At 61.3% G+C, this 57,671-nt stretch carries 36 protein-coding genes (1 of these 36 running past the window's edge); 17 read left to right on the forward strand and 19 right to left on the reverse strand.

Translation table 11 applies throughout. The annotated features are described in order from the left end of the window. The 5 genes from JIN81_RS09235 to JIN81_RS09255 form a co-directional block, all read right to left on the reverse strand. On the reverse strand, window positions 1–2,174 hold a 2,174-nt coding region (locus tag JIN81_RS09235; protein WP_200278655.1), incomplete at its 3' end, for a fibronectin type III domain-containing protein. A gap of 728 nt (window positions 2,175–2,902) precedes the next feature. Next, on the reverse strand, window positions 2,903–3,418 hold the full coding sequence (locus JIN81_RS09240; RefSeq protein ID WP_200278656.1) for a hypothetical protein: 516 nt from the start codon (window positions 3,416–3,418) through the stop codon (window positions 2,903–2,905). A gap of 314 nt (window positions 3,419–3,732) precedes the next feature. Further along, entirely contained in the window at window positions 3,733–4,848 is a 1,116-nt protein-coding gene (gene alr / locus JIN81_RS09245) for an alanine racemase (protein ID WP_234044638.1), read from the reverse strand. Window positions 4,849–5,002: 154 nt separating this feature from the next. After that, window positions 5,003–5,497: an REP-associated tyrosine transposase gene (locus JIN81_RS09250; RefSeq protein ID WP_234044640.1), complete on the reverse strand. Its 495-nt coding sequence runs from the start codon at window positions 5,495–5,497 to the stop codon at window positions 5,003–5,005. 323 nt (window positions 5,498–5,820) lie between these two features. Then, a complete protein-coding gene (locus JIN81_RS09255; RefSeq protein ID WP_200278658.1) occupies window positions 5,821–8,034 on the reverse strand; it encodes an NADP-dependent isocitrate dehydrogenase in 2,214 nt (737 codons plus the stop codon). Between the two features lie 309 nt (window positions 8,035–8,343). Here JIN81_RS09255 and JIN81_RS09260 point away from each other — a divergent pair, with 309 nt between their 5' ends. Then, window positions 8,344–16,041: a cadherin domain-containing protein gene (locus JIN81_RS09260; RefSeq protein ID WP_200278659.1), complete on the forward strand. Its 7,698-nt coding sequence runs from the start codon at window positions 8,344–8,346 to the stop codon at window positions 16,039–16,041. Window positions 16,042–16,063: 22 nt separating this feature from the next. Further along, window positions 16,064–16,840 (forward strand): hypothetical protein, encoded by a 777-nt coding sequence (locus JIN81_RS09265; protein WP_200278660.1) that lies wholly within the window; start codon window positions 16,064–16,066, stop codon window positions 16,838–16,840. A gap of 40 nt (window positions 16,841–16,880) precedes the next feature. Here the strand turns inward: JIN81_RS09265 and JIN81_RS09270 are convergent, their stop codons facing one another. The 8 genes from JIN81_RS09270 to JIN81_RS09305 form a co-directional block, all read right to left on the reverse strand. Then, window positions 16,881–18,218 (reverse strand): dicarboxylate/amino acid:cation symporter, encoded by a 1,338-nt coding sequence (locus tag JIN81_RS09270; RefSeq protein WP_200278661.1) that lies wholly within the window; start codon window positions 18,216–18,218, stop codon window positions 16,881–16,883. A 99-nt stretch (window positions 18,219–18,317) separates the two neighbouring features. Then, window positions 18,318–19,796 (reverse strand): sulfatase-like hydrolase/transferase, encoded by a 1,479-nt coding sequence (locus JIN81_RS09275; RefSeq protein WP_200278662.1) that lies wholly within the window; start codon window positions 19,794–19,796, stop codon window positions 18,318–18,320. Window positions 19,797–19,933: 137 nt separating this feature from the next. Beyond that, window positions 19,934–20,263 carry an HU family DNA-binding protein gene (locus JIN81_RS09280; RefSeq protein WP_200278663.1) on the reverse strand — a complete coding sequence of 110 codons (330 nt, stop codon included), beginning with the start codon at window positions 20,261–20,263 and terminating at the stop codon, window positions 19,934–19,936. Window positions 20,264–20,373: 110 nt separating this feature from the next. Continuing rightward, the gene (gene rnhC, locus JIN81_RS09285; RefSeq protein ID WP_200278664.1) at window positions 20,374–21,288 is read right to left on the reverse strand and encodes a ribonuclease HIII; all 915 of its coding nucleotides are present in this window, start codon (window positions 21,286–21,288) and stop codon (window positions 20,374–20,376) included. A gap of 58 nt (window positions 21,289–21,346) precedes the next feature. Next, window positions 21,347–22,807 (reverse strand): choice-of-anchor D domain-containing protein, encoded by a 1,461-nt coding sequence (locus JIN81_RS09290; RefSeq protein ID WP_200278665.1) that lies wholly within the window; start codon window positions 22,805–22,807, stop codon window positions 21,347–21,349. 122 nt (window positions 22,808–22,929) lie between these two features. Then, window positions 22,930–23,643: a hypothetical protein gene (locus JIN81_RS09295; protein WP_200278666.1), complete on the reverse strand. Its 714-nt coding sequence runs from the start codon at window positions 23,641–23,643 to the stop codon at window positions 22,930–22,932. 49 nt (window positions 23,644–23,692) lie between these two features. After that, the gene (locus tag JIN81_RS09300) at window positions 23,693–26,371 is read right to left on the reverse strand and encodes a serine/threonine-protein kinase (RefSeq protein WP_200278667.1); all 2,679 of its coding nucleotides are present in this window, start codon (window positions 26,369–26,371) and stop codon (window positions 23,693–23,695) included. Window positions 26,372–26,379: 8 nt separating this feature from the next. Then, a complete protein-coding gene (locus JIN81_RS09305) occupies window positions 26,380–27,144 on the reverse strand; it encodes an RNA polymerase sigma factor (protein WP_200278668.1) in 765 nt (254 codons plus the stop codon). Window positions 27,145–27,265: 121 nt separating this feature from the next. Between JIN81_RS09305 and JIN81_RS09310 the strand changes: the two genes are divergently transcribed. From JIN81_RS09310 to JIN81_RS09365, 12 genes are all read left to right on the forward strand, one after another. Next, on the forward strand, window positions 27,266–28,288 hold the full coding sequence (locus tag JIN81_RS09310; protein WP_200278669.1) for a hypothetical protein: 1,023 nt from the start codon (window positions 27,266–27,268) through the stop codon (window positions 28,286–28,288). Further along, window positions 28,288–29,343, forward strand: coding sequence for an A/G-specific adenine glycosylase (locus JIN81_RS09315; protein ID WP_200278670.1), 1,056 nt, complete (start codon window positions 28,288–28,290; stop codon window positions 29,341–29,343). The genes JIN81_RS09310 and JIN81_RS09315 overlap by 1 nt, the downstream gene beginning before the upstream one ends. 112 nt (window positions 29,344–29,455) lie before the next feature. Then, window positions 29,456–30,151 (forward strand): S1 family peptidase, encoded by a 696-nt coding sequence (locus tag JIN81_RS09320; protein WP_200278671.1) that lies wholly within the window; start codon window positions 29,456–29,458, stop codon window positions 30,149–30,151. After that, window positions 30,148–30,570 carry a hypothetical protein gene (locus JIN81_RS09325; RefSeq protein ID WP_200278672.1) on the forward strand — a complete coding sequence of 141 codons (423 nt, stop codon included), beginning with the start codon at window positions 30,148–30,150 and terminating at the stop codon, window positions 30,568–30,570. The genes JIN81_RS09320 and JIN81_RS09325 overlap by 4 nt, the downstream gene beginning before the upstream one ends. Window positions 30,571–30,827: 257 nt before the next feature. After that, a complete protein-coding gene (locus tag JIN81_RS09330; protein ID WP_200278673.1) occupies window positions 30,828–32,873 on the forward strand; it encodes a TonB-dependent receptor in 2,046 nt (681 codons plus the stop codon). A 189-nt stretch (window positions 32,874–33,062) separates the two neighbouring features. Beyond that, window positions 33,063–33,491, forward strand: a complete 429-nt coding sequence (locus JIN81_RS09335; RefSeq protein WP_200278674.1) for an RNA recognition motif domain-containing protein — start codon at window positions 33,063–33,065, stop codon at window positions 33,489–33,491. A 241-nt stretch (window positions 33,492–33,732) separates the two neighbouring features. Next, window positions 33,733–34,299, forward strand: coding sequence for a sigma-70 family RNA polymerase sigma factor (locus JIN81_RS09340; protein ID WP_200278675.1), 567 nt, complete (start codon window positions 33,733–33,735; stop codon window positions 34,297–34,299). Beyond that, complete coding sequence (locus tag JIN81_RS09345; RefSeq protein ID WP_200278676.1) at window positions 34,296–35,810, forward strand: LamG-like jellyroll fold domain-containing protein; 1,515 nt, start codon at window positions 34,296–34,298, stop codon at window positions 35,808–35,810. Before JIN81_RS09340 ends, JIN81_RS09345 begins: the two co-directional genes overlap by 4 nt. A 26-nt stretch (window positions 35,811–35,836) precedes the next feature. Continuing rightward, window positions 35,837–36,559 (forward strand): hypothetical protein, encoded by a 723-nt coding sequence (locus JIN81_RS09350; protein WP_200278677.1) that lies wholly within the window; start codon window positions 35,837–35,839, stop codon window positions 36,557–36,559. A 66-nt stretch (window positions 36,560–36,625) separates the two neighbouring features. Continuing rightward, the gene (locus JIN81_RS09355) at window positions 36,626–40,090 is read left to right on the forward strand and encodes a sulfatase-like hydrolase/transferase (protein WP_200278678.1); all 3,465 of its coding nucleotides are present in this window, start codon (window positions 36,626–36,628) and stop codon (window positions 40,088–40,090) included. Window positions 40,091–40,114: 24 nt separating this feature from the next. Beyond that, window positions 40,115–42,352, forward strand: a complete 2,238-nt coding sequence (locus JIN81_RS09360) for a hypothetical protein (RefSeq protein ID WP_200278679.1) — start codon at window positions 40,115–40,117, stop codon at window positions 42,350–42,352. Window positions 42,353–42,476: 124 nt separating this feature from the next. Beyond that, window positions 42,477–43,931, forward strand: a complete 1,455-nt coding sequence (locus JIN81_RS09365; RefSeq protein WP_200278680.1) for a sulfatase family protein — start codon at window positions 42,477–42,479, stop codon at window positions 43,929–43,931. 39 nt (window positions 43,932–43,970) lie between these two features. Here the strand turns inward: JIN81_RS09365 and JIN81_RS09370 are convergent, their stop codons facing one another. The 6 genes from JIN81_RS09370 to JIN81_RS09395 form a co-directional block, all read right to left on the reverse strand. After that, entirely contained in the window at window positions 43,971–45,050 is a 1,080-nt protein-coding gene (locus JIN81_RS09370) for an AMP-binding protein (protein ID WP_200278681.1), read from the reverse strand. Continuing rightward, entirely contained in the window at window positions 45,032–45,991 is a 960-nt protein-coding gene (locus JIN81_RS18985; protein ID WP_200278682.1) for an enolase C-terminal domain-like protein, read from the reverse strand. The genes JIN81_RS09370 and JIN81_RS18985 overlap by 19 nt, the downstream gene beginning before the upstream one ends. Window positions 45,992–46,021: 30 nt before the next feature. Beyond that, window positions 46,022–46,900: a 1,4-dihydroxy-2-naphthoate octaprenyltransferase gene (gene menA / locus JIN81_RS09380; protein WP_200278683.1), complete on the reverse strand. Its 879-nt coding sequence runs from the start codon at window positions 46,898–46,900 to the stop codon at window positions 46,022–46,024. Between the two features lie 98 nt (window positions 46,901–46,998). Next, window positions 46,999–48,285: an autotransporter outer membrane beta-barrel domain-containing protein gene (locus tag JIN81_RS09385; protein WP_200278684.1), complete on the reverse strand. Its 1,287-nt coding sequence runs from the start codon at window positions 48,283–48,285 to the stop codon at window positions 46,999–47,001. A gap of 90 nt (window positions 48,286–48,375) precedes the next feature. Next, the gene (menB, locus tag JIN81_RS09390) at window positions 48,376–49,191 is read right to left on the reverse strand and encodes a 1,4-dihydroxy-2-naphthoyl-CoA synthase (protein WP_200278685.1); all 816 of its coding nucleotides are present in this window, start codon (window positions 49,189–49,191) and stop codon (window positions 48,376–48,378) included. Window positions 49,192–49,208: 17 nt separating this feature from the next. Next, a complete protein-coding gene (locus tag JIN81_RS09395) occupies window positions 49,209–49,955 on the reverse strand; it encodes an alpha/beta fold hydrolase (protein ID WP_200278686.1) in 747 nt (248 codons plus the stop codon). A gap of 243 nt (window positions 49,956–50,198) precedes the next feature. Here JIN81_RS09395 and JIN81_RS09400 point away from each other — a divergent pair, with 243 nt between their 5' ends. The 3 genes from JIN81_RS09400 to JIN81_RS09410 form a co-directional block, all read left to right on the forward strand. Continuing rightward, window positions 50,199–50,561, forward strand: coding sequence for a YchJ family protein (locus JIN81_RS09400; protein WP_234044641.1), 363 nt, complete (start codon window positions 50,199–50,201; stop codon window positions 50,559–50,561). Window positions 50,562–50,625: 64 nt separating this feature from the next. Continuing rightward, entirely contained in the window at window positions 50,626–52,917 is a 2,292-nt protein-coding gene (locus JIN81_RS09405) for a peroxiredoxin family protein (RefSeq protein WP_200278688.1), read from the forward strand. Window positions 52,918–53,020: 103 nt separating this feature from the next. After that, a protein-coding gene (locus JIN81_RS09410; RefSeq protein ID WP_200278689.1) for a DUF1800 family protein crosses the window boundary here: on the forward strand, window positions 53,021–57,671 show its 5' portion. 305 nt of this gene lie beyond the right edge of the window; only the first 4,651 of its 4,956 coding nucleotides appear in the window; its start codon is at window positions 53,021–53,023; its stop codon lies beyond the right edge, outside the window.

Genomic DNA, 57,671 nt, shown 5'->3' on the forward strand with positions numbered 1-57,671 from the left:
GGATCGGTCTCGGTGTGCCAGCCGGCGGCGAGCCAGTTCTGCTGGATGTCGGACTCGAAGTCCTCTTCGATCGGCAGGGTGGCCGGCGTGTCCTTTTCAGGATTCTCAGTTACTGAAAGGGCATCGATCTTCCAACCTGCTCCAAGGTTCCCGTCGCTGTTGGAGGACAACCTGAAGCGGAGTTTCACGTTGGTTGAGCCGACCCAGCGTGAGAGGTCGATGCGCTGCTGCTGCCACGCATCATGTCCTCCTTCGTAGGCGCCGTAGACGTGTACGCTTGGATAGTTGGGAGACTCGATCTCAATTCGAACCCAGTCACCCGTGCCGAGATCGAGGCGGTCCCAGAAGGTGAGGATGGGCCAGTCGGCGGCACTGAGATCCACGGAAGTTTCCATCCACGTATCCTGGCTGGCGGAGTAGGAGGAGTTGGGGGAGTCGGTGAGGCAGTGGGTGCCATCATGGGAATCCTCCGAGCTTGCTGCCCAAAGGTCGGTGCCACTACTGACGCCGGAAACCCAGTTGGCGAGTGGAGCCTCGAAGTCCTCGTTCCATGGTGCTGGATTGCTGAGAGTATGGATGGGAAGCTCGAACGCGGAGGGAGCCGAGTAGGTTTGGTAGCTGGTAACCGCGAAGATCCGGTAGAAGTAGTCGGTGTCCAGGGAGAGACCGGTGTCGACAAAGGTCATGGGTTCATCGGCAGCCACCTCTCCTGCGATGGTTGAGTGAAGACCGACCCCGGAGGTGGGGGAACGCATGACGAGGTACTTGACGACCTGAGGGTGAGGACTGGCGGTCCAGCTGACGCGCACCGAGGAGGATCCGATCTCGCTCGCGAGAGGGGGATTGATGGCATCAGGGGATTCCGCGATGGAGATCTCGTCGAGGTGCCAACCATCGGCGACACCGGTGGCGTCGGTGGTGAGCCGGAAGCGGACGAGAACCGAGGAGGCCTTGTAGGCATCGAGCGAGAGACCGACGGGTTGCCACCCGCTACCCGGGGAGTTGCCGGTGAAGCTGGCCAGCGTGTTCCATGAGACTCCGTCGTTGGTCGACACCTCGACCTGAGCGCTGTCGCCGCTGCCAAGAGCGAAACGATGGAGGAATGAGAGAGCGGGAGAATTGGTGCCGGTAAGGTCGAGGGGTGCGGACAGGGTCAGTGCCTGGCCGGCGATACCGCTGGAGTAGTCCCCACCGGGAGAGTCCGACCAGCTGTGGGTTGCGCTGGCGGCATCTTCTTCCGTCAGTGCCCATGGGGCATCCGCGATCCAGGTGGCCGGACCGCCTTCACCGGTATCGATGAACGGAAAGTCCATGCCGGGAAGGGTCAGGGCGCTGGCAAGGTTGCTGGGAGTGCGCAGACCGAGCGTGTTCTCGACAACCACGTAGTAGTGATAGTGGGTCTTCGGGCTGCAGGCGGGATCCGTCCATGCCACCTGGGCGGGATGGGTGATCCGGGTCAGCTCGGTGGCTTCCTGCCAAGGGGTACTGGCATTCAGGGCACGGATCACGATGTAGGCGGCGAAGTCGGGATCCGTGGAGGATGTCCAGTCGAGATCGACGTGATTCCGGCCGATCCCTGGGGCGGTGGGTGAGGAGAGGATGACTGGAGTGGGTGCCTCGGCGACCACCACATCGTCGATGGTCCAGCCGTCCAAGACCACGGATGCGTCGGTGAACAGTCGGAAGCGGAGGCGGACCGTGGCTTCACCGACATAGGGGGAGAGGTCGATCTGCTCCTTGTGCATGATGACCTCCGAGCCCGTGAAGCTGGTGAGCGTGGACCAGCTTGCTCCACCGTTCGTCGAAATTTCCACATAGCCGAAGTCGTAGCCCTGCTCAAGGGAGTGGGAGTGATGGAAGGTGAGGGTCGGACGGGTGGCACCGCTGAAGTCCATGTCGCCCGCCATGCTCGCCGAAGTGTCGGTACTGCTGAAGTAGTAGCTCCCGAATGAATCGGTCAGGGCATGGGCGGGTGAGGAATGGGTTCCGGTGTGGATGCCCCATGAGCCATCCATGGTCCAGGCACTGCCGCCGGATTCGAAGTCATCGGTGAATGGGTAGGGGGCGGCCTTGAGAGGTATGATGGCGACGAGGGAGGCGATGAGCAGATGCCACAGGAGGGTGGAGCGGAGGGGAGGGAGGGGGTGCTTCAGGGAATGGGAGGGAGCCTTCATGACATGGGGTGGGTTGAAGTGAGAGAGGGGCCGGACAGGTTCGGCACCGGCCCGGCAGGGGCGATGAGGAGGGAGCGGAGGATCGAGGCGTGATCCTGTTCTTCCGCTTGGGCCTTCGAGCACCTCCTGGCGTCTCGGAGGCCCTTGGCGGGGGGCGTGACGAGCCATGGAATGCGCTCGGCCACTGCTGCCCGCGAGCTGCGCGGCAGACACCTTTTCATCCTATATCTCCTTTACACCCACTTTGCCACGAGAGCTCACCCGCGCCTCCGCAGGACTCCGCATATTTTGCTATTCTGCTGCCTCACGCTTTCTCGTGGCAGCTCACGAGAGGATGGAGATCTCGGCGTTGTGACGTCCTCCTCGCCACGAAGTGTGGTGTGCGTTCCTTGCGATCCCTCTGGGCATCCACCGCCGCGACGGCGCTGGCTGGTCCATCATTTCCAGCTATGTTTCAGGGGGATGATCTCCGCCCGAGGCTCCGTGCTTCTCCAAACTCCGCCTTCATGGCCTCGTGCTCGGGCGATGACACTGGCGTGACAGGATGTCCGAAGGGTTCCCTGCCTTGGAAAAACAACGGGTCGCCATTCGCGATCCGAACGGGCCGAAAGGTACTCCGGAGGTGGCGTGACGAATTGGAACCGCTGATGCGGATCCGCATGCCGGGTGATCTTGGTGGTGACGGTTGGAACCTGCCACGTATCCGATTCGGATCTTCGCTCGTTCTCCTACAGCGAGTCCATGACGAGCGTTTCGTGAAGTGCTTCGCCGGCACCCACAAACTTGCTCTCCGGATCAGAATTGAGGTGGTGAATGTGTTCGTAGCGGATGGTGTGAACTTCGTCCTCAGACTTCCACCGGACTACGAGCAAGCGAAGTGAGTGCTTTGCGTCTGGTTCGGAGCTTCCTCTTACGTAGAGAAAACGTGCAACGCCCCACTCGACACGATCGCCGATCTGCCTCTTAACGACGAGATGATACTTGTCGTCAGCGCGTCTGAACTCAACGCGCCCGCTGTAGGCCTTGCCGGTCTTCGGATTCACGCCGTAGCACAAGAATCCATGGGTGATCAGATTGGGGAGTTCGCGGCATGCTTCCTGTTTATCCTTCGGGTACTCATCGAATTCCGGAATGTCGATGAAGAGAGGTTTCAACTCTTCGCTCTTTGGAGCCCAGGTGTCGGCCTCTTCCGTCCCACCAGCAGGACGATTCTCGGAATTGTCGGCAACTGTCAAAGAACCCATGGAGAGGATTGCGGTGGTGACCAAACCCCAGACAAAGGTACTGTGTCGGCGGTTGGAGGATGGATGCCTTGTTGATTGGGTGGATTCCATGATCCATTCCCATACGCGGTGTGGCTGTGTGGTCTTTAAGTTTTTTCGGCAGCGGCTTTCGGGCTCTGACCGGCGTTCGAAAAAGCAAGATGGATGGAACGTGCTTGGCTCGATTCAATTTCAAGCGGGCGAACTCGCAGGAACAGAACGTAGTCACAACGTAGCCAACCATCTCCGCTCTACCCGGCGTCTCACCCAACCGCTTAAAGGTGGACCGAACCTGGCTACTCAGTGTGATGGACCCGAACGACTCGTGGAGTGATTCCGGTGAGGATTTCCCAAGCGATGGTGCCGGCTTTCGCGGCGACTTCATCGACCCGAAGGTGGGGGCCGAAGACTTCGACTTCGTCGCCGACTTCGATGTCTGCATGGTCGGTGACGTCGATCATGATCTGGTCCATGGTCACACGGCCGAGGAGTGGGTGGCGGTGGCCCTTGATCCAGACCTCGGCGCCCTGGCCGGATAGGTGACGCGGGTAGCCGTCGCCGTAGCCGATGCCGATGGTGGCGACGCGGGTCGGCCGCTGGGTGATGAAGGTGCGGCCATAGGAGACTCCGTGACCTGCGGGGAGTTCGCGGATCAGGGTGACTCGTGATTTGAGGCTCATCACGTTCTTGAGCTTGTCCTGAAACTTGGGCAGGGGGGAGATGCCATAGAGCATCAAGCCGGGGCGGACGAGGTTGCAGGGGGAGCTTGGGTAGCCGAGCAGCCCGGCGCTGTTGGAAAGGTGGATCCATTTGAAGCGGTCGCGACCGCCGAGTGCCTGAGCGAGGTTGGTGAAGCGGGTGAATTGTTCACGGGTGAAGGTTTCGTCCTCATCGGCGGAGGGGAGGTGGGATCCGAGGCCTTCGATCTCGATTCCGTCGAGAGCTTCAAGCTGCGGCATCTGGTGAGGGAGGTCGTCGGCGACGAAGCCACCGCGACCCATGCCGGTATCTACGGCGAGGTGGACTTTCAGGCGTACGTTGGCGGCCTGGGCGAGCTGGTCGAAGTCGCGGGCTTCATCGAGGGAAGAAAGGCAGGGCGTCCATCCGCGTGCGACGATCTCGGCGCGTTCGTCGGCCCAGGTAGCTCCGAGCAGGTAGATGCGGGTGGTCACGCCGGCATCGGCGATGCGACGGGCTTCGCCGACATTGGCGACGCCGAAGAAGGCAACGTCGGCTTGGGCCAGGGTGCGGGCGACGGTTTCGAGTTCGTGGCCGTAGGCACCGGCCTTAACCACGGCCATGACGGCGCAGCTGGAGATTTCCCGTGCGACCTCGAGGTTATGTCGAAGGGCGGAGAGGTCGATCTCTGCCCATGCGCGGGGAGGAGATGGGGCGCCGATGGGGTGGTCCATACTGAGGTAGCGATGGTGAGGACTCGGCCCGCCTCCCGGCAATGGAAAACGCATGGAGCGCGCGAGTCCACTCGCGCATCGAGGGGCCTTGGAAGTTCGGCGCGACTGGAGTCACGCGCTCCGGCCTAGCGGCCAGTCCTTAAACTGCTCCGGCCTAGTGGCCAGTCCATGCGCTGCTCCAGCGCCAGTGTTCGGGAGCTTTGCATAGCCCGGCTTTGACGGGGTTCATGCGAATGTAGCGTGTCGCGCGGACTAGATGTTCTTCGTCACGGATCAGGCGGTCGAAGTAGTCAGGTTCCCAGAGGCGGCCTTGTTTGCCGATATGTTGGTTGATTCGTCTCGCAGTGAAGTTCTTCCTGGAACGCACGATTTGTTCCGTCGAATGGTTCTCATGGACTCGAATGAGGGCGTGAACGTGGTTAGGCATGATGCACCATTCGAGGAGCTTGTAGCGTTCTTGGTCTGAGTGTTTCAGTGCAGTTTGGACGATTTCGGCGTTGAATGAATCCCGTAACCAGCACGCGCCTTCGCCTGCATCTTCGTATTCGCTGATGCGCTTTCGTATCTGCGCATGGGCTTGCTCATCGTCGATCTTGGAGAGTTCGTCCTTCCAGCGGGCGATGACCTTTCTCGGCACTGAGTCCGCCAAGCGGAAGGTGATCCCTTGGGCTCGATTGGGGATGTCGAGGTGAGGGAGATAGCCTCGCCGATGCCAACCCTTGGATGGGGAATCTGGTTCGATCCCGTTGATCTAGCAGATCGGAGCGCGCGAGTCCACTCGCGCATCGAGGCACCTTGGAAGTTCGGCGCGACTGGAGTCGCGCGCTCCGAAGATCCTGACGGCGCTTAGTTGCTGGCTCTTCGGTCCCTGCCCCTTGGTTGGAGTGGGTTGGTGGGTTCGACGCGCGACTGGAGTCGCGCGCTCCAATAAAAAGCCCGCGTCGCAAAGACGCGGGCTTGGAAGGAAACTTCTTACCCGATGATCTCGTTCAGGGTCGCGCTCGGGCGCATGGCCTTGAAGGCGAGTTCTTCATTCGGCTGGTAGTAGCCGCCGACGTCGGCGGGCTTCCCTTGCACGGCGATGAGCTCGGCGACGATCTTCTCTTCGTTGGCGCCGAGTGCTTCGGCGATGGGGGTGAACTCGGCCTTGAGGTCGGCATCGTCGTCCTGGGCGGCGAGGGCCTGGGCCCAGTAGAGGGTCAGATAGAAGTGTGAACCGCGGTTGTCGATGCCACCCACGCGGCGGGTCGGTGACTTGTTCTCGAGGAGGAACTTGCCGGTGGCTTCGTCGAGCGTGGTGGCGAGCACCTTGGCTTTCGGTTTGTCGAGGGCCTCGGAGAGGTGTTCGAGCGAGACGGCGAGGGCGAGGAATTCGCCGAGGGAGTCCCAGCGCAGGTAGTCTTCGGCTTCGAACTGCTGGACGTGCTTGGGAGCGGATCCGCCGGCACCGGTTTCGAACAGGCCGCCGCCCTTCATGAGGGGCACGATGGAGAGCATCTTGGCGGAGGTGCCGAGCTCGAGGATGGGGAAGAGGTCGGTGAGGTAGTCGCGCAGGACGTTGCCGGTCACGGAGATGGTTTCCTTGCCATCCTTCAGGCGCTGAAGCGTGAACTTGGTGGCTTCGACGGGCGACATGATGGGAAGCTCGAGGCCCTCGGTGTCGTGGTCGGGCAGGTAGGCCTGGACTTTCTTGATGAGCTCGGCGTCGTGGGCCCGGGTCTCATCGAGCCAGAACACGGCGGGGGCACCGGTGGCGCGAGCACGGGAAACGGCGAGCTTCACCCAGTCGCGGACGGACTCGTCCTTGGTTTGGCAAGCGCGCCAGATGTCGCCTTCCTCGACGCTGTGCTCAAGCAGGGTGGTGCCGGCGGTGTCGACGACGCGGATGCTACCATCGGCAGGGGCTTCGAAGGTCTTGTCGTGGGAGCCGTATTCCTCGGCTTTCTTGGCCATGAGGCCGACGTTCGGCACGGTGCCCATGGTGGTGGGGTCGAAGGCGCCGTGTTCCTTGCAGAACTCGATGGTGGCATCGTAGACGCCGGCGTAGGAGCTGTCGGGGATGACGGCGAGGGCGTCCTGCTGTTGGCCATCGGCATTCCACATCTGGCCGGAGGTCCGGATCATGGCGGGCATGGAGGCATCGATGATGATGTCGCTCGGCACGTGGAGTCCGGTGATGCCCTTGTCGGAGTTGACCATGGCGAGGTCGGGGCCGGCTTGGTAGGCGGCCTTGATGTCGGCTTCGATCGCCGAGCGTTGGTCTTCCGGCAGGTCGGCGATCTTTGCGACGAGGTCGCCGAAGCCGTTGTTCAGGTCGATGCCGAGTGGGGCGAGGGTGTCGGCGTGCTTCTCGAGCAGGTCCTTGAAGAAGACGCGCACGCAGTGACCGAAGATGATGGGGTCGGAGACCTTCATCATGGTGGCCTTCATGTGCAGGGAGAAGAGGATGCCGTCGTTCTTGGCGGCGGCGATCTGTGCTTCGAGGAACTTGAGGAGGGCCTTCTTGCTGAGGCGTGTGGCGTCGAGCACCTCGCCGGCGAGCAGCGGGGTGGACTCCTTGAGGACGGTTACCGTTCCGTCGGTGGCGACGTGTTCGATGCGCACGGTGGTCGGCTCGCTGAGGGTCACCGACTTCTCGCTGGAGCGGAAATCATCGGCGCCCATGGTGGCGACGCGGGTCTTGGAATCCGCGGACCACGCCCCCATGGAGTGCGGGTTGGCCTTGGCGTATTCCTTCACGGCCTTGGGGGCGCGGCGATCCGAGTTGCCTTCGCGGAGGACGGGATTCACGGCACTGCCCTTGACCTTGTCGTAGCGCTCCTTGATCGCCTTGTCGGCGTCGGTCTGTGGGTCTTCCGGGTAGTTTGGAAGCGCGTAGCCCTTGGTCTGGAGTTCTTCGATGCAGGCCTTCAGCTGAGGGATGGAGGCGCTGATGTTGGGGAGTTTGATGATGTTTGCCGCCGGGTCCTGGGTGAGGTCGCCAAGGAAGGCGAGGGCATCGTCGATGCGCTGTTCTGCGGTCAGGACTTCGGGGAACGAGGAGATGATGCGTCCGGCGAGCGAGATGTCGCTGAGTTCGACCTGGATGCCGGAGGAAGCCGTGAATTTCCGGATCACGGGAAGCAGCGAGTAGGTCGCGAGGGCGGGGGCTTCGTCGGTCTTGGTGTAGTAAATGGTCGGTTCCATGGTCTTCCGGGCTGTTGCCGTGCGCGCGTGGCTTTAGGGAATGCGCTGCCGTGGGTCAAAGCAATTGCTGGGCCGGGAAGCTGGGGAATCGACGTGAAAGCGTGATGCCGAACGAAGGCTCTCTCGATGCGAGGTGATTGAGATTGTAGCGATTCGTTAGAGATGGCCTGCGGATCGGTAAAAAACGGGGCGTTTTGAAGCCGAGGCTTGCCAAATGATGGGATGATACTGCAAGGATGGTGGCTTAATAGTCACGAAAACCCATAAAACATGACAAATATGAAAACCTGTTCGTCTTTCGTCCCTATCTTGTCCGTACTGGGCGGGTTGGGAGTATTGTCGGCTGATGCGGCGGTGCCCGTTGCTCAGGCTGATCGGTTGCTCGTCGAGCAGGGTGGCAGCGTGACCACGGATTACCTCCTTGCGAACGATTCCGATGCGGATGGCGATCCGCTGTCGATCACCTCGACCAGCACACCAGCCAACGGGGTGGTGACGGCCAACGGCGGGGGATCGTTCACCTACACGCCGAATGCCGGGTTCACGGGTGATGACAGTTTCACCTACGATGTGAGCGATGGCAGCAACACGGTGACGGGAACCGTGGCGGTGTCGGTGAATGCTTCGATCAACCCGACGTCGACGCGGGATGCCCTGCTTGCCGGGGTGGCGACGATCGCGGATCCGACCCAACCGGGTCACATGACGGCTTGGGGCCCGACGGCGGTGATCGTCTCGAACTACTCCGGGAATGACGAGAGACGGCCGATGATCGTGGCGGGGACAATGGGTGCGGGACGTGTGGTGGCCATGGGCGACCACCAGTGGCTGAACATGGACAACTACGGTGCCACGGAGGACACTGGCAGCTACTACCTGAACACGATGACCTGGCTTGCCGGGACGACCGACAAGACGATCAAGGTGGTCACTTTCAATGTCAGCGCCTCCACCTTTCTCGCCAACAACGGCTTCACCAATGTGGTGGTGGCCAGTAGTGGCAATGTGGTGTCCGAACTCGCCACCGCCGATGTCTGCGTGACATGGATGGGTAACAATGCGTCGCAGGCGATTCAGGATGCAGTCGGGGATTTCACCAAGGCGGGTGGGGGATTGTTCCTGTGCGACTACGGAGTTGGATACAGCTGGTGGTGGGGTAAGCACACCCCGGACATCCCCGGCAACCGCGTGCTGCGGGATGTCGGCATCGGCTTCGTGAAGAATTGGCCGAGTGGTGGTCTCCAATCGATCAACCGTGCCACTCGTGAAATCACCGATGATGACGTGGTGGCCGTGCTGGAGAGCCCGGCGAGCTATTCCAGTGGTGACAAGGACCGGGCGGCAGGCATTTTTGACAGCCTCAATGAGGTCCTCGCCGATGACGACACGCTTCAGGCGCGGCTCGATGAAGTCTTCTGGTCGAAGATCGCGACCCTCGTTCCCACTCCCACGACGCCGGTTAGCGATTCGCTCGAGAAGGCGCTGCTGAATCGGGAAGGCCAGCTCCTTCAAAGCCAGCCTGTGGCCGACATGGTCGCCCACCGCGCGGCCCTTCCCGTGAGTCCGAGTGCTCCACGGGTCAATACCTCGGTGACGCTCGATCCCACCGAGGTCGGGCACGCCTACCGCCTGATCGACACCGGGCTCTACGCGGCGCCCGGGGAGCCGGTCGACATCACCGTGCCGGCCGCGCTCGCGGGCATCGGGATGCAGGTGCGCATCGGTCACCTGAGGACCGACACGGGGGACTCGAACTACTACACGATGCCCTACCAGCAATTGACCTTCGAGGTCGACAGCACGACGGTCGAGGTCGGGAGCCCGCATGGCGGACTGCTCATGTTCGTGGCCCCTTCGGGCGTAGAATGGGCGACCAGTCACAGTGTCCAGGTCGATGGTGCCGTGGAAGCTCCGTATTTCGTCCTCGGCGAGCACAGCAATGCCGACTGGACCAATGGCATCCGCGACCGGGGAACCCCTTTCGGGGTGCTGCGTTGTGATTCCACGGTGCTTGTCATCGAGTCGGAGCAGTATCTCCGGACTCTCGCCGATCCGGTGGAGGTGATGTCGGTTTACAATCCGCTGATCGCGACGATTGCGGACTTCTATGACTACGACACGGGCCGTGAACTGCGGATTCATCACGACTACCAACCTGCCGGCGGGGTTTCGGCCTTCCCGCTGTCCTACGGTGTGGGTAGTAATATCACGGACTCCCATCGTCTGGTGATTTCGGGCGAGCCGCTGACCATGCACGAGCACGGTCACCACGCCGACAACGGGAAGATCATCTTCTATGAATTCGGCGAGACCTCGCCGAACCTCGGCGGGAAATACGCCCAGCAGGTGCTTTCGAAGTATGCCTGGAAGCAGGAGATTGCGGTGGGCCGGATCAACAACTACCTGCGTCTGGAGACCGACAACCTGTGGCAGCATTTCAACCACTATGCAGTCGACGTGAAGGGCACGCCCTTCGACATCATCGCGGGGGAATTCGGATGGGAATCGCTGAAGAACATCGTGCATGCGATTGGCAATCTTCCCTCGGCCGATGCGGACACCGATCAGGAGAAGCTCGACCAATGGCTGATCCAGACGGGCAACGAAGTGGGCTATGACGTCAGTCCCTTCCTCGAGTTGTGGCAGCTCAGCTTCTCCGCCAGCGCCAAGGCTGCTGTGGATGCGCTACCTGAGTGGAACTACATCGAGATCGTCGGTGAGGATCTGGTGCTCGAGCAGGACAGCCCGATTACCTTTGGTGATCCGACCGGAAATGATTTCAGCTATGATGGCACGCTCACTCTGACCGGCTGGGGTTCGCCCGCCAATGGTTCCCTGGTGGACAACGGAGATGGCACCCGGACCTACACGCCGAATGTCGGGTTCACGGGCAGCGACACCATCACCTACACGGTCGCCAACGGGACCGGCAACAGTTTCACCGGAGTGATCAAGGTCACGGTCACCAGCCCGGCGAACTACCCGGATCTGGAGACGGGCAAGACATACGCGGGGACCACATCGTGGACGACGGTCACGCTCGACAGCAGCTACACGTCGATGGTCGTGGTCGCCCAACCGGTGTTGACGGCGGGTTCACCTCCGGTGGTGACCCGGATCCGCAACGCCGCTGGCAACAGCTTCGAGGTGATGCTTCAGCGGGCGGATGGCCAAAGTGGTGCCATCGAGGGCGTCCCCGTCCAGTATTTGGCGGTGGAGGAGGGAGTTTACGACGAGGCGACCCATGGCATAAAAATGGAGGCGGTGAAGGTGAATTCCACCGTCACCGACACGGCGGGCAACTTCGTCGGTCAGGCGGCCGTGCTCGGGCATGACGACGTGGACCACTACTTCATCCCGGTGATGTTCGGTCAGGTGATGACCTACAACGACAGCAACTGGTCGACCTTCTGGGCGAGCGGCGGAGCAACTGGCTATGCGGTGGGCAAGCACGTCGGAGAGGACCCGGTGACCACCCGCGCGAACGAAACCCTCGGCTATGTGATCATGGAAGCGGGGTCGATGCAGATTGGCGGCACCCGTTTCCAGGCCGGCGGTCTGGGATATGATGCCTATGCCGGGTTCAATCATGTCAGCAGTGGCGGAACCAGCCATGACTTCATCCGCATGCCGCAACTGGCAGGAGCCATCGTGCAGGCCCAGGGCACCGAGGGATCGGAAAATGGTTATTGGACCGTGCTGCAACCCACGGCGGGCGGCAACATGGTGTCGGCGCGTCTGGTCGAAGATCAGATCGGTGATGCCGAGCAGAGTCATGGCAACATGGGTGGTTCCTACCTGCTGTTCGCTGACTTCGGTGACGGCCTGACGGCGATCGATGACGCGGCGGTGGTCGTGCAGGATGCGCCGACCCTGCTGGATGTGTTGGCCAATGATTTTTCGACCTTCCCCGGGGTGCTGTCCGTGACGGGATTCACCCAGCCGGCGAATGGCACGGTGACGGCGAATGCCGATGGCACGTTGACCTACACGCCGAATGCCACATTCACCGGAAGAGACCTCTTTTTCTACGATCTGAGCGCCAACGGCGGCACGGTGACGGGTTCCGTGCAGGTCGATGTGAGGCCGTCGAAGTCGGTATCCGACGGGGTGTTGATGGAAACCTGGACGGGGATCTCCGGCGGCTCGGTCGGCAACCTCACCGGGGATGCTGATTTCCCGGACAACCCGGATGCGTCGGAAGTGCGTTCACTTTTCGAAGCTCCCACCAACCGCGCCGACAGTTTCGGCACGCGGATGACGGCGCATCTGATCGCTCCGGCGACCGGTGACTACACCTTCTGGGTGGCATCGGACGATGACAGCCAGTTGTTCCTCAGCACGGACCGCAGTGAGTCGAAAAAGAGCCAGATCGCTTCGGTCTCCGGTTGGACCGGTTCGAGGCAGTGGGACAAGTTCTCGAGCCAGCAGTCGGCGGTCATTCCGCTTGTTGCCGGTCAGGCCTATTACATCGAAGTGCTCCACAAAGAGGGCGGCGGTGGCGACAACCTTGCGGTGGGCTGGCAGGGTCCCGGCATCACCCAGGCGGTGATCGACGGCGCGTATCTGAAGACGGTCGGGCTCAATGCTCCGGTCGTGGCTTCCTCGATTCAGGATGTGGTGGTTGATGAGGGCTCTCCGGACACCGTCATCGAAGTGTCTTCCGTCTTCACCGATGCCGATCCGGCGGATCCGCTGAGTCTGGCGGTTCACGCGAATTCGAATCCGTCTCTGGTTACGACAAATCTCGTAGGAGGCCAGCTGACGATTTCTTATGCGCCCGGTGGATTTGGCTCCGCCGATATCTCGGTGCGTGCCGTTGATGGGTACGGTTCGATGGCCATTGAAACCTTCTCCGTGACGGTCAATCCCCTGAATGCCGACCCGGTGGCGGATCATGCGACCTTTGCGATCGACGAGAACAGCCCGTCATCGACTCCGGTGGGCACGGTGACGGCCTCTGATCCGGATGTGGGTGATTCCCTGACTTATGCGATCACCGGTGGAAACACGGGCGGGGCCTTCGCCATCGATTCCGCCAGTGGTGCGATCACGGTGGCCGGGTCGATCGATCATGAAACGACCACGCAGTATGTGCTGACCGTCACGGTGACGGATGACGGCACCCCGCAAGGCAGCGACACCGCGATCATCACCGTGAATGTGAATGATGTCGTGGGAGATGACTCCGACGCGGACGGCCTCGACGATGCCTGGGAGTTGGCGAACTTCGGGGGGACGTCGGGTCAGGATGGTGCGGGAGACCCAGATGCTGACGGCTTCCCCAATGGGTTGGAGCAGGCGCTTGGCAAGGATCCCGACGACGTCAACGACGCTCCTGATCCCATCTATGCGGGACTTCACTCATGGTGGCGTTTCAACGAATCCTCCGGCACGAATGCCGTGGATGATTCGGGCAACAACCATCCGGGTGTGGTCAGTGGCGCTCAGTTCGCCTCCGGAAAGGATGGCAATGCGCTTGATTTCGACGGAGTCGACGACGGCGTGCTGATGGGCAGTGCCGCGGCGCTGACCGGGACGGGCGACTTCTCACTCAGTGCCTGGGTGAAGGTGGCGCCGGGTTCGCCGGCCGGTGCGATCATCCACCAGCGTGAGCCGGGTGGATCGGGATTCCAGGGTGAGTATGTGCTCAATCTGAATGCTGACGGAACGATCAGCTTCTTCGTCTACAACAGTGGGTTCCAGTTCGACATCAAGAGCACCGCGACGGTGAACGATGGAGGCTGGCACCACGTGGTGGCGAAGCGTGTGGGAGACGACGGCACGATCTACATCGATGGTTCGTCCGATGCCACGGGGACGGGGCCGGTCAAGGCGTTGCTCTCCCGTGCGGTGTCGGTCGGGTATGACAATCGCGACAGCAACAAGTATTTCCCGGGATCCATCGATGATGTCCGGGTGTACTCGCGCGAGCTGTCGGACGCCGAGGTGCTGTCGATGAACAATGCGGCTCCCGTTGCCGATGACGGAACCTTCGCGATCGGTGAAGATGCCGTGGTGGGCGCGACCGTCGGACAGGTCAGTGCTTCTGATCCGGATGCGGGAGATTCCCTCAGCTATGCGATCACGGGTGGAAACACCGAAGGTGCCTTCTCGATCGATTCGAACGGCAATATCCTGACCGCTGCCACCCTCGACCATGAAGCGCTCGACCAGTATGTGCTCACGGTGGAGGTCAGCGATGATGGCACGCCCGTGCTCACGGATTCGGCGACCCTGACCATCGATGTATCGGATGTGAATGAGGCGCCGACCGTCTCCGACGATGTCTTTGCCATCGATGAGAATGCAAGCGGGGGAAGCTCGGTGGGTGCCGTGAGTGCCACCGATCCCGACGCGGGGGATGTGCTGGGTTATGCGATCACCGGTGGCAACAGCGGCAATGCCTTCGCCGTCGATGGAAACGGGCTGATCACGACGACGGCTTCGCTCGATCACGAAAACATCAGCCAGTATGTGCTGACCGTGACGGTGACGGACAGCGGCCTGCTCGCGGACATCGCCATGGTGTCGGTCACGGTCAACGATCTGAATGAATCGCCAACGGTGGCTGACGCGGGGTTCTCGGTCGATGAGAACAGCAATGCAGGCACCGTGGTGGGTGCGGTGAGTGCCAGTGACCCGGACGACGGGGATGCGCTATCCTATGCAATCACCGCAGGAAACACCGGAGGTGCCTTCACCATCGACGGGAGCGGCGTGCTGACGGTGGCTGGAAGCCTGGATTACGAAACCCTTGGTAGCTACTCGCTGACGGTGGAGGTGGTCGACGGCGGTCTTCTCACCGACACGGCGGCGGTGACGGTGGGAATCAACGACCTGATGGAAGTCACACCGCCTGCGGTGGCAAGTGGCGGCGCATCGAACGTCGACACCTCCAGTGTCGATCTCGCCTTCAATGTCACTGATACGGGTGGCGAGAATCCGGTGGTCACCTTGTTCCATGGGACGTCCGATGGTGGAAACTCAGCCGGTTCATGGGCATCGAGTGTTTCGCTTGGAGCCCAAGCTCAGGGTGCCGGCTCGACCTCACTGGGGAGTCTGGACGCAGGAACCCAGTATTACTTCACCTTCCGGGCGGTGAATTCCGCCGGTGAGGCGTGGACGAGCAGTGGAAGTTTCACCACCGATCCGGATGATTCACCGAAGTTGGTCCGCACGACCGTGAGTGGTGTGAGCAGCAGTGCGTGGACGACGGTGGCTCTGGGTCAGAACTACAACTCGCCGGTGATCATCGCGACGCCGATCTATCCGAATACCTCGCTGCCTCCGGTGGTGACACGGATCCGCAACATCACGGCCGGTGGGTTTGACATCAAGCTCGACCGGGCGGATGGCCAGACTGCGGCCACCAGTCTGGATGTGTCCGTGGTCGTCGTGGAGGAAGGGGTCTACACCGTGGCGGAACACGGGGTGAAGATGGAGGCCGTGACCTACAACTCGACGGTGACTGCCGAGAACAACAACTGGGCGGTCGAATCGCGGAGCTATCAGAATGCCTATACCAACCCGGTGGTGGTCGGTCAGGTCATGAGTGCCAACGATGCGGGTTGGTCGGTGTTCTGGTCACAGGGGGCGACGCGCCAGTCGCCGGCGAACAGCTCGAACCTGAATGTCGGCAAGCATGTCGGTGAGGATCCGGACGCGACCCGTGTGGCTGAAACGATCGGCTATCTCGTGATCGAATCCGGAACGGGAACGATCGATGGTGTGGCCTACGAAGCCGCCCTGGGTGCGGATACCGTCCGGGGATTCGGGAACTCATCCTCACCCTATACCTACAGCCTGAGCGGTGGACTTGGTAGTGCGAGTGCCGCGGCTCTGAGTATTTCGGGCATGGATGGAGGTAATGGTGCCTGGGCGGTCCTTTCCGGAGCCTCGCCGATCACGCCATCCACTCTCGGGCTGCATGCTCTGGAGGATCAGATGAATGACTCCGAGACAAAGCATACGACCACTCAAGTCGGTTACCTTGTCTTCGAGTGAATCATCCCGCAAGGTGGTGTCGATGAAGTCATCGACACCCATCCTTGTGGTCCTGGCCTTGTTGATCGGGGTGGGAGTCGGCCGATGGTCGGCTCCCCGGGTCGCAGTGCCTGATGAGGCGGAAACCGTTTCCGAGCCATCACGTCCACTGAGGAAGAAAGCGATGGTCATCGTGCCTCGCCGGGATGAAGCCGCAGCGGTGCCTGGTGCGGGAGATGACGGGTCGGCGGATGCACGGGTGAGCATTTCCCTGAAGGCGCTCGAGGCGCTGGCGGGGAAGGGGAGTGTGGCGGTACCAGCGGGGGATTTCTTTGCTCCGGATGACCCGGTGATCGAGGTGCTTGAGCTGAGTGATTCTGAAAAGTCGATGGTGCAACGTCAGTGGCGCGGTGCCCTTCAGAAGGTTCGAGATGCGGAGGTGGCGAGCGCCAACTTCCTCGAGATGGCGGACGGGGCGGTGTCATTCGTGCTCGACCCCTTGGTCGAAGAACGTGCGTCCGCTCGCGATGCGTTTGGCTCGGCCGTTCGGTCGGGCTTGGGGCCGGATCGTGGAGCCGCTCTGTTGGCAATGAAGGGCGGAAGCCGCTTGTTGGACGGTGGAGTGGAGCCGGTTGACTTCCGGGTGGACGTCGAGGAGGCGGGTGCCGGTCGATGGCGGTTCCGGATCGAGGAAAACCGTGGGGATCAGCGCAAGGTGTGGATGGCCGATGCGATTCCGGACGAGTTGCAGCATCTGACTGATGCCGCGGGCATCGCGCGGCGGGTCAATGATCCGACCACTGAGGGCGACAACGAGTGAGTTGGCAGGGGATGGGCGGACTCCGGGTCCACGGTTGAACTCAGGCTGGCTCCTCCGCGGGCTTTCCTGTGAAGAGTTCTTCGCCTTCGCTCTTGGCGATGACGATGGCGGCGCAGGAGTCCCCGAAGACGTTCACGGCGGTGCGGGCCATGTCGAGCAGTCGGTCGACGGCGAGCAGGGCGACCACGGCGGTCTCGGCATTGGGGACGTTGCTGTTTTTCAGGATGAGAAGGATGGCCACCAGGCTGGCGGAGGGGACTCCGGCCACGCCGATGCTGGTCAGCAGGGCTGCGGTGATGACGAAGAATTGCTCCCCGAAGCCCATCTGGATGCCCATGACCTGAGCGACGAAGATGACAGCCACGCACTCATAGAGGGCGGTGCCGTCCATGTTGACGGTGGCACCGAGGGGCAGGGTGAAGCTGGCGGTGCGCTTTGATACGCCGGCCTTGTCCTGGATGCAGCGCATGGTCACGGGCAGGGTGCCGGATGAGGAGGCGGTGGAAAAGGCGAGGAGCAGGGCGTCGCGCATCGCGCGGAAGTGATCGAGCGGATTCACCTTGGCGACGAAGTGAAGCACGAGGGGAAGGGTGATGAACAGATGGCAACCAAGGGCAAGGAGGACGGTGCCGAAGTACTTCAGCATCTCCGCGTAGACATCGGGCCCATTCTTGAAAATCACCGGGAACATGAGCGCGTAGACCCCGATGGGTGACACTGCCATGATCCAGCGTGTGACGGTGATCATGACGTCGTTACCAGCCTGGAAGAACTCGCGAAGCGTTCGCATTTCGTCGGCTGGCAGTCGGGTGATGGCGATGGCGAAGAGCAGGCTGAAGACGATCACTCCGAGCATCTGGCCGTTGTTGGTGGCCGCCTTGAAAACGTTTTCCGGAACCATCAGCTTGAAGGTATCGAGGAAATCGCCGGCTTTCCGCTGGCTGGCTTCGGCGACCTTCGCCTTGTCGGCATCGCTGGCTGCGGCGGCCTTCTCGTCGAAGGCGGCGCGGATGACTTCGTTCGGTTGGCCGTCGACCAGTCCGGGCTGGACGAGGTTGACGAGGAGCAGTCCGGTGACGACGGCGACCATCGAGCTGCATGCGTAGAAGGCGAAGGTTTTGCCGCCCAATCGGCCGAAGCCCTTGACTCCCTGCAGGCTGGCGATGCCGCTGATGACCGAGGTGACGATCAGCGGCACGATGATCATCTTCAATCCCTGCATGAAGAGATCGCCGATGAACTTCGAGAACTCAAGAGCGCGTGAGACGAAGGTTCCTTCGGGGGCGTCGGATCCAAACAGGATGCGGAAAAAGACTCCGGTGAGGGTGGCGAGGATCAGTGCCGCAAGAATCTGCCAGTGGAGCGCAACCCGTTTCATGGAGCGAAGACTGGAGCGGTGGCCGGGATCAGCCAAGTTCCAAAGGTGCTGGAAGGAGAAGCTTGGACGCTCGAGGGGGTATGCAAGATTCCCCTGAGTCTACCGGGGTCCGACTTCCTGAGCCAGGGTGTGCGATCGTTGACGGAGCGACTTCAAGAGGGGTGCGTATTCCGGATTGGTGGCAAGGTTGTCGAGTTGGTCGGGGTCGCTGCGGAGATCGAAGAGCTGTTCGAAGGGCGGTTTCGATTCAGGGTAGCGTGTGTAGGTGTGGGTCTCGGTCCGCACGCCCACGGTGCGTGGAATCGCTCCGCGGTGGGTGTAGGGGTGGTCGTAGTAGAAGTCTTCCCGCCAGGGTGCGGACGGGTTGGCGAGAAGGGGTGTCAGATCACGTCCGGTCATGTCCGGTGGGATGTCGAGACCTGCGAGGGCCAGCATGGTCACTGAGAAATCGGTGGTGATGACGAGCCGGTCGCTGCGTTTTCCTCCCTCGGCTCGCGGATCGTGGAGGAACCCGGGGACGCGAAGGGATGGCTCATACATCAGCCATTTGCCGGCCAGTCCGTGTTCGGCGAGGAAGTGTCCGTTGTCTGAGGTGAAGAGGATGACGGTGTTTTTGGAGAGGCCGCGCGTTCTCAACTCGGCCATGATCCGGCCGACGCCGAGGTCCATGCTGGAGACGAGGCGGTAGTAGTCGCGCATGTGGGCTTGGAGACGGCCGTGTTTTTTGAGCATGGCCTGGCCCGATGGCCAACCGAGCGACTGCTTGATCAAGTCGGGTTCGCGAGCGGCATTCTCGAGGGTGGCGGCCGCGGGCGCGGGAAGTCGTCGACCGGCGGTGATGGATCGGACTTCAGGGTCCCAGTCGGTGAATGGACTGTGCGGGGCCTTGAAGAAGACCATCAGGCAGAATGGTTTCTTTTCATCCCGTCCGTCGAGGAAGTGGGCGACCTTCTTCGGGGTGACCTGGGAGTCGACGTGAAGCGGATCGTTCAGGGTTTCGCTGCCGATCCGGTTCCGGTAGCCCATCTTGCCTGCCGCATCGGCGGGGCAGTCGCACAGGTCGTCGAGCGGGCGCTTGAACCCGTCGAATCCGACATAGCGGCAGTCGGGTTCGTGGAAGAAGCAGGTCTGCATCGGTTGCCCAGCCCAGTAGTCGAACACGGCGGCGCCTTCCGCGGTTTTCTGCGCGGAGTCTCCGATCCCCCATTTGCCGAAGAACGCGGTTTGGTAGCCTGCCTTCTGGAGGCGGGAAGGGACGGATTGCTCAAGCTGGCTCTTGGTGAATATCTTGTGAAAATCATCGATCCCGTGGCGTGAGGGGTACTGACCGGAGATCAGGTTGGCCCGGCTGACGGCACAGATGGAGGTGTTGACAAAGCACTGGTCGAAGATGAGGCCGGCGTGGGCGAGTTTGTCGAGGTGGGGGGTGTGGATCGCCTTGTTTCCGGCGTAGCCGACGGCGTCTGCACGTTGGTCATCGGTGAAGAGGATGACGATGTTCGGGCGGGTATCCGCATGGCCCGCGAGGGCGAGGGCCCACACGAAGGCCAGCGAAAGGAGGGAGTGGGAGCGACTCATCGCCCCCGACCATGATGGGAGAAGCCCGCACGAGGCGAGTCAAAGTCGCGCCCGCTCCAGTCAGGCGGCCTCATCGGCGGGCAAACGGCTGGGATCGGGCAAAGCCGCCGATGGAGTCTCCGAGCACCGAGCGCGGGTCAGTCCTTGGAGGATTCTTCGCGTTCGCGAATCAGAGGGAGCGTGCCGGCGACCTGCTCCTTCATTTCCTTGCCCGGCTTGAATTTCACCACGGCGCGGGCGGGGATGGGCACGTCCTGGCCGGGATTCTTCGGATTGCGGCCGATCTTGGCCTTGGTTTCCTTCACTTGGAAGGCGCCGAAGTTCCGCATGACGACGGAGTCACCGTGGGCGAGAGAGTCGGTGATGGAGTCCAGCGTGCGCTGGATCACGTCGAAAACCTGGGACTGTGTGAGACCGGTTTCGTTGCTGATCTTGATGACGAGCTCTCGCTTGGTGATGGTTGCCATGGGTGAAAGGGTGCCGGGTTTCGCTCGGCGGGAGGATTGGACACCATAGGAGGGGTCATTTGTCCCGCGAAAAGTTGCAAAAAACATGCGGATTCCGTGCCAGCCTCGCCTCAATCCTCAAGAATCCGCCCTGTCGTGCGGAAATGCTTTTTCGCAGCGCGGTCGAGCGCCGCAGGTCCATGACGCTCAACGAGCTGCTTTCCTGCCTCGATGACGGCATCGGAGGCTCCGAGGGGCAGGGTCACGCCGCAGGCGGCCGAGGTTTTGTCCATCCAGTCGACGAAGCGCTCGCGCGCGAGAATGGAGGCGGCGGCGACGGCCACGTCCGACTCGGCTTTGGTGCGTTGGTCGAGCTGGATGTCGATCTTCTGTTGCTTCAGGGCGCGTTGAAGCACGGTTGGCTGAGCGAACTGGTCGGACAGGGCGCGGGGGCAATCGGGGCGCTGTTCGTGGAGGCGTGCGATGGCCCGGGCGTGTCCCCAGGCGAGCAGGCGGTTGACGTTGCCGAATGAGGTGTGGAGTTCGTTGTAGCGCTCCGGGCCGATGGCCACCACCGATTCGATGATGCCGGGAGTCTCGCGGATTTGTTTCGCCAGGGTGCGGATCCGCTTCGCACTGGAGATTCGCTTGGAGTCCATGATGCCGGCATCCATCAGGGCGCGGGTGCTGGTGGCATCGGTGTAAACCCCGGCGATGACCAGCGGGCCGAAGTAGTCTCCCTTGCCGCTTTCATCGATCCCGAAGTGGGGCTCGAACATGTCCGGTTGGTGAACCTCTTCGTAGCCGAGGCGTGCTTCGCCGAGGACTTCGGGTTCCAGAGTGAATTTCACGAAGTCCTCCGTTTCCTTGCCCTGAACGAGCACCTTGGGGCCTTTCTCATAAACGGAGACGTTCAGCTTGCCCTTCTTCGCGGCGAAGAGGGTGTAGGGTTTCTCACTGAACTCGAAGCCGTCGCGCTCCAAGACCGCCCGGAGCACTTCTGCCTGCTGCGTCGTCAGGGCGAACGTGTAGGAGGCGGCGGGCATGCCCGATCATGGATCAGCATGCACTGAAAACCAATATTGAAGGTGGGTTTGAGTTTCCTCAGGGAATGAGCTCGAACCGCAGCCGCATGAATCGGGTCGGATGGCTGGCTTGGGATGATCCGAAGACGATGGTGCACTTCCGTGTGGCATCGGCCTGCACTTCAGTTGTGATCTGGCTGGCGCCATTTCCGACCCATGGGGTGTTCTGCTGCCTCCGTGCGATCTCGGTCCAGTCACCAGGTATCAACGTTGAGGATTCCTCGAGGATGTAGACCACGTCCTCAGGCTGGGGCTCTGGAAGGTAGCAGAGTCCGGTCCCGAAGGCTCCCTGTCCCACGAGCGTCGTGGTGCCGTTGTAGGTTAGGGTCCGGACGAGGTTGTTGTCATCGCGCGTTCCGCTTCCGTAGGCCAGACCAAGCGCGTAGCTCGTCAGGTTCGGCAGGCCATCGCCATCCGGGTCGGCTTCAGGGAGGGCGTCGGTTCCGTTGTAGCCACCGATGACGCAGACGTGGTAGGCGAAGCTGTCGGTCGAGTCGACTCCCTCTCCGTTGAAGTTGAGATCGAACTGGGCTCCTGGGTACCCGTCGAACTCAAGAAAGGCGCGGGTGGCGTAGGCGACTCCTTCCGTCGAGGGTTTGAAGCTCACGGAGAAGGTGGTCGATGTCCCTGGGTGGAGAGCGAGGGGTGGGGCGAGACCGTCGAGAGTAAAGGTGCCGGGGCTATTGCTTTGCTGATTGAAGTCCACGACGGTGAGCACTTCGTCTTCGTGGTTGGTCAGGGTGAAAGTGCGGCTTGTGGTGGTGCCATTGAGAACCTTCCCGAGATGGATCAGGGATCCCGAGGGCAGGTGGGTCGGGGTGTCATCACTGACGCTGACATCGGGTGGGGCTGGGGTTCCGGAGAGCGAGAAGAAGGGGCGGATCGGGTCATTGGTGGGGATCCCGGAGTATCCGGATGTCTGGGGAGCGGTGGTCACTGCAATGTCCAGCCGGAGGTTGCTCCCGGAGAAGGCGTAGGCAATGGCCCAGTGGTTGCCCCCACTGTAGTCGTTCGCGATGGAGATCCAGTAGGTCCCCGCTCCGAGCGTCACCGGGTTCGGCAGGGTGCCGGCGTAGTCAAATGTTGGCAGTCCGAAGACGATGGTGTCGCCTCTGTCGGTCGCTTCAGTGGTAATCTGAAGCGGCTGAGCATCGCCGATCAGAGGCCCGGGAATCGGCTTGTCCGGGTCGGAGGCGTCGGTGCTGCCGTCGTCCTCGAAGAAGGCAATGGTGAACGAATCGGTTCCCGGGCGGGGGATGGTGTATTGACTGCTATACATGCCGGAGAAGTCGATGGACTCGATGACGGAGTCCTGCAGCAGAGTGAACCTGATGGCGGAGATGGTGCCGGATGTGTCCGAGGCGAAGGCGTTGACCGCGTTTCCCCCACCGGAGGTGGAAGTGTAGTTGTTGTAAACCAAGTCCGCTTGACCGATCAGGCAGCTGGCGATCAGAAGAAGGCAGAGGCGCGTGAAGGACATGATGGTGTGAAGGAACGGGGGGGTGAGGAGAGGGGACAGCCAGCAGGTGCACGGCGAGAGGCTGGATCCAGGGAGACCTGCGAGTCTCGGGCGGCAGCTGCTGGCTGTGGGGGAGAGGGTAATCAGGGGAGCTCCACGACGCGGAAGAAGGCAGCGCCGTTTGGGGGAGTGGTTTCGGCGTAAGACCTTGCGGTCAGTTCTGAGGTGGCGGTCTCCGTGGCAACGGGCAGCCACTGGTTCAGATTGACGGATCGTTCGACTCGGTAGGAGACACCGGTTTCTGAAACCCAGGTCAGGTTGACCGCGTTCGCCACGCGCTCGAAATGGGTGATCTTGAGTGGTTCTGGTGGCGCTCCCACCTCGACCACTTCGAGTCGCGTGATGTTGAACTGTCCGTTGATGTTGAATCCCCCGAACTCCGAAAAGACCGCGGATGTGAGGATCACGGTGCCGTTGAACTGGAAGAAGTCATCGGGATCGGTGCTGAGATTCTCAATGGTCAGCGTGCCGTTGACGGTCCCGTCGATGATGGGTGCCACCGAGGTCAGGGGATAGTGGGGCTGCCGATGGGCATTGGACTGGAGCACCCAGCGCGTAGGCAGTCTGGGAATGGTGGTGGTCGGCCCAAGGGGCTGGGTGCCGTCGAAGATCTCTGCCTTGACGTCGAAGGTTCCCGTGGAAGTAGCCCCCGCCGTGCCGGAAAGGCTGATGCCATTGGTGGCCGGGTCAGCTCCGGATGGCAGCGTGAAATCGATTTCCAGGCGATGCCCACCGGGCACGGTAATGTCGGCATGAGCCAATCCGAGGAAGAGCAGGAAGGGAAGGAGACGTGTCATTTCATCCTCCTCACGGCATTCCTGCTGCGGCGTTACCGGGAAAATTCGATCACTTGCTCCCGCTCTCCGAAAGAACCCACCGGCGGACAGTACGGTCTCTGGCCGCAGTTGCGATGCGGTTCCCTTGATCGAGAATGGTGACCCACTCGATCGGCGAGGGGTGCTTGAGGCCGGGGACGATTTCCCGGTCAGTACGCAGTGACCAGACCCGGACGGTGCCGTTGGTCCCGGGCCCCTGATCGATTGAGAACAGGAAAGCGCCATCGACACAGAACCAGGAGACTCCGTGCAGATGTCGCAGTGGTCGCCCGGCGGGCTGAAGGGTTCGGACGTCGAAGCGGTGCAGGGCGACATCTTGATCCGCCCGAATCAGGATCTCCCGCCGATCCGGCACCGCGCGAACCTGCACGCCCGTGGCTTCTCCCGGGGCGGCGAGCAGGGGCACATGCTGGTGGCGGTAGGTGAGCTCCGGCACTTCGAGGATCGAGATGGTGCCGTCGTCATGGGCGACGGCGATTTCCTCACCCTGATCGAGCATGCTCAGGGATGTGGCTTTCCGGTCGAGGAGGAGGGTATGGATGACCTCGGGCCCATCCGTCCGGATCAATTGCAGTTGGTTGTCGCGATTGAGGGAGACGCCGAGGCGGCCGTCGGCGCTCAGTGCAAGCAGGCTTGGTATGCCTTGGTGACCCTCGATCTTCTGCACGGGCTTTCCTGGTGCCTGGAACCCAATTCGTGGGGCGGAGTCCGCCGTCTCTCCTCCCATCATGTTGGAATCGTTCCACCGGGCACTGGCGAGGCAGGTGATCTTGGCTTTGCTACTGAGGTGCCAGACTGCCGCATGGGTGAAGCCCAGCAGACTGGTGGTGGCATCCGGCAAGCCGCGTGTGTGGCACTCGCCGATGCTCCACATGTCGGCAGGGCCGGTGAGGGCTCCCAGTTTGACCGCGTGTCCCGGGCGGGAGGCGTTGGCGCGCCATTCCCGTGACCGGCCGGTCGTGTCCAGAATCCAGAGGTCGGTGGTTTCCCTTTCGAACGAGAGCCAGATCGCCGGTTCGGGGAGCATGGCTGCTTCGTAGCCGCGAGCCATGGCGGAGACGTCCCATAGGACGGCCGGTCGATGGCTGGAGAGGACCAGAATCCGCTTGGACAGGGGGTGGTAGATCGCCTTCTCGAGGCCGGATCCAAACACGAGTGGAGCCATGGCGGGAGCACCGGCCGCGGTGTCGGTAAAGGTCACCAGGCCCTCGGGTTGGACCACCACCTTGATCTCGGTGGTGTCGCTTGGAGCGGCTGGCTGTGCGACTTCCTCTGTGGGTGTCAGCGAGCCGTCGGGCGCAAGTTTCGACATCGAGCCATCGGCATACCGGAGGTGGAAGGCCCCGTCCGCATCGGGCACGGCGGCTTCAACGGTCCCGGGTAGTGAGACTTCGGCCATGGCCTCGGGGAAGGTCACGGTGTTGGCGAGGAAACGACCGGCGTACCGGGCTTCGGCGTTCTCCGGGTTCAGCTCGAGCGCGCTCTTGATGTGATCCCGGGCTTCAGCGTGGCGGCCTCGATCCATCGCACGGAAGGAGGCGAGCAAGGCACGGTCGGAGCCCGACCCGCGGGCTTCGTTTTCAGCGGCAAGCACGGCTTCGAGTGCCTGACGATCGCGCATCGAGGTCCACCATCCGGCCACGCCGATTGCCGTGATGGCGAGCAGGACGCAGCATGCGATTGCGACAGCGAAGCGGTGCTGGTGGGCCAGCTTTTTAGTACGATATACCCAGTATTTGTTGCCGGCGGTGACGGTTCCTCCATCGCGCAGTGCGATCAGGTCGCCGTGCAGTTCATTGGCGCTTTGGTAGCGCTCATCGGGGTCGATGGCACAGCACTTCAGGGCGATCCATCCGAGTTCCGCCTGCGGTAGCGGAGGGAAGACATGGCTGCGGATCGCTTGCAACTGGGTATCCCAGCCGTCACCGGGGCGGATGGTGCCCTCGAGGGCCGGTCGGCCGAGGGCTGCCTCATGGATCAGCAGGCCGAAGGTGAAGATGTCCGAGCGCATGTCTGCGAGTGGGTCACCCGCAACCTGTTCCGGGCTCATGTAGAGCGGGGTGCCCAGCCGCTGGATTCGCTGGGTGAGTTCGCGACCGACCGTCGCCGGACCTTCGAGGGCCCTTGCGATCCCGAAGTCAATGACGCGGGCATGGGGGCCTTCGGGCCCGCGCTCGACGAGGATGTTGCCAGGTTTCAGGTCGCGGTGGACGATGCCGGCGTGGTGTGCGGCGGTAAGGGCATCCGCGATCTGGATGAGGACGGTGAGGCGTTCATCCGCGGTGGCGGATCGGGCCCATGTCTGGAAGTGCTCCCCCTCGACAAGCTCCATGAGGTAGTAGGGTCGTCCCGTGGCGCTTCGTCCGGCGCGGAGCAAACGGGCAACGTGGGCGTGGGTGAGCAGGGCAAGGATGCGGGATTCCTCTTCGAAGCGGGCGAGACTCTCCCCGGCGGCGAGGTCGGGGTGGAGGAACTTGACCGCGACCCGGCGGAGTCCGGCATCCAGCTCGATCGCTTCGTAAACGTCGCCGAAGGCACCGCCTCCGAGGCGTTCTCCGACCTCGATACCGGGGAGGTCGGTGGGTTCGGATTCGGTGAATGCCAGGCTCAGCATGCAGCAGCGCGGGCACAGACCGAGAGGAGACTCGGCAGGGATTTCCGTCTGGCAGGTTGGACAGCGGGAGGGCATCGACTACATCACGACCAAACCGATAAAAGATAACGAACTTCCTCCGCCAATTCGTCCTGGGTCGAGACGGTCTGGCTGAGTTCCTCTTCCATCAGCTGCCGGAAGCGCTGTCGGAACCGATGCAGGGCGACTCGAAAAGCGCCTTCCTTCATTCCAAGTGCCTTGGCGAGCTCCTTGCGGTCGCCTTGGGGGTGGGAGCCATCGAGCAGGGGGGCGGCGAGGCGATGGAAGTCCCCTTTGCCACATTCCTCCATTTCCCGTGCGAGCGCCTCGCTGGCCCGTTGCATGACCGTCAGGCACCAGGCCTGCGCGAATGCCTGATCCGGGCCTGCGCGGCGGTCCGAGGTCAACTCGTCCTCCAGTGGAAGATGAGAGGCACCTCCACCACGTCGCTGGCGATTCATGCTCCGCCAACGGTCGGTAAGGAAGTTCCGGATGGAGCGCTTCAGGTAGGCGCGGAATGCTCCATTGAGCGCCTCCGGCAGGCTATGGTCGGCTCCGCGTTCCAGCATGCGGTGGAAGAATTCCTGGGTGATTTCATCGGATTCTTCCTCGTTGTGGCCGGTCGCCCGCACGTAGGCCCGCACGGGACGCCAATAGCCCCGGCACCACTCTTCGAGCGCTGGCGATTCCACCCGGGCCCGGCGGATCAGCGTCCATCGCGTCTCGGGGAACTCATCTTCGAAGGGTGGCATGCTTTCCTTTTTCTCTGCAAGAATCGGGGGATGAGGCAATCGGATTCGCTGGGCTTCGGTGACTTGTTGGGACTTCACGATTCGTGAGTCCTTCGTGTTCATATCTTGTACATCTTCCTTCCGATTCCCCGCGGGGTCAGTGGATGAACCGGGTGAGAATCCTTGCCGATGCTGTGCCTTGGGTTTACCGAACCACCTCGTGAACGTATGTGCCCGGTTGCTGTCGATGCTGACCCTGCCCTTGGCGGCAGAGTCTTTGCCGGTGACCCTGCAGATCGAGGCCGGAGGGGGCAGTGAGATCTATTATTATACGGGTGGGGGGCAGGCCTATACAGACAGCGCGGTCAGTGGGCTGATCGAGGTGGAAATCGGGCTGAACCCGCTCGATGCCAGGCCGGAGACCTTGGAATTCGTCGATGGGTCGGTTTTCTACTCGGAGAGTGAAACGGTGTATTCTCCGAATCAGCTTCCGAAAGTCGAAGAGTTGCGATTCACAACAATGAACCTGCAAGGTCCGTTGATGACGCTGACGCCGGGAGCCGCAGTTTCGGAGACTGGATTGCTCGACAATGCGGATCACACGCAGGGTTTCACCTCCGGCACTCTGCGCACGGAGTATCGAGCGCTGTTTTTCAATGACTGGGTGACCTTGTTCGATGCGACACGGGACTACTCGCTCGAGCCGGAAGTTCGGCCTTTCGAGGGCTCGAATCGGATCACAAGCGAAGCCGTCGAAGGTGCCGGATCGGTGCTTACCGAGACTTTGGAGATCCGGTATGAGAATGTCGCGGGTGGCGAACCTGTGGTGGTGTGGCTTGGTGCAACTTCCCTGACGGTGGTGACCATCGGAGGGTTTGTCGCATCCTCCGAGGTAGAGGTGCCTTCCGCTGGGCTGCGTCAGTGGCGTGTGGATGGTGGGGGTTCGCCGGGTTGGCAGGATGTCGGTGGGACCTCCGCCGTGATTTATGCGCTCGGGTGTGATCCAGGGACGACCGAGGTCCCGCTCGATCTGAACCTATCGGATGCCAGCGCAAGCCTGACTCTCCCGGCTGCGGGGAGTCGCCTGCCCGTCAGGATCGAGACGAGTGTGGATCTTGATGGCTGGATCCCTGCGCCTCTCGCGGGTGGAGGGCTGGTGGTGCCTGCGGGGAGCACCGGAGTCGTCGAGGTGGATCTGCCGTCAGGTGGGCGTGGATTTGTCCGGGTGGTGGCGCTAGACTGATGAGCCGCGGAGATCGAAATCGAGGAGGGCTGAAGCCACGAGCGAAGCACCATGCCCTGCATGATGTCCCCGGGTTCCGGTCGGCCCTGGCGGCTTGGTTTGGCAGGGAAGGGAAGGATTACCCATGGCGGCGCACGACCGATCCTTATGAGATTCTCGTGTCCGAGGTGATGCTGCAGCAAACGCAGATCGCCACCGTGCTCGGGCGGGGGTTTTACACGCGCTTCCTCGAGGTTTTTCCCGATACGCGCACACTGGCGGCGGCGGAGGATGAACCGCTGCTGAAGGCTTGGGAAGGATTGGGATACTACCGGCGGGCGCGCATGCTGAGGGAGGCTGCGAGGGCGATTGAGAATGACCATGGCGGGTGCTTTCCGGATACCCTCGATGACATTCTCGCCTTGCCCGGGGTCGGGCGCTACACGGCGGGTGCGGTGATGTCCTTTGCCTTCGACCGTCCGGCTCCGATCGTGGATGGCAACGTGGCGCGGGTGCTGTCCCGCTTGATGGACTTGTCCGAGAAGATCGACGGCTCGGGGGCGCAGAAGACGCTGTGGGGCTGGGCGGGTGAATTGCTCGATGAGTCGAACCCGAGGGTGCACAACTCGGCGCTGATGGAGCTGGGGCAGAGCTATTGCCGCCCCGGGGTGCCCGATTGCCTGGGCTGCCCGGTCTCCGCATTCTGTCGGTGCTCCGAACCTGAGCTGCTCCCGATCAAGGGGAAGCGGGTGAAGATGACGGAGGTGGACGAGTCGGTGGTGTTCGTGCTGCGGGAGGGGAAGGTGCTTCTCCGGCAGCAGGAAGAGGGTCGGCGGGTCGGAATGTGGCGGTTGCCGGAGCGGGAAATCGAGAAGGACTGGCCGCTGGTGCATGAGCGGAAGTACGGCATCACGCGCTATCGGGTGACGCTGAAGGTGTATGAAGGGGCGGAGGGTGTGGAAGCGGGACAGGGCGAGGCGTGGCACCCTGTGGATGAGTTGAGCGAGCGGGTCATGCCGCCGGCGGACCGTGCGGCGCTGGCTGCCTGTTTGGGGTCCGACGAAGAAATCGCGTGAGCCGGAGGCCTTGCTCTGCATAGTCTCTTGCCGGATGCGACGAGGATGGACCTTTCTAGTGATGCTGTGGGTGGCTTGTGTCGTGACAAGTTGTGTCTCGCCTCCACCCCCGGTGTCTGGAGTCGCGAAGCCATCGCGCGAGATCTACCGGATGGCAGCCAAGCGCTTTGCCGCGATCGTGGTTTCCGAGCGTGGTGATGTGGACCAGTGGTTGGGGAATCGATTCAGCCGGAAAGATGCCCCGAAGGACGCCGACGGCGGTTCTGCCATCCCGATCACGGCCGACGGGTATTTCCTGACCGCGGATCACGTGCTGGCGCAGGCGAAAGGGAGGAAGGTCTTCGTGATTGTCCGGCGGGAGGGTCGTCTGCGTGCTACCCCAGCCCGAATCATCTGGCGTTCGGCGGCGGATGATGTGGCTTTGATCCACGCCCCGATCGCCACGCCGGACTACTACCAATGGTCGCCGACCGACGCCTGGCTGCCGCAGGGTTCGCCGGTGATGCACGCCGGGATCGCCACCGGATTCAGCAGTCCGTCGGGTCGTTTGCTTTCCCCGATCCGACCTGAGACCGGGATGAGCGGGAACCAGCGCTTCAAGCATGACATCCCCCTCGAGCCCGGCGATAGCGGTGGGGCGGTTGTTGATAGCCGGGGCCTCCTTGTTGGTGTGAATTCGGCGGTGGAGTTCCTCGTTCCCCTTGAGACGGCGTTTTTCATCGAATCCGAGGCGAACCGACCCAATGTGGGGCGGATGATGAAGCGGATCGAAGTGGATCGTAAGACATCCGTGAACACCCGATCATGAAAGTCCTCTCCATCCTCGCCTGCTGCCTTGCCTTGGTGTCCTGTGGAGGGTCCGGATGGGCCGAACGGGCGGCGAATGATCGCATCATGCTGGTGCGCAGCCAACCGCCGACTCTCGGCTACCAACGCCTGAAGCAGGAGTCGGCGAAGCACCGCGACCTGACGGAATTCCTCGGCAAACGGGGAAACCCGGACTTCGTCGCGGAGACTCACAGTGACGACCGTCACTACATGATTCTCTACTATCTGGAGCGGAAGACGGCGTATGCCGCGCGGAGTTGGAGGGGGCAGGAGAGGATCGAGTTCGCCGGGCCCTATCCGATCACGCAGCAGGAGGTGAAGGTGCTCGGAGATCTCAAGCGCAATGCCATCCCCGAAGCGCAGGCCGGCGTCGCCTCGGGGCGACTCCTCGTGCCCTGAGCGGGGATGGGGTCATGCGTGGGGCGGTGGAGAGGTTTTCGGCGGGAAAGGGGGTTCATCGATCGTCATTCCCGATGGTCGACCACCCCGCGGAGGAGAAACCCGGTGGCGGGGTCCGACGAGCGCGTTGTCGTGGATTTTTCCGCTAAGAATCGGGTGTGGTCTGCGTTACAGTCCACGAAATGTGTCGAAGGATGGTGGCAGCCCGGGCTGTGGGAATGACGGTAACGGGCTTAGCGGTCGTCAGTGCGCAGGACATGCTGGATCCGCTCACGGTGACGGCAAGGGGGCTGACGGAACCGACCGCGGAGGTGCCCTACTCGATCGAGGTGCTGGATCGCGGCTTTTTGGATGATACGAAGCGGCGGACGGTGCCGGAAGCCCTCCAGTTCACGCCGGGAGTGCTGGTGCAGAAGACGGCCCATGGGCATGGCTCTCCATTCATCCGTGGATTCACGGGCCGTCAGAACCTTCTGATGGTCGACGGGGTGCGGATCAACAACTCGCTGACCCGCGGTGGGCCGGTGCAGTACTGGAATACGGTGGACTCCCATTCGATCGAGCGGATGGAACTGATCAAGAGTCAGGGGTCGGTGCTGTACGGTTCGGATGCGGTGGGTGGCACGCTGAATGCCTTCACCGTGGGATCCGGGTTCCGCGACCAGGTCGAGGGGGAGTCGTTCCTCCATGGTTCAGCATACTATGAATATCGTAGTAATGGCGAGGGTTCGCACATCGGCAGGCTGGAATCGGGCTTCGGAGTCGGTGGGCGCTATGGAGTGATGCTTGGGGTGACGGGGAAGGATTTCGGCGACATCCGGGATTCGGCGGTGGGCCTGATGCGGAACACGGGCTACCCGGAACTGGATCTGGACCTGAAGGTCGGGGTGGCCTTGAGCAAGGAGACCACGATGACCTTCCTCCACCAGCGGGTGAATCAGGACGATGTGTGGCGCTGGCATTCGACGGTGTACAACCCCGGCTGGCAGCATTCGGGGCACGTGGCGGCACCGGGGCAGTATCTCTCGAGAATCTACGACCAGGAGCGGACACTGACGTATTTGCGCTTTGAGGGAGAGCCGACGGACCTTGCCTGGCTGAGTCGCTGGACGGCCACGCTTTCGTATCAAACCGGAAATGACACCGAAACGCAGGACCGGTCCCGGGCCGGCCGGGTGGACCGGCGGTATCAGATCGCGGAGATCGACACGATCGGGGTGGATCTGGGCTTCGAGTCGCCGCTTGGCGACGGCCGTTTGGTTTATGGTTTCGACTACTACCACGACATGGTGGATTCATCCGGGTTTCGCGATCGCGGCGCGGGGCTGGCGTATGACCCGTCCTTCCGGCCGGTCGCGGATGACTCGAGTTACGATCTTTTCGGGGCCTATGCCCAGTATGTGTGGAGCCCTTTGGAGGCGCTTGAACTGACGGCGGGTGGACGTTTCACCCATGCCCGCGCGGAACTGGGACGATTCTATGATCCCGCTGCCGGCATGGACGCCTTCGGGTTGTCCCGGGACTGGAACAACTTCAGTGGTTCGCTGCGGGCCTTGTGGTCGGTGAATGATTGCTGGAGCATTTATGGAGGGGCATCGCAGGCATTCCGGGCTCCGAATCTGAATGACCTCTCCGGAAATGTGACGGCGCGCTCGGGCACGGCCAGCCAGGGGGCCGTGGATGTGGACCCCGAGGAGTTCGTCACCTACGAGCTCGGGACGCGGTATTCGGCGGGCGATTTCAGCGCGAACCTCGCCGTCTTCTACACGGATGTCGACGGATCGATCACCTCGGTGCCGGTGACCGCCGGATCAAACACGAGCGTGGCGACGAATGCCCGGGATGGATATGTCTATGGAGTCGAAGCGGAAGGGTTCTGGCAGTTGGCTCCGGGCTGGCTGCTGAGCGGCTTCGCTGCGTGGCAGGACGGCCGTCAGGAGACCTCAGCCTTCGTCGGTGGACCTGCGGTCTCCGAGCCGATGTCCCGGCTGTTGCCCCTCACTGGGTCGCTTGCCCTGCGCTGGACGCACGGATCCGGCAAGCTGTGGGTGGAAGGCCGCGTGCTGGCGGCCGCCGAGGCCAATCGGCTTTCCGCATCGGACCGGGGCGATACCCAGCGGATTCCGACCGGTGGGACACCCGGATATGTCACCTGCATGCTGTATGCAGGTTGGCAGGCGAGCGAGCACCTTGAGCTCAGTTGTGGTCTCGAGAACCTTACGGATCAGGATTACCGGAACCATGGCTCCGGCCAGAACGAGCCCGGACTGAACGCGATCCTGGGCGCGAAAGTGATCTGGTAAGGGTGGCTCCAGCGCGTCCGGACCGCATGATGTGCGGAGGGCGTCACGTTTATGCGCTTGCCGGATCGAATGAGGCCATGTAGCGAGGATACAGCCTGTCCGTTGGATTGGTTCGCTTTCGCTCCCGGTTGTGCCGTGCCGGGTCGATGGGCGTTATCTCGCACGGCGCCTTGATAGACTGATTGAATAATGGACATCTACGTGGGCAATCTGCCCTACAGCGCTACCGAAGAAGAAGTAGCAGAAGCATTCGCCGCCTTTGGACCCGTTGAGCGTGTGAAATTGATCACTGACCGTGAAACCGGCCGACCACGAGGCTTTGCCTTCGTGACCTTGGCGGATTCCTCAAAGGTTGCCGAAGCTGCGGAAGCGCTGGATGGCGCCGATCTTGGAGGTCGCTCACTTCGCGTGAACCCTGCTGAACCTCGTGAACCCCGCAGCGGCGGAGGTGGCGGAGGTGGTGGTGGCTACGGCGGCGGAGGCGGCGGTGGTGATCGCCGCGGCGGCGGTGGTGGCTACGGCGGTGGTGGCGGCGGAGGCGGCGGCTACGGTGGTGGCGGCGGAGGCCGTGGTGGACGCGATCGCCGCGGTGGCGGCAAGCGCGACACCGGCTGGTAATTTCTGCCTGCGATAGGATTTCTGGTCTGCTCGATCGATCAGGCCGATTTTTCAGAGCACCAGTCCCGGAAGGGGCTGGTGCTTTTTTGTAGGGAGTAGGCACCTCGTATTCCCGGGTCCGGGCAAGCTGTCGAGCAGGGGGAGGACGCCGTCCGCCCGAGCGTCTGATCGGGATGGAGGGGAAAATACAAATATTTGCTAACCTCGCGCTTCAGATGGACCGTTATCATCTGAAGTAAACATGTTTGCCGTCCCCTCGAGTCCGGATCAAGGCCCCGCATCGTCCCCCGACGATGGCGAGTTCGTGGCCCTGATGACCCGGAACCAGAAGTCGATTCTAGCCTTCCTGGTGGCTCTGGTGCCGAGGGTTGCTGATGCGGAAGACATCCTTCAACGCACGAATCTGGTCCTTTGGCGCAAGCGGCAGCAGTTCGAGTTGGGAACCAACTTCAAGGCCTGGGCTTTCGCCATCGCCCGGTGGGAAGCGTTGGCGTTCTTGAGGGAGTCGAGGCGGCAGGGTTGGTTGGTATTCAATGATGAGCTCGCGTCGCTCGTCGCCGAACGCATGGCCTCACTGCCGGATTCGCAGATCGACTCGATGCCGGATTCGCTCCGCCACTGCCTCGGGCAGCTCTCGGAGTCGCACCGGCAGCTGGTGTTCGAGCGTTACTCACGAGGTCTCAGCCTACGGGAGTGTTCCGAGCGCTTCGACCGCTCCGAACAAGGGCTCAAGGTCACTCTTCACCGCTTGCGTATCACCCTGCGTCGGTGCGTATCGAAATTTTCCAAACGTCCCCTGCAACCATGAGCCCCAGAGATTCCATCGAGAACAAGATTTGCGACTATCTGGAAGGGACTCTGAGCCCGGAAGTTCAGCAGGCATTCGAGCACAGGTTGGCGTCCGATCCTGAAGCTCTTGATCTGCTCTGCCATCACAGCCTCATGAGTGCCTCGATGAGGAGTCCGTTGGTTACGGATGATCACTATGCGGAGATCCTTGCAGCGAAGCAGAAGCGCAGGGCCTTCGGGCTGTCCCTTGCCGTGGCGGCGGCAATCGCGCTCACCACGGCTTTGGTTCTTCACCGGATCATGGTTCCTCCCGCGGAGCCCGTCGCCACCATCGAAACCACGCCGGGGACTGCGTATTCCATTCAGGCGGCTGGCAAGGGCGAGCAGGATGGAGCGCTCGATTACGGTGAGACGCTTGTGGTTTCACAGGGCGTCGCGGAGGTCACTCTGGCCGACGGTAGCCGCTGTCTGGCCGAGGCTCCTGCACGGATCACGCTTCATGGGCCGGCCCATGCCCACCTGAGTGATGGTCGCGCGTTCTTCGAGATCGCGGAGGGGGCGGAAGGTTTCCAGGTTTCCACGAGCGATCTGGAAATTGTTGATCTCGGCACTGCCTTCGGAGTGGATGATCGCGCGGAGCACCAACCCCAGGTCCACGTCTTTGATGGCCGGGTGAGGGCGACGGCGCGTTCCGGGCGGCGTGAGTCCGCGGAACTGTCCAAGGGCGAAGCGGTGGCGGTCGGTGGGGCTGGAACCCTGCGCCCGATTTCGTGCCTGGAGAGCGGATTTCTCAGGAGTCTCCCTCCTTCACTTCCGGCAATCCGTTTCTCCTTCGAGCCGACCGGGGATTCCCGGTTTGAAGCGGACGGCCCCATCGTGCAGCAGGAGAGCGTCCGTATTCTGAATCGTCCGGAGCGCCCCGAGAACCCGGAGTCAATCCGCGGTGTGAGTGGGCGGGGATTGAGGCTTGGTGATCGAACCCAGTTTCTTGAGACCACCTGGCCGGGGATTGGAGGGGCTGTTCCGCGCACCATCTCGTTCTGGGTTCGTTTTCCGGAGGATTCCGACGGGGGCTCGATTCTCGATTGGGGTTTGTTCTCAGGCAGCCGGAAGATGTCGTATCTCCGGGTGATTTACAGCGGTGACAGTCGCGCCAACCTTCGACTTGTCTCTGGTCGGCGTTGGCTGCAAACGACCCAGCGGCTGGATACCGGGGATTGGCACCACGTGGCCTTCATTGTCGACAGCCCGGAGGGAGATCAGTGGCCGACGGTCAAATGCTACGTCGATGGGGAGCTGGAACCGCTGCATCCGCGGGTGGCGGACGAAGGAGAAGTGGCACCGCTCGATTCATTCGAAATCATTACCGATCACCCGGAGTCCCGGCCCCTGACTTTCGGAAACCGTCCGCCTGCGGATCGCCCGGAGCAGGAAGGGACGAAACCGTTTGTCTGTGAGATCGACGAGGTCGTCGTCACCGCCGGGATTCTCACGGAGACGCAGATCAAGACACTCGCCGAACGCCCATGAATCAACCCCCTGTAAGACGAAATCCCATGAATACCACCCTTACGGCGTGTGCCGTACTAATAATCTCCGTTCCTCACCTGCTCGCAGCCACCTTTGCCTCCGGATACACGAAGGGAGCATCCAGTCAGTTGCTGACCTCGAACGGGGGAAGTGGTTCAGTGGTGTTTCAGGATCATGCGACCACGGGAGGAGGCGACATCCGATTCGATGGAGGGAATCTCAGTTTCGGATGGTTGGTGGACGGTTCCGGTTCCTGGTCGGGCGGGGATACCGTATCAATCACCGGCCTTGCGCTTCCGATCTGGGCCAATTCGCTGGAAACGGATGACACCAACAATACCCAGAACGGGACTTTCACCTTCTCGTTTTACAGTGCTGGCGCCGACAACACCTGGGATGGAACCAATGCTCTTGGAACCAGCGATGATTCGCTCCTTGGAACCATCGACGTCACCTTTGCTTCCGCTAACACCGGAGTGGATGAGTTCTACGTCAACTTCGATTCGGCGCTCAACTGGACCGCTGATTCCTCACAGATTTTCTTCACGTTCCAGAACACCGGCGCGGTCCGCCTGAAGACGGGGCCACCGGTCGATGCAGTGGTTCCCCAATTCAATGAAGCCACGGGAGCAGCCGTCGCTTCCTCGGGTGTAAGTCTCGCCGGAACGGTGACCGTTCCCGAGCCGTCGGTCGCGCTGCTCGGAGCAGGCGCGTGCCTGCTCATGCTTTCGCGCCGCCGCCGCGTCTGACCGAGGAGCCCAAGCATTCACCCGATTTCTGCCCCTTGGTCCCTTGAGTCGATCCTGTCAAACCCCATGAAGTTCCCATCAGTCATCATCCTTATCGCCTTCTCAGTTCCTTCAGCGGTTGATGCCGCGAGCTTTGTAAAGGGGCACACCGGGGGCACGGGGAGTGAGTTGCTCGACGACAACGGGGGCGGTGGTGCCGATCTCTTCGTTGATGCATCCGCAACAGGAGGGGACGACATCCGTGCGGACAATGGACAGATCAACCGGGCCTTCCTTGTTGAGAACGTCTGGAATGTCGGGGCAGCGGTCGAGTTGAGCGGGATGGCAATTCCGATCTGGGCCAACTCGGACTCAACGGACAACACCAACAACACTCAGAATGGCACCCTGACGGTCGACTTCTATGACGTGGGTGCGGATGGAGCGTTCTCAGGCATTGGTGCCGAGACCTTGATCAACTCCGTGCCGGTTTCATTCACGCTGGCCAACTCGGGAGTGGATAGTTTTCACGTCAATTTCGATACCCCAATTGCTTTCACGTCCTCCGGCACCGGGGTCGCCATGGTGTTGACTCACTCTGCTGCCGTCAGGCTGAAGGAGGGCCCCGCCGGGAGCGGGGTCACACAGGTCAATCGCGATTCGGGTGCTCCCCTCGGCTCGGGCAATCTCTTCTCGATGACTCTCGCCGGTTCCGCTGTCGGAGGGAGTCCACCACCGACCAGCAATACGGCGACTCAGTCGGGCAACTGGGACGAGGTTGTGTGGGATGTCAGTTCCGGCGGCACGACTCAGGGAGGCTTGGCGGGAAGTGATACAGCCTTGGTCGGGCAGTATCGGACCATCCGTTATCGGGGAATCCCCGCCGACCAAACCATTGCAACGCTTCAGCTTGGTGAGAGTTCGAGCGCTCCCGGCCAAGGGGTCTTCGAGCTCGACTCAGGAATGTTCACGGTGAGCGGAGATCTGGTGGTTGGACGCAACAGCAGCCCCAACGATTCCTTCGTCCATGTCAACGGCGGCACTCTTTCGGTAGGCGGGGACGCCATGTTCGGACGTAGTGTCGAGGCCTGTGATGGATCGCTGGTGATCGCGGGTGGCGAAGTGGACATCGATGGTGACCTTGCACTGGGAGGTTTCGAGGAAGGAGGAGCCATGCTGCGCTTCCACAACCCTGGCAGTTCGCCTGCGATTGACGTGGGTGGATCATTGATTCTTGGCAGGTGTTCCCTCGATCTCACCTTCGATAGTAATTATGCCCATGTTCCGGGAACGATCATTCCCTTGGTCAGTTTTGTGGATCGCGACGGCCAGTTTCTGAATTTCCGCCACAATCAGGACTTCAACTGTGGGCCCAACCGTTTCCGGATCGAGTACCTGACGGACTCCATTCAGCTTGTTGCCTTGGAAAACTGGGCCCCTTCATCGGCCCGGCCAAACATCATTCTCCTCTTCACCGATGACCAGGGTTATGCGGACTTGAGGCTTCATGGGGATGCACGCTACCCGATGCCCACTCTGGAAACCCTTGCGTCCACCGGCGCCCGCTTCACGGACGCGTATGTCAGCGCCGGTGTCTGCCATCCGTCGCGGTGCGGCTTGCTGACAGGGGTGCACCAGCAGCGACTTGGCTCGGACAACAATTTGGGAGGACCCTCATACAACGGAATGGCGACTGCCCAGCGGACGGTTCCACGTCGACTCCAGGGATTGGGCTACAAGACCTATGGCATCGGCAAGTGGCACCTGGGCGACACCGTCGAGTTTCATCCCAATCTTCGCGGATTCGACCACTGGTATGGCATGTGGGCTGGCTCGAGAAGTTACTGGAGCAGCACGTCGGAAGGAAATGTCTTCCAGGATCAGATGATGCCGGATTTCGCATCGGAAGATGATACTTATCTAACTGACCGTATTGGCGACAAGACGGTGGACTTCATCGACCAGCATCTGTCCTCATCGACTGATCCGTTCTTCATGTATGTCTCTTTCACCGCGGTGCACGGCCCGGTGGATATTGATTCTCCGCCAGCGCCGAAACCGGCGGACCCGCGATATGCCCGCCTTGCCAGTGAGTTCGGTCTGGATGCCAGCGACTACGAGAATTCACCGAGGACCTTTGGCCAGTCGCAGGCGGTCGCCGACAAGAATCGCTACGATCTGGCAGCGATGACCCTCGCGCTCGACGAGAACATCGGCAAGATCGTCGACCGGCTCTCGGAAACGCCGGGTCTGCTGGAGAATACCCTGATCGTTTACCTGAATGACAACGGTGGAGCCGAGTGGGCCCAAGGGTTCGGTGGAAACTATTCCTACAACAATCCACTCAAGGGCAAGAAGGGTGGATCAATGCAGGATGGTTCGATCCGCGTTCCGTGTGTTGCCAGTTGGCCGGGCGGCTTCGCCGGGAACCAGGTCATCAACGAGCCGGTTACCTCACTCGATTTCGTCGCCACCTTCGTCAATGCCGCAGGCGATGCCCCGGTGGCGGCGCGCAACGGGCTCGATGGTCTCGATCTGATGCCTCTGATTCGTGACGGCTCCGCTCTTCCTGAAGACCGCGTCATCAGCTGGAGGGCTGGTGGGGTCACGGGTGGTGGAACCGCGATCCGGCAGGGCGATTGGAAACTCTGGATCAACGATCCCGGCGGTGCTCCTCAACTCTACAACCTCCGGTCCGACATCGATGAGAACAACAACCGGTCGGCTGAGCAGCCGGCCCTCGCCGATGAACTTCTCGAGCGCTACCTCGCATGGGAAGCCGGGACACTTCCGCCGGCTTATGGAACGGCGGATACCTTGTTGGATTCAGGTCTGGAAAGGCACCCGTTCACGGGTGGGTTGCGCTTGAAGACACCCTCCGTCACTCCCCTGTGGCAGTCGGCGAGCCGTAGGAATCCCTTGTCGTTGAATTCGGGATTCTCTCTGGGCTTCCTTCTCCGGGCGTCCGAGGTCGGTCCGTTTGGTCCGTCTTCGGGACTGTGGCATGCCCTCGCTGACTCGACGAATCGCTCGGAGTTCATCCGATTTGGCATCGACTATGACAACTCATCCCTCGTGATTCATGAAGGGAAGACCGGGGCTTCATCGAGTGCTGCCATCACGCTGTCTCCGCGGGCATTTGTCGGCCTTGTCCTGTCCTACGAAGCGGCAAGCCATACAATTTCCCTGAAGTCCGGAGATGTCTCGACCTCGTTGGTGTTGGGGGGATCCTATGGGGCTCTTGGAGTCACTGCGATGGGAGCCTCCGCCATGGAGGGAGAGATCACGACGCTGCGACCGGTGATGGCAGGGTCGGGTGAAGAGACCTCACGGCTCCAGTTGGATGTCGGTGACGAAACCATGGTGCTGTCGGCCCGGCTCGGAAGCTCACCTCCCTTTGCCCCTCGACTTGAACGCTCTCTCGGCCTCGTGGAGTTCAACCCGGATGCCAACGCGCTGACCGAATCCCTCGGAGGTGGTCTCTTTCGCGTCAGCTCCTCGGCGTCCGGCGAAGCGGCTGAATTTTACCGACTCAATCTCTCGCAACCCTGAAGAAACAAAACCCCATCCAAACCCATGAATCCACCAATCCTCACAGGCATCATTCCGGCCTGTTTGCTCATTGTTCCCTCATTTGCCGCCGACTTTCAAAAGGGCGATGTCACCAGCGGTCTTACCGGCACCTTGTTCTTCGATGATTCGGTCACCGGGGGTGGTGATGATACGACCAATCAACCCAATGCGTCGGCCTCAGTGCGATTCTGTGATCTCGATGGTGACGGAAGCACCTTGCCACCCGGTGCTTCCGGAGTGGTCACCATTCAAGGATTCGGCTTTGCCACTTCGGGCACTGCTGGGGCGAACGATGCCACAAGTGTGAATGTCAGTGTCAGCTATCTCGGTGCTGATGAACTGTTTGGTGGAGGGGACGATGTCCTGATCGGGTCGGAGACCGTGGGATACACCCACGACGGCGCCGGCGAATACTACGTGAACTTTGAAACAGAAATGTCGGCTCTGATCGATGGGATCGGAAGCCGCTTCCGGATCGTTGTCACGCCGACCAATGATGCTGGGACAGGTTCGATTCGTTTCAAGACGGGTGCACTTGCCTTCGAGGCATTCAATGGGCCCAAGCTGAGTCTTTCTGGAACCTATACGCTCGCTACGACTGACACCGATATGGACGGCTTGGCAGATATCGTGGAGACGGGTGGTGTGTTCGCCAATGGAGATCCACTGGGGACTTTCGTCAGTTCAGCGGACACCGGCACGTGGGTCGACGTTGATGATTCGGATGGTGATGGCATCAAGGACGGAGAAGAAGTCCTGGGAGAAACCATCAGCGGGCAGCTTTACACATCAGACCCCACGAACCCGCATACGGACGGTGACGGCATCAGCGATGGGGATGAGGTGAATGGCACCCTCAATGTGAATTGGTTCAACGATCCGACCGATCCGGCCTCTGACGATACGGACGGCGACAACATTTCCGATGCCGACGAGATCAACATTACCGGAACCAACCCCGCGGATCCAGACAGTGATGGCGACGGTCTCAACGACGATGTCGAAGATGCGAATCAGAACGGGATTCTGGATGAAGGGGAAACCAGCCCCATCGATTTCAGCACTGACGGTGACAGCCTGCCTGATTCATGGGAGATCGCCAACGGACTTGATCCGCGCGACGACGGCAGCGTCGATCCGGTCAATGGAGACAATGGCGATCCGGATCTCGATCTGCTGACCAACATTGACGAATACAATGGCGGGGTGGACAGCAGTGACCCGAACCGCCCTGATACCGACCGGGACGGGCTGACGGATAAGGAGGAGTGGGACCTGTTCCTGAGCCTGGTGGATCGTGATACCGACAATGACGGTCTGTCGGATGCCTTCGAGATCGCCAATGGGCTCGACGCGTTTGCCAATGCTGACTTCGACAACGACACCTTCTCGGACCGGCTTGAGGTTCGATTCTATGGGTCCGACCCGAAAGACCCGCTCAGCAATCCTGATGATGGATTCACTCCGACTCCGGGGTCTTTCACTCCGTTGCAGGATGCCGGCACCGTGGCCCCTGGTGGAACCCTGGATCTGAGCGGAACCCTTGGTTCAGCCTTCGTCAATGAAGTCGCGACCGGTGGGGGTGACTTTGACTACGGCGGTGGGGTGACGAATTTCACCGTGGTCTATCCGAATGCTTTCTCGGGTCCCGGTGCTCAAGTGTCGCTGACCGGCTTGGCCTATGTCGTTCCCGGGGCCTTCAATGCCTCGGGAGATATCCTGGTCGAGTTCTTCGACCCAGGGGCAGATGGTGTGTTCGATGGGGTGGATCAGGATCTTCTCGTCGGGAGTGCGAAGGGATCGTTGACGACGACCGGTGCCACCACGGTGATGTATTGGAATTTCGATACTCCCATCAATTTCACCAGCCTGGGTAGCGCGCTAGGAGTGAAGATCTCTTCGACGGGGAACATCCGGTTCAAGGCGCAAAACAACTTCGCATCGGGATTCTGGCAGCGCGACGATGGGAGTGGCACATTCGGCAACGTAAGGGCGATGCGGCTATCGCTCGGCGGCAGTGTCATCAACCCAGCCGGACCGACGATTGAAAGCATCACCCGGACCGGGACTCTGACGACGCTGACCTGGAGTCTGGGAAGTGCTCCGACCGTCACCCTGGAGCGTTCGCTTGATCTCGGGGTGTCGGATGCTTGGCAACCGGTGCTCGAGGACACCACGGACACGAGCTACCAGGAAAATTCTTCTGACGACCGCGCATTCTTCCGCTTGGTTCATCCATGATGCCTTGGACCGGTTGACAGGGATGACCACATCCCTGTTGCTGGTCCTGCATCGTCCGTGCTGGGTGGTCGCCTGATTCCAGATTGAGTTTAGGTCGACTGTCCCTACCTTTTGTTGCTCGACCATGAATCGCCTCCATCTGCCCCTGTTTGCCGCCATTGTTGCCTGTCTTGGTTCTGCCCACGGGGCATCTGACTCTTCCAAGAAGCCCAATCTGATGATCATCCTGGCGGACGACATGGGGTATGGAGACATGGAACACACCGGGACCACCCGACTGAAGACACCCCATCTCAACGACCTCGTCGCCGAGGGGGTGTTCTGCAGTCAGGGTTATGTCGCTTCGCCCGTTTGTTCGCCATCACGTGCCGGCCTGATCACAGGCCGGGATCCCAGACGGTTCGGATATCAGGGAAACCTGAACATGGGTCCCGAAGGCTACGCGACCCGCCCTGAACTTCTGGGTCTGCCCCCAGCGGAGCACACGCTGGGCGACCAACTGAAGGCTGCAGGATATGCCACCGGTTTGATCGGCAAGTGGCATCTCGGCAAGGGGAGCGGCTTCCATCCCAACGAGCGGGGCTTCGATGACTTCTGTGGAATGCTTGGTGGAGGTCACCACTATTTCCCGACCCGGATCGAGAACGCTTCGATCGAGCGCAACGGGGAGCCCGTGACCCGTTATTCGAGTGAGTATCTGACGGATTTCTTCACCGACGAGGGGATACGATGGATGGAGAAGCACCATGAGTCCGGAAAACCCTGGTTCCTATTCATGTCTTACAACGCTCCGCATACCCCGATGCATGCGACTCCGGAGGATCTGGAATTGTTCAAGCACATCAAGAACGAGAAACGTCGTACCTACGCGGCCATGATGTATGCTCTCGACCGTGGGGTGGGCCGTCTCCGTGGGTGGCTGAAGGATCATGGAGAGGACCGGAATACGCTCATCGTATTTTTGTCGGACAACGGAGGGGCGCCCGACAACGGAAGCTGGAATGGTCCGCTTTCCGCGACCAAGGGCACTCTCAAGGAAGGGGGTGTGCGGGTTCCCATGATCTGGAACTGGGTGGGTACCCTGCCCGCGGGAGGCGAGTACGATGCGCCGGCCTCGGCACTTGATATTCTCCCAACTTTTCTCGCGGCTGCGGGCGCAGAGGCCTTGCCTTTGTCTCCACCGATGAGTCACGAGGACAAGAGGAACCGCAAGCGTTCGGTCGCCCGCTATGGCGCTTATGATGGCGTGAACCTGCTGCCTTCGCTGAAGGGTGATAAAGAGGCCCGGCGTCGCACGCTTTTCTGGCGACTCCAGGGTCAATCGGCCGTGCTCGACGGAGCGGACAAGCTCATTCGCCCCCCTCACCGACCGGCGCAGTTTTTCCGTCCGGCGGAGGATCCCGGCGAGCTTCGGGATCTGGCGCCCGAACGAGGTGAGCGCTTCGAGGCGCTCTTCCGGATGCTCGGAGAGTGGGAGTCGAGTCTCAGCACGGTTCCACTGTGGGGTTCTTCGCCCTATTGGGATGGCGAGAGTTCGAGGCTCTACGAGCAGCGCAAGGTCACGGACGAACCGGAGTGATTTGGTTTCTCCCTGATCAGGGGTTTCGGAACGGGACTGTCATTTTTCCCGGCTGGCGATCATTTTGATCAATTCGTCGACACGCACCTTGCCCAGCGGAGTGCGTGGCAGACGGTCGAACCGTACGCTGGAGGTGACTCTCCACGGTCCGGTATGATTCGAGTGATAGCGCTCGAGGACCGGAACTACGTCATCCCTCGTATGTGCAAGGACAAGCCGGTGTCCGTTGCGGGCGTCGGGAACGGCGACGACGCTGGCCTCTTCGAGCGCGAGGTCCTGTTCGATTTCGGACAGGTCCACCAATTCGCCGAGGATCTTCACGCATCGGTCGGCGCGCCCGAGGACGGTCAGGCGGTTGGACTCCAGGGTGACCCTGTCCTCGGTTCCAAACCAAGGCTGGGACCGGGCTTCGAAGCACCAGCGGTCCTTCCAGAGGAGGCTGGCGCGGAAGAGGGATTCGCCGCGGATTTCAAGGCACCCTGATTCTCCGATCCGGGCGCTCCAATGGGGAAGGATGGGAAGGGTCTCCGGCGAGTAGGGCTGGCTCAGCGAGGCGAGGGATTGGGTGGCGATCTGGGAGCCTGCTTCCGTCATGCCGTAGCTGGCGAGGACCGGCCATCCCAGCGCCCGTGCTTTTTCGCCCAATGGACTCGCGAGTCGTCCGCCTCCGACGACGATGGTTTTCAAGGTGCTTGGGGCCTTGAGTGATGCATTGACCAAGTCATGGACCTGTGTCGGGACGAGGGAGAGGTGGTTCACTTCGTGCTGGGTCAGCCAGGTGTGGAAAGCAACGGCATTCCAGCGCTGCTGGTAGCATGCCAGAGGACATCCAGCTTCGTAGGCGCGGGCGATCACGCCGAATCCTCCGACGTGATTCAGCGGGAGTGCCAGGCCCCAGAGCTCGTCCGCTTTCACCGCGAGGTGGGCGTTCACGATGGATGCGGAGAGCAGCAAGCCATCCCGGGAAAGGCCCCGCCATTTCGGGGGTCCCGACGACCCGGAGGTGCGGAACCAGACCAGCCCCTCGGGGTCGGTGGCATCCGCGGGGAAACGTGACCCGGGAGCGACGAGCTTGTTGCTTGCCCAGAAGGCGGGGTCGATCAATCGAGTCGTTTCCATGGCAGCTTCTCAAGCAGATCATCGAAACCCAGTCCGGTGCCGCCCGCTGGCTTGAATTCAGGGGACCAACGACCAAGTCGTTCGGCGAAGTCGGTGGGTGCGAAGAGTTGGTGGGTCTGCAGACCGCAAAGTCCGACCAAGCCCGGGAACTGGACGTTCAGCTTGGCTGCTTCCCATGCGGCGAAGCACTGACCCAGCGGGTGATCCATGTAGCTGGTCACGATCACTTGCTGTCCCTGCTTCGCGGCGGCTTCGGCCAGCAGCCAAGGCTCATCAACGGCAGGTTTCACCACCATGACCTGTGCTGAATCGCACAGCGGAGCGGCTTCCCGATCCACGGCGAGAGGCACCTTGACCGTGCGGCCAAGTTCCTTCCAGCGCGAGGCGCTGTAGGGGCAGGGATCTTCGACGAAGTCCATCCGTTGACGGATGTTCTCGGGGATCTCCAACAGGAACTTGGTGGCCTGATCCGGTTCCAGAACTTCGTTGAAGTCCAATCGCCACCGGATGTTGGGGTGGGCTTCGGCTGTCTTGAGGAGGAACTCCAGTTCCATCTTCAAATCACGGCCGGCCTTCATTTTGAAGCACCTGAAGCCCTTCGAAAGCGCACTCTCAACGATCCGGTCATCCAGCCAAGGCAGGGTAGCGTGGCTCATGGGTAGATCGATTTCCTCCAGCAGGGGGTCGCCGATGAAGCGGGCGTCGGCATCCTCCTTGGCACAGCGGAGCGCACGACGGACGATCGGCCACCGGCGTGGTCCCTTCAGGTCGTCGAGGCAGCGCTGCAGGGAGGGGTCACCGAGTTCGGGCCAGGGCTGCATGCAGGCGAAGCCGTCATCGACCCGAAGCAGGACCCCCTCGACCTCGCGCTTGTTGCTTTTCGAGTTCAAGGGCTGGCGGGTCACCAGCTTGTATTTCCAATACCACAGATCTTCGGCCACGCCGGAGACTCCATCCTCCCGGCTGGCCGATCAACCGGGAATCACGGCCAGGACGTGAAAGAGGCCTGCGAATGCCACCAACTGGAGGCCGGAAAGTGCGAGCATCCGGTTCATGCCCGGGCCTTCGGGTTCGGTCAGGGCGCTCCATGAGAGCCTGAGCCCGATCGACAGGACGGGCAGGATTGCCAGGGTCAGCCAGGGCTGGCCGAGAAAGACCCAGAGCACCCCGAGGATCACGGGTAGTTTGATCTCCGCCCAGATCATCAAGCGGGCGGGTTTCGGTCCCCATCTCACTGCCAGCGTCCGTTTTCCGGTCGAGGCATCCTCTTCGCGGTCCCGCAGGTTGTTGATGGAGATGAGCACGCAGGACAGCAGGCCGATCTGGGAACCGAGGAGGAGCGATTCCAGCCGCCACTCCTGCAACTGGACGAAGACCGTCCCGGCCACCGCCACCCAGCCGAAGAAGACGAGTACGAAGAGCTCTCCCATGCCCCGGTAGGCGAGCGGGAACGGGCCTCCTGTGTAGCCGTAAGCGAGAAACAGCGAAGGAACCCCGATCGCCAGGATCGGCCAGCCCGCCACTTGGAACAGATACCACCCGCAGACGGTAGCTGCGACGAGGAAGATGCCACCGGAAACCATCACGGCGCGCCGTGACATCAGACCGCTCGCCGTCGCCCGCTGAGGGCCGATCCGCCGCTCTGTGTCCGCTCCTTTGGCGGCGTCGATGGCGTCGTTGAAGAAGTTGGTGGCAATCTGGATGCACACCGCGCCCAGCAGGGTGGCGACGGCCGCGAGCAGGCTCCAGGAACCGGAAAGCTTCCACGCCAGAACGGTCCCTGCCCACACCGGCACAATCGCAGCCGGGAGGGTCTTCGGTCGGGTGGCCAGAAGGAATGCTCGGATCACGGCGCACAACAAGCCGCGTCACCCAGTCCCACAAAAGAAAAAACGGCCGCTCCAGAAGAATCCGGAGCGGCCGTGAGTGGGTTCAGAATGATCCGAACTCAGAATTCCTTGCCGACCTTCAGGCCGACGTAGTGGCCCTGAACTTCGCTGCCGAGGCGAGCTTCGTAGTCGAGCACGGCGTTCCAGCCGCTGTTGGCATAGTATCCGATGCCGGCACCGAGCACCGCGAGGTCCTCGTCGACGGTGCCAAGCGGGAAGCCGAACACATTGCCAGTGTTGTCTTCAAACTCGTGTTCCCAAGCTGCACGGAGCTGCGGAACCCAAGTGCCACCGCCGCCGGCAAAGTTGCCGGAGACGCTGTAGCCGAGGGTTGTCGCGAGGGATTCGATGTCCTGCGATGGGAACAAGGCGCCACCGCCGGGGCCGAACTCCTGGTAGCCGTCGATCTCACCGTCGATCCAGCGAATGCCAGCGTAGGGACCGTGGCTGATCCGGGTGCCGCGGAAGGTCAGACCGGTGTTGAAGTCCACCGTGTGGGTGGAGCCGTCTGGTGAACCACCAGCAAGCAGGCCGAAATTGTTCCGTTGAATGTCGTAGGACTGGTCGGTGTAGGCATACATCAGATCGGCCCAGTAATCGGCACCGAAGACCGCATTGTCGCGATAGTAGGAGATGTAGGGAATGAGCGACAGGGAAGTCACATCCGTGGTGCTCAGGCGGGTGCCGAAGATGGAGGATTCCGCCTCACCCTCGGAGCCGGAGAAGGCCAGGCCGAAGCTGAAGTTGTTGTTGATCCGGCGTTCGATGCCGACGTGACCACCCCAGAGGTTGAATTCCGTATCACCAGCCGTGAGCACCTGAATCGGAGCAGGCGGTGGGGCGGTCTGGCCTGGAGGCACAGCCGGGCGGATCAGGACAAACTGAGGATCGGAGTCTTCCGTGTAGCCGAAGAGGCCACCGTAAATTTCCCACTTGGCTGGAGTTGTCACGACAATGGGCTCTTTCGCCATTCCGCCCTTCGCCATTCCACCTTTCGCGGAAACAGGAGCTGGGGCGGGTGTGGTCGTGGTGGTTGAGTGGTTTGGAACCCCCGCACGCTTGCGGAAGAGTCTGTCACCCACGTCACGGGTATTCACGCGGGTGGCGGTCAGTCCTGCCATGCGGTTGGCCGTAGCTGTGGTGACGCCGCTTTCCGGGCCGACTTCGCAAACATAGTCGCGCTCGTATTCGATCTCCCATTCACTTGGGCCGATCAGCGTGTTGAAATCGTAGTGATCGTAGTGATCGTCACACGGATCGAAACGCTGCAGGACATCTTGCGAGAAGACCGGCATGGTCGCGGCAAGCGCAAGCAAGGATGTTAGCTTTAACTGATTGGTATTCATTGGTCTGGAGGTGTGTGTTTCTCTGGGTTGCAGCGCGCTTCTAGCAGAGTCGGCACCCCAAAAACAAGGCCATTCTCGGTGATCTTGATATTATGGGACCCTTGGAAACTTCGAGAAATCGGGTTTCCGTTTTTCCACGAAAGCGTTTTTCCCCTCCTTGGCCTCTTCGCTCATGTAGTAGAGCAAGGTCGCATTTCCTGCCATATCTAGTAGGCCCATCTGCCCGTCGCAGTCCGCATTCAGACAGGATTTCAGGCAACGCAGGGCCAGTGGTGAGTGTTCGAGCATCTCCCGGCACCACTGCACGGTTTCCTCTTCGAGTTTTTCCAGAGGCACGACGGTATTCACCAGACCCATCTCCAAAGCCTGCTGGGCATCGTACTGGCGGCACAGGTACCAGATTTCGCGGGCCTTCTTTTGACCAACGATTCGGGCGAGGTAGCTCGATCCCAGGCCGCCGTCGAAGCTCCCGACCTTCGGGCCGGTCTGGCCGAAGCGGGCATTCTCAGCGGCGATGGTGAGGTCGCAGACGACGTGGAGCACATGCCCGCCACCGATGGCGTAGCCGGCCACCATGGCGACCACGGGCTTGGGCATCTGGCGGATTTTTTTCTGCACATCGAGGATGTTGAGCCGTGGCACGCCGTCGTCGCCGACGTAGCCGGCGTGGCCGCGCACCTTCTGGTCGCCTCCCGAGCAGAAGGCCAGATCGCCTTCTCCGGTCAGGATGATGACCCCGACCTGGGGATCCTCGTGCGCCATCTCGAGCGCGATGAGCATTTCCTTCACCGTTTGCGGTCGGAAGGCATTGCGCACTTCCGGCCGGTTGATGGTGATCTTTGCAATCTGTCCCTCATCCGCCGTTTCGTAGCGGATGTCCTCAAAGTCTCGAACGCTGGTCCACATGTCGGGATTAGTCTGTCTCAGGAATCCACTCCCTCAAGAAATTCCCCAACCTTCTTCGCAAACTCGTCGGGAAGGTCCCATGGGAGCCGATGCCCGGCGCCTTTTCCCACCCACAGATCCATGGAAGCGCGCGGGGCCGGATTACCGGTGTGGTGCGCGGTGAGGGCGTTTTCGCCGAGGCTTCGGAACTTTTCATCCTGTTCGCCCACGGCCCACAGAACCGGGCACGGGAGATTCGGGAGTTGGTCCCACAGGGATTCCTGACCGCCCAAGGTCCAATCCATGAAACTCCGTGCCACGGCCTGCCTGCGTTGTTTGAGGAGTGCCCGATTGGCGAAGGAAGCCCCGCCTGCGGAGGTGCCCAGTACCGCCTGGCCATTCCATGCTTCGAGGAAGTCGGACCAATCGTCCCGCAGCGCTCTGGCACCCCATTCCGCGTCTTTTGCCCTGCGGTCCTTCTTTGCCGGTTCATCTTCCAGTCCGGGGTGGGCGGACACAATCACTCCCGCTTCCCAAACACTCCCTTGGAGCAGGGCGTGGAGCGCCAATCGACCTCCCATCGAGTAGCCGAGCAGAACCTTGCGCCCCTGGGTGGCGGCGGCTTCTTCATTCAGGGCATCGCCGAATGCGGGCATCGACATCGGGCAGCAGTCAAGAAAGCGCCACAGGTCGACGCGCTTGATCGCCCAGCCCGGCACGGAGAACCCGCTCCAGTCATCCGCCATTCCTACCGCTCCGTGCAGGCACCAGATCGTTCCCTTCATGCGCTTGGCCAACCTTCTTGTCCCCATGCGATGATACAAGCCTCATCCTTCCACCAGACGATGGTCCTTGGGTCACGTGGCGGGATGACAGGGTGACTGGAACGGCCGAGCACCGTGGTCAACGTCCGGGCAAGAGGAAGGATTGCCACCGAGGGGCGTCTCAGGTGATGCTCGGGCGTGAGCGATTCACCGAACAAACCAATGACCGAGCGAGGGGAGTCGCTTTGTCCATGCAAGAGCAGGATGTCCTACGCCAAGTGCTGCATGCCCTATCATCATGGGAAGGCGAAGCCCGAGACGGCGGAGAAGCTGATGCGTTCGCGATACAGTGCGTATTTCTTCCGTTTGGTCGGGTATTTGGTGGATACCACTCACCCGGATACCAAGGAGCCGGGACTGCGGAAGGGATTGCAGAAAACGGTCCACCAAGTGAACTGGGCGAACCTGGAAATCCTCGCCGTGGTGAAAGGCGAGAAGGATGACAAGGTGGGGAAAGTGGAATTTGTCGCGGACTACTTCGTCGAAGGAAAACCGTATGAACTTCATGAGGTGTCACGATTCCGCCGCTACAAAGGCGCGTGGAAGTACCTCGACGGGAAATCTTGATCCCGAGGTTGGTCGGGAAATCTTGCGAGGGGTGGGGCATTCGTGCCACAGCTAAGGCCACCCCATGACCCACTTGTTCCGGAAAGGATCGATGCTGCAGGTTGCGGCGCTGCTCTCCCTCGTGGGATCGTTGGCCCCTGCCCAGGATGCCCAACCCACCTTCAAGCGTTACAACCTGCGTTGCCTGGCGCCCTTGCTTGAGAGCCTTGATGCCGAGGCTCCCAGGACGCTTGAGGAGGCCTTGCTGGCAGGGCCTGCGGGTTCGGTTGCTCCGCGAGTGGGCGAAGATGTTCTGGGTGTTGGGGCAGTGGACTTTCCGGTGGATGCCGGCCATGCGGACGTCCAGGCGCACTTCAATCGCGGGGTGGCCTTGCTCCATGCGCTTTGGTATCGCGAAGCGGAGCGTTCGTTCCGCTCGGTCGTCCACCTCGATCCCGATGGTCCGATGGGTTACTGGGGGTTGGCGATGGCGAACGAATTGCGGCCGGGGAGGGCACGGGTGTTTGCCAAGGCCGCGGTGGATCGAACGAACGTGAACCGGCCCGCAATGGAGCAGCGGTGGGTCGGAATCCTCGGGGACTACTACGAGGTTTCCAGTAATCAAACGCAAGCTGACGGGAGGGCACGGAGTGAGGCGCGAATCCGGGCGCTTGAGGACCTGGTCATTGATTTCCCTGAATCAGTCGAGGCAAAGGCGTTCATGGTGAGGCAGTTGGTGTTGGATCAGTATCGCGCGGGAGTGGAGATCACTTCGAGGCTTGGAGTGGAAAGTCTTCTCCGAGAGTTGGCGGAAGCGGCCCCGGGGCATCCATCCCGGCAATATGGAGCATTCCTCTGGCTTCGTGAGCGCCCGGACCGGGGCGTGCCTTTCGCTCGCGCATCGGTGGAGCAGGCGAGAGGGGTGGCCGAGGTCTGGCGCTATGCGGCCGAAGCATTGTCCGCAGCGGGAAGGTCAGCGGAGGCGCTGCCGCTGTATGAGAATGCGGTGCGGGTCGATCTGGACTACCTGTCCCAAAACCTCCTCATGCCATGGGAGGCACAGAATTTTTCAGGCAACTATGAGGCCTTCGTCAGCACCCTGATCGGCATGGGGAGAATCGAGGAAGCCGGGGCTTGGGCTGCCGCGTTGCTGGAATTACCGCGTCAGTCGGTCGGCATGCCTGAGTATGAGGGTAAGGATCTGAACGAGCTGGGAGCGGAGTTATGGATTCGCGCTCTGGCGACTGCCGAGCGATGGGAAGAGCTCGAAGTTCTGCTGAACTCGGAGAAATTGAGAGGAGCGGGTGAGGGATATCGAGTCCAAGCGGAGCGAATGTTTTGGTTGGGGGTCTGCGGGCTTTTTTCGGATGGAGGCGAGGGCGCTGTGGAAGCGTTGGCTGATCTGAATAAGTTGCATCGTCAGGCACTGGGCGACGGAGTTTCGAACGTGGTCGAGCAGGCGATCGTGTCGGCTGGGAAGTCGCTGCGGACTTGCCAAGGTCTGTTCGGTGAAGACGAACCCGATGGTGTGGGAATCGATTTTGAGGACCCGTGGATCAGTGGGTCACTTCTCGGTTCGATCCATCGCAAGGTCGGGTTGAAGCGCGAGGCGCTTGAGTTGGCGCGGGTCGCCGTGGAGCGGCATCCGGATCATGTGCTTCCTGTCGCCACCTTCATTTCGCTCGCCTATGACGCTGGTCGGAAGCGCGATGCATTTCTCAGGTTCAGTCGTCCATTCAGGATTCTGGCCGGTCAGGCGGATGCTGGGTTGCCGGCGCTCGAGGGCCTGGATGCGGCTGCCAGCGAGATGCAGTTGCCCGAACCGTGGACGCTTTCGGCGAAGCCTGCTGCGGAGGGCACGGAAGTGGACGCAGATCGTGGGAAGGCCTGGCTCCAGCCCATGGCACCGGATTTTGTCCTGCCGGACGCACTTGGCCGCAGCCACTCGCTGGAAGGCTTCCGTGGGAAGCCTGTGCTGATCAATTTCTTCCTCGGTGTGCAATGTGGGTATTGCCTGGAGCAACTCAGCGTCTTCAAGCCGCATCTCGGGGCATTCCGAGAGGCGGGTATTGAGTTCGTCGCGGTGAGTTCGGACACAGCTGAGGTGCTTCAGGGTGTGATCGAACTGACTCCGGGAGAGACCTACCGTGAGGACGGAGCTTTTCCGTTTCTCGTGCTGGCGGATCCGGCGCTGAAGACCTTCAGGGAGTATGGCGCGTTCGATGATTTCGAAGGTGGCCCCCTTCACGCCACGGTGCTTTTGGACGGGGAAGGCCGCTTGATTTGGGCGGATCGCGGGCATGCGCCCTTCAAGCGTCCTGAAATATTACTCGCTGAGGCTGAACGACTCATCGGCGTTTCTGATGCGGTGAAATAGGCTGATCGGGGCGGGTGCATGCGCTTTTGGGTTGAATCGCCAAGCCAATTTAGGAAGCTTGAAAGTCTGCTCCCCCAGTAGTTGCCTTAAAAAAACCAGAATCATGATCGACCGTTGGGGAGCGAGCTTTGGATGCATTTTGTTGCCGTGTGCCTTGTGGCTAGGAGCTGGATCAGCTCGCCTGCATGCGATCGTCCCTGCGGATCTCGATACTGACTCCGACGCACTTGCGGACACTTGGGAGTTCAAACATTTCGGTGGTCTTGGCCACATGGAGGGAGGACCCTTGGATGATCCGGATGGAGATGGTTGCAACAACCTCGCCGAGTCCGAGGCCAATACCGACCCGAATGACCCGGGTGACTGTTTTGAAGTGGTGGACTTCCAATTTGAACCCGACGAGGCGGTGTTCAGCTGGAGCTCCTCGTTTGCAAAGAAGTATGAGCTTCAGATTTCGAATGATCTGGCCACCTGGAACGACATCGAATCGGTGGCCACGCAGGCCATGGCATTTCGAGGCACCGGGGGGGTGCTGACGGTCGATTTCTCTGAGCCTGCCGCGCCGAAAGTCACTGGAGCGGTCACGCGCCATTTGTGGAACGGGCTCACCTCCATCCCGGCAGACCTTGATGGGCACTTTGCGGCATTGGTCAGCGGTGACCCGGACGGTGATGGGACGCAATGGCAACCGGCGCTGGGCTCTGCCGAGGAAGATGGAGATGGATACTCGGCGTGCGTCAGCGGGTATCTGACGCCCTCTGAGTCGGGGTCTTTCTCCTTTTCGCTCTCCAGCCGGGGCCCGTCAGTGTTCCGCCTCTATGCGGATGAGACCCAGAACGAGGTGATCGCCGAGTGTGTGGTGGAGGTCAACGACCTCACCCAGGCGGGGGCTCTCGAGGACCCGGGCCAATCGGTGTCGGGTGTGACATTGGTTGCGGGCACGCGCTATCGCTTGGAAGCCCTGCACGTGCATGACACCGGGATGGATCACTTCGGGGTGTCCTGGTCGGGGCCCGGTCTGACCGGAACGGTTCCGGTAGCGGGGGCGGTCCTTTCCCCGATCGAGTCCATGACGAGCCACAATGCTGCGGCGCTGCTTACCGGCGCTGATCTCGCATTTGGTAGGGTCAGGGCCCATGGCCCGCTCAGCGGCGAGGATTTTGATGCAGACGGTGACGGGATTGATGACGCCACGGAGTCGGACAAGGCGCTGGAAGCATTCGGCTTCGACCCGTTCGACAGCAATGGAACGGGGTCGGGAGACGATGGAGCCAGGCTGGTTGAGCTCCTTGCCTTCGATCCCCTCAGTGACAAGGAAGAGGTCACTGCGATGGCGGTTGATGCCGAGGCAATTGAACTACTAGACCCACCGTTGCTTCAGGGGGATATCGTGGATCTTGGTGCGCTTGGCCCGATGTCAGGGGCCTCAACGGACAAGATCCGTTTCCGAATCAGCCGCAGCGCCGGTCTCCATCCTGTGACAGTCGCCTACGATCTGGCGGGAGCGACGGTGGGCGATGGCACGGAAGCCAGCGCCGTTGCGGGGTCGGACTTCACTGCTGTCGAGCTTCCCTCGGGCCAGATGGCCGACGGTACGATCACCATTCCCGCGGGCACGGGCAGCGTCGATATCGAGGTGACGGTGCTGAAGGATCCCATCCACGAATACCCCGAGACCGTCAGCTGTACGATTCTCGGGGGGTCGCCGGACTATGACCCGGCACCTGCATCTGCGCTGGCAAAGGCTCAGATCATCGACATGCCGCCCCACGTGAACATTCTCTTCGTGGGTGCGTATGAGGAGGATTTCAATGCGGTGGCGGGATCGACCGCAGCGAATGGATCGGTCAGCGGTTATCTCAAAGGCGACAAGCGGACCTTCATTCTGAGGAATGACAACTTTGGTAATCTGTCGTCGGCCCAGGTTGACACCCACTTTCACAAGGAAATCGATGCGAATACCGGTTCGCCGCCGATTCACGACATCGTGGAGAGCTCCGGCAATGCACTTCTCGGACACTACCTCACCTACGATTGGGATTTGACCGAGACTCAGACCGTGACCCCGATCCCCGGTCCGGGCAGCCCATCCCGACAGACGATCATCGACTCCTTGTTCAATCAGAATGGCCAGACGCGGATCTACATCAACCTGCACACTGACAACAACGCGGCGGGAGAGGTGATGGCCTTCCTCGAGCCGGCGACGGGATCGATCGATCCTCCGGAGCCGCCCGCTGATCCGCCAGCCTTGGCGAAGCTGGAGGGAGCTGCACTGGAGCGTGAGATCGTCAGATTCCTCAATCAGGCGACCTTTGGCGTCGCATGGGAGGATGTGGAGGCAATCCGGGATGCGATCGTCGACGAGCGGACGACGGGTGGAAACCCGGAGTACCATCGGACCGAGGAGTTCGCGAAGTGGATCGAGGATCAGTGCAAGATGCAGCAGACCTACATCCTCGACTACAACCTCGCGGCGGATTTCATGGAGTTCAACCTCCGGGGTTTGTGGGACCCGAACGAGTGGAATGACTGGACGGAGGGAAGCCCTGACGGGCACAACGAGGGTGATCCGGAAGTGGCTGGCGACGGGGATCCGGATGTGGAATCGCTCCCGACTTCGTGGCCCTACATCGACCGGTCGCTGACGAGCGGCCCTGCACCGGGAATGCCGGACTCCCATCCCCACTTCTGGGCGAACCAGTGGTACCCCGTGGGTCGTTTCCCGACGGATACCGATTGGATCGGATGGATGGACGATAATCCGGAACGTGTGAAGCGAAACCTCGGCAACAACGGCCCGAGGGAGCGCAACCGGCGCCGTGCTCATTGGATGATGATGATCAATGCCAAGGACCAACTGCGGCACAAGTGGGGCTTCGCAATCCAACAGATCATGGTGGTCTCCGACAATCTGGGCTCGATCAATGATCGGGCCTACGCGGCCTCGAACTATCAGGACATGCTCAACTACTATGGATTGCCGAGTGACCGCAACAAGGACGGTTCCCTCGGTCTCGATGAGCAGGTTTACTTCCGCGATATTCTCGGATGGGTCAACTGGAGTCCGGTGATGGGGACGTGGCTCTCAAGCATCAAGAATCGTGCGGCCTACGATTCAGATGGCGACGGTGTCATTGATGTCTATCCGGATGAGAACCTTGCCCGCGAGAACATGCAGCTCTTCAGCATCGGCTTGTTCAACCTCTGGGAGGATGGCAGTCTTCAACTGAAGGCGGGGGACGACCCGAATACTCCACCGGGTGCCTCGTCGACCTACACCAATGACGATATCCAGGAGTTCGCGCGGGTCCTCACCGGGCAGAGTTTCAGTCGTCGGACCCTCAACAACCGCAGCGCGACAATCGGCTGGGATTTCCGGGGGTATCGCGAGGGTTCTCATGGATGGGGTATCGAAATTTCCGGTCCCTTCGCGGATGGTGGTGATGTCTTCGACACGATCAACGACCACGGTGACGGCGATCAGCAGGATGGCGACGATGGCATTACCTACAACACCTCCTTCACGTTGGGTAATGGCAATCGCTGGGTCGGCCATGAGTGGAACTACCCGATGCGTATGTTCGGCTACCAGACGATCAGCGGAGTGCGTGTGCCGTATCACGATCTGGGAGTGAAGACGATTGTCGGTGGCCGTGTCATCGACAACACGGGTCTTCTGGTTGAAGAAGGCGATTCCTACACCGAGGCCAGCATGATTGCCATGGGGGTGGCCGATATCGAGGCTGCCATGGATTGGCTGGGCGGCAAGGTCGACGGAAGCACGACCTCCGATTTCTCAGGCAGCGCCGGTGATCCGGATGCAAGCCATGGATCGACCCCGGCCTTCATTTCCCGCCGCCTCATCCAGCGGATGGTGACGAGCAATCCTTCGTCGGCTTACCTCTACCGCGTCTCGAAGGCATTCAAGGAGAGCGAGGGCAACATGCTGGAAGTGTGCAAGGCGGTGCTGCTTGATCCTGAAGCGCGTGACCCGGAGTTGGCGGAAGGAAGGGATCTGAATGCGGATGGGGATTTTGTTGATCCCGGCGAGCAGGCTCCGAGTGACACCTTCGGAATGAAGAAATCCCCCATGGAGGCATTCATTCAGATCCTTCGCACCTTTGAGGCTCATTCGCTCCTTCCGTTGACGGAGGATCCGACGAAGCCACCATTCTCGTTGCCGCCTTACAATGGGAACTGGCCGGTTGTGGATGGAGACTACGACCCGGGCATCTACCCGACATCCCCCTTCACGGACCTCCACGAAGTCCCCTACATCGCTGAGTATGGCTACCCGGCGGCACAGGCGGAGAACTTCCGCTTCAATTGCCTCTATCAGATCAAGGACACCTCGGACGATCTATCGATGTCCCCATTTTCCCAGGAGACGGTTTTCAACTTCTACCTGCCAGATTTCACCACGGGAGTCGTGCAGGCGGCGGCGTTGGTTGCACCTGAGCTTCAGCTGGCCACGGAAGCCCAGGTCGTTCAGCACCACAATTACATCAGGGACTACGTATGGGATTGGGACAGCAGTCGCGATGATCGGGATGACGGCGAGGATGTGGATGAGCTGGGAGGTAGTAGCCGGAATCAGCGTGAGGCCTTTGGTCTGACGGTGCCGGCGAATGATGATCAGGGCACCGATGTCGATCATCACGACCGGATTCGCATCGACTTTGAACGCTGGGCCGAGCTCTTCTACGCCGACGGTTTGGTGGATGTGGACGGACGCACAGCGAACTCTTTGG

Source organism: Haloferula rosea (assembly GCF_016595525.1).
Taxonomy (GTDB): Bacteria; Verrucomicrobiota; Verrucomicrobiia; order Verrucomicrobiales; family Akkermansiaceae; genus Haloferula; species Haloferula rosea.

What these genes read in the sequence shown, in the direction of transcription:
- JIN81_RS09275 (WP_200278662.1), bottom strand. Translation starts at nt 19,796, where the DNA reads ATGAGTCGCTCCCACTCCCTCCTTTCGCTGGCCTTCGTGTGGGCCCTC.
- JIN81_RS09335 (WP_200278674.1), top strand. Translation starts at nt 33,063, where the DNA reads ATGGACATCTACGTGGGCAATCTGCCCTACAGCGCTACCGAAGAAGAA.
- JIN81_RS09255 (WP_200278658.1), bottom strand. Translation starts at nt 8,034, where the DNA reads ATGGAACCGACCATTTACTACACCAAGACCGACGAAGCCCCCGCCCTC.
- JIN81_RS09345 (WP_200278676.1), top strand. Translation starts at nt 34,296, where the DNA reads ATGAGCCCCAGAGATTCCATCGAGAACAAGATTTGCGACTATCTGGAA.
- JIN81_RS09350 (WP_200278677.1), top strand. Translation starts at nt 35,837, where the DNA reads ATGAATACCACCCTTACGGCGTGTGCCGTACTAATAATCTCCGTTCCT.
- JIN81_RS09360 (WP_200278679.1), top strand. Translation starts at nt 40,115, where the DNA reads ATGAATCCACCAATCCTCACAGGCATCATTCCGGCCTGTTTGCTCATT.
- JIN81_RS09405 (WP_200278688.1), top strand. Translation starts at nt 50,626, where the DNA reads ATGACCCACTTGTTCCGGAAAGGATCGATGCTGCAGGTTGCGGCGCTG.
- JIN81_RS09265 (WP_200278660.1), top strand. Translation starts at nt 16,064, where the DNA reads ATGAAGTCATCGACACCCATCCTTGTGGTCCTGGCCTTGTTGATCGGG.
- JIN81_RS09395 (WP_200278686.1), bottom strand. Translation starts at nt 49,955, where the DNA reads ATGAAGGGAACGATCTGGTGCCTGCACGGAGCGGTAGGAATGGCGGAT.
- JIN81_RS09330 (WP_200278673.1), top strand. Translation starts at nt 30,828, where the DNA reads ATGCTGGATCCGCTCACGGTGACGGCAAGGGGGCTGACGGAACCGACC.
- JIN81_RS09355 (WP_200278678.1), top strand. Translation starts at nt 36,626, where the DNA reads ATGAAGTTCCCATCAGTCATCATCCTTATCGCCTTCTCAGTTCCTTCA.
- JIN81_RS09240 (WP_200278656.1), bottom strand. Translation starts at nt 3,418, where the DNA reads ATGGGTTCTTTGACAGTTGCCGACAATTCCGAGAATCGTCCTGCTGGT.
- JIN81_RS09325 (WP_200278672.1), top strand. Translation starts at nt 30,148, where the DNA reads ATGAAAGTCCTCTCCATCCTCGCCTGCTGCCTTGCCTTGGTGTCCTGT.
- JIN81_RS09365 (WP_200278680.1), top strand. Translation starts at nt 42,477, where the DNA reads ATGAATCGCCTCCATCTGCCCCTGTTTGCCGCCATTGTTGCCTGTCTT.
- rnhC (WP_200278664.1), bottom strand. Translation starts at nt 21,288, where the DNA reads ATGCCCGCCGCCTCCTACACGTTCGCCCTGACGACGCAGCAGGCAGAA.
- JIN81_RS09300 (WP_200278667.1), bottom strand. Translation starts at nt 26,371, where the DNA reads ATGCCCTCCCGCTGTCCAACCTGCCAGACGGAAATCCCTGCCGAGTCT.
- JIN81_RS09280 (WP_200278663.1), bottom strand. Translation starts at nt 20,263, where the DNA reads ATGGCAACCATCACCAAGCGAGAGCTCGTCATCAAGATCAGCAACGAA.
- JIN81_RS09295 (WP_200278666.1), bottom strand. Translation starts at nt 23,643, where the DNA reads ATGACACGTCTCCTTCCCTTCCTGCTCTTCCTCGGATTGGCTCATGCC.
- JIN81_RS09370 (WP_200278681.1), bottom strand. Translation starts at nt 45,050, where the DNA reads ATGGAAACGACTCGATTGATCGACCCCGCCTTCTGGGCAAGCAACAAG.
- menB (WP_200278685.1), bottom strand. Translation starts at nt 49,191, where the DNA reads ATGTGGACCAGCGTTCGAGACTTTGAGGACATCCGCTACGAAACGGCG.
- JIN81_RS09290 (WP_200278665.1), bottom strand. Translation starts at nt 22,807, where the DNA reads ATGTCCTTCACGCGCCTCTGCCTTCTTCTGATCGCCAGCTGCCTGATC.
- alr (WP_234044638.1), bottom strand. Translation starts at nt 4,848, where the DNA reads ATGGACCACCCCATCGGCGCCCCATCTCCTCCCCGCGCATGGGCAGAG.
- JIN81_RS09340 (WP_200278675.1), top strand. Translation starts at nt 33,733, where the DNA reads ATGTTTGCCGTCCCCTCGAGTCCGGATCAAGGCCCCGCATCGTCCCCC.
- JIN81_RS09385 (WP_200278684.1), bottom strand. Translation starts at nt 48,285, where the DNA reads ATGAATACCAATCAGTTAAAGCTAACATCCTTGCTTGCGCTTGCCGCG.
- JIN81_RS09315 (WP_200278670.1), top strand. Translation starts at nt 28,288, where the DNA reads ATGAGCCGCGGAGATCGAAATCGAGGAGGGCTGAAGCCACGAGCGAAG.
- JIN81_RS09270 (WP_200278661.1), bottom strand. Translation starts at nt 18,218, where the DNA reads ATGAAACGGGTTGCGCTCCACTGGCAGATTCTTGCGGCACTGATCCTC.
- JIN81_RS09400 (WP_234044641.1), top strand. Translation starts at nt 50,199, where the DNA reads ATGTCCTACGCCAAGTGCTGCATGCCCTATCATCATGGGAAGGCGAAG.